Below are 47,125 nucleotides of genomic sequence, written 5' to 3' on the forward strand. Positions count from 1 at the left end.
CCGATGCATTAACAATGCAGACCGATGCATTGCGTGATAAATTACTATCATGTAACTACCTCATGTAGATACGCTTGAAGATGAGCAACTCCTACAGTATTCGTAGTACTAAAATTGGTAACAGTGCAGGGTTTAGGCTACCAGCTGAGTTTTATCGAGATATATCCTCAGTTTGCCAATGCAGATGGTTGGATAGAGGTATTGTCGCCAGATACTGCAATTTTGCGGATTTCACCTCAATCTGGTGATGATGAAGACGGAGAAGAATCAGTAATGGTGCGGCTGTTTATCGATTTTGCTATGACAGAAGCGCTCAAAAATAACACACTGCAACCTTATACAACTCAAATGTCTGAGGCTGTCCACGAACTGATTGCAGGTGTGCAATTAGACGATGAGTTATTAGAATATGGCTAAGTTTCTCAGTAATGGATGATTAAAAGAGCAAGAGAGTTGTCAAGTAGTTGAAATCTTGTCAACCTTTATGCTTAAAATTGCACAAGAGGTTTATTTAGCATCTACTAAAAGCTAAAGTCAACCCTTTGCAGGACTCTCATAAGCAATGCTGACTGAAATTTTGCCTTTCCGCTTTGAGTTAGACACGATCGCGATCGCCGGAGCGAGTTTGTGGTCATTGGCGCTATATCTAGGTTTTTCCCAAGTTAATGAATGGGTAATCGAGCAACTCAATCGCTGGTTTAACTTTGCCGAGCGATCGCTTTATACTAGCCAGTCAGAATTTGAAAAGACTCGTAAAGCCAGAGAATCCCAAAACTCTTTCTACGCTTCATTATTTAGCATTGTGCCTTTTTTGGTAATTGGTGCTTTATGTAACTGGGTTCTGGAAATTAGTTTAGGTGAGAGTTGGGGAATTAGTACAGGTATATTAGCTTGTATGGGCGCTGGCATTTATGAACTTGGCCGCAGGGATGGAGAATCTTCCGATTAAGTAAAGAAGAAAGTGAAAGAATAATTTTGAATTTTGAATTTTGAATTGTTTCCCACTTCCTTTACTTCCCAATTTCCTCACTAACAATCTGTGCTATCTTTTGGGCTGCACCGCTTTCACCACGAATTTTACGGAGTTTAGCGCGGATATCGTCCAATTTTTCTGGATGAGCTAATAAGTCTATAACCATTTCTCCAATTTCTTGTGGTTGAAGTTTACCCATAAGTTCTGGCACTATCTCTTCTTGTGCCCAGATATTTGGCCATGCTAATAAACCTTTACGTCTTACAAATCTTAGGAATAACCAATTAATCACGTTGGCAAAAGGCGTACCTACACCTGGTAGATTTACCAACAACCCAGGTAAACCATCCCAAGCACGCATGGCATCAAGTTGCTGGGTTGGCAACAAAACAATCATTGGCACTCCTAAAGCACCGAGTTCGGCAGTGTTTGCCCCCACTGTAGTCAAGCAGATGCAGCACTGGGATAATAAGTGATATGCAGGGTTTTCTTGCCACAGTTCCACAGTTAAGCCCGTTGTTGTTTTGAGCAATGCCTTGCTGCTAGAGTCCTCTGGGACAATTAAGGAAGCACCGCCAAAGCCAAATGTTTCAGCAATAGGGTTCTTTTGGGGATCGGCAAAACTAGCTAAAGTTTGTAAATCCAAAGTTGGGGCTACAGGAATCACAAATTTAGTTTGAGGTCTTTTTGCATAAACGTATTCAGCAATGCCTAGACTTAATGGTACTCCTTGGGCTAATTTTGCGGCTTTTGAACCAGGGAGTAAACCAATCAATTCAGTCTTTTGTCCTACTTTGTGGGAAGCCGTTGACGCGTCTATGTCATTAGTCATTTGTCCTTTGTCGTTTGCTAAGGATAAATGACCAATGACTAATGACGAATGACTACTAGCTTCTACCATCAAATCACCGACAACAGCGAATTTGTGAGCATATTTCTGGGGGACACGGGCAGCAACTTCAGGTTTCATCACGCCAAAGCGATCAATCCAGTTATGCCAACGGGCTGACCATTCAGCGTAAACTACTGTGCGATATCCCAGCTTTTTGCCTATGACTACGGGGAAAATTTGATCGCCACCGAGAAAAACTACTACACCGTGACTTCTCCAGTCCCAATTATCAAAGGTTTTACCCCAAAGCAAAAATTGCCAAAAATGCTCTGCTGGCTGTACTCTATCTACTTCTGGATAAGAAAGAGCGATCGCAGCTTCTTTACCACTAGCATTTGAGCAAGGCGATAGAACTACACTGATTCTCACTTGATTTCGGTCATCGCCAAATTTTTGCCGCAATGCCTTTACTACTGGGCGCACCCAGGTTGTTACCTCTCCAGGGCCATTTGATAGGATGAGAATATCTACTTGAGTCATTAGTTAATGTGCAAGAGTTAGGGGTCATTAGTCAAGAGGGAAATATTACCTAATTCGTTCCTAATTTTTATAAGCACAATATCACTGATATAATTGCAGGCTATGTTCGATAACATCTGCAAGTTTTTGCCAGAGTCATTTTCAGCCGAATAATTCTTAAAATACTAAATTCCCAATTTATACTCATAGATTAATATTTAATCATATTTATAATGTGGCAATATCAAGACGCTTTATTTGCTAAACAAGACAAGTTGGGTGAAAAATTGTATGTTGATATCGCTAAAAATCTGAAATTAGATTTGTCACAGTTCAACCAACAACGCAATTCAGCAGAAGTCAATGCTGCGATCGCAAAAGATCAACAGTTGGCTGAAAAGTTGGGAATTGGAGGTACTCCATTCTTTTTTATCAATGGCGAAACTTTTTCTGGTGCTGTGCCTTTATCAAAAATGGAAAGTGTATTATCTGGTTTAAAAGCCAATTCTCAGGTAGAGTCAGCTGCTTAAGTGGTGCGATCGCCTGGATATTTCCGTTTTTACAACCCGCACAAGCGGGTTTTTTTTTGTAAATCCAACAATATACTTAATAGCTATTTAACTATTAAAGAGAAGTATTGCAAAAAATTTACAAATAAGTGAGCAAATACTTTTAAACACAGTCAACAATTACAAAGAAATATTTCGTTTTTTATATCGATTTGTATCAGATACACGATAAAATTCCCACTGGGCAAGCGTTTTCTGATAAAAAACACATATTGCCTAAAGATCAGAAGTTAACAGTGGCTGATAATGCCGCTAGGAACTTAAAGAGAGAACACGCATCAAAGGAGCCGAAGAAGCATGTTCACACACGTCAAGTCCACCATTAGACACATTGCGCCTGATAACTTACGCGGACGTAATTTAATCAAGGTGGTCTATGTCGTGCTTGAGTCCCAGTACCAGAGTGCTTTGTCGCAAGCGGTTCGCACGATTAACGCGAACAATCCCAACTTGGCGATTGAAATCAGTGGGTACTTGATTGAGGAACTCCGCGACCCAGAGAACTATGAGGAGTTCAAACGAGAAATTGAGAGTGCGAATATCTTCATCGCTTCCCTCATTTTCATCGAAGACTTAGCACAGAAAGTAGTAGCAGCAGTAGAACCACACCGCGATCATCTGGACGTTTCCGTTGTCTTTCCCTCGATGCCAGAGGTAATGCGCCTAAGTAAAATGGGCAGCTTTTCTCTAGCACAGTTGGGTCAGTCAAAAAGTGCGATCGCTCAATTCATGCGGAAACGCAAAGAAAAATCCGGTGCAGGATTTCAAGATGGAATGCTGAAGCTTTTGCGAACGCTGCCGCAAGTGCTGAAATTCTTACCAATGGATAAGGCACAGGACGCTCGAAATTTCATGCTCAGTTTTCAGTATTGGTTAGGTGGTTCACCAGAAAACCTGGAAAACTTCTTGCTGATGCTAGCTGATAAATATGTATTTAAAGGTTTAGAGAAACAAAATTTTGCACCTTATACATATCAACAGCCAGTGGTTTATCCCGATTTAGGGATTTGGCATCCTTTGGCTCCCAGTATGTTTGAAGATGTCAGAGAGTACCTTAATTGGTACACAACTCGTAAGGATATTTCTAACGATCTAAAAGATCCCCTAGCTCCTTGTGTCGGGTTAGTATTGCAACGCACTCACCTAGTTACAGGGGATGATGCCCATTATGTAGCAATGGTGCAGGAGTTGGAAGCACTAGGCGCACGGGTATTACCTGTATTTGCTGGTGGTTTGGATTTCTCCAAGCCTGTGGATGCTTACTTCTATGAACCAAATACCAACACACAGTTGGTAGATGCAGTGATATCGCTGACTGGTTTTGCTTTAGTAGGTGGCCCAGCCAGACAAGATCATCCCAAGGCAATTGAGGCACTCAAACGCTTAAACCGTCCTTACATGGTGGCGTTACCCTTAGTATTCCAAACTACAGAAGAGTGGATGGATAGCGATTTAGGGTTACATCCAATTCAAGTAGCTTTGCAAATTGCGATTCCTGAGTTGGATGGGGCAATTGAGCCGATAATTTTATCAGGTAGGGATGGGACTACAGGGAAAGCGATCGCACTGCGCGATCGGGTTGAAGCTGTAGCCGAACGCGCCTTAAAATGGGCAAATCTGCGCCGCAAACCGAAGCTTGGTAAAAAAGTCGCCATTACAGTTTTTAGCTTCCCGCCAGATAAAGGCAACGTGGGAACCGCAGCGTACTTGGATGTTTTCGGCTCCATCTACGAGGTGATGAAAGCTCTCAAAAATAACGGCTACGACTTACCAGAATTGCCAGAATCAGCCGAAGCGTTGATGCAAGAAGTCATCCATGACGCCCAAGCGCAGTACAACAGCCCAGAACTGAACGTTGCTTACAAAATGTCGGTTCCTGAGTATGAGGCACTTACCCCTTACTCTCAACGCCTAGAGGAAAACTGGGGGCCACCTCCCGGACATCTCAACAGCGATGGGCAAAACTTGCTAATTTATGGTAAGCAATTCGGTAACGTCTTCATCGGTGTCCAACCTACATTTGGTTACGAAGGCGACCCGATGCGGCTGTTGTTCTCCCGTTCAGCTAGTCCTCACCACGGTTTTGCTGCCTACTACACTTACCTAGAGCAAGTTTGGAAAGCTGATGCTGTACTGCACTTTGGTACACACGGTTCCTTGGAATTCATGCCAGGTAAACAGATGGGGATGTCTGGAGATTGTTATCCAGATAACTTGATTGGCTCAATTCCTAACTTGTATTACTACGCAGCCAATAATCCGAGTGAAGCGACAATTGCCAAACGTCGGAGTTATGCCGAAACGATTTCCTACTTGACACCTCCAGCAGAAAATGCTGGTTTGTATAAAGGTTTAAAGGAACTCAGCGAATTAATTGCTTCCTATCAAACCTTGAAAGATAGTGGACGCGGTATTTCCATTGTTAACAGCATCATGGATAAATGCCGGATCGTGAATCTGGATAAGGATATCAATCTGCCAGAAACCGATGCCAGAGACATGAGTACCGACGATCGCGATAATATTGTTGGCAACGTCTACCGCCGATTGATGGAAATCGAGTCTCGGTTGTTGCCTTGTGGGTTGCACGTTATTGGTAAACCACCAAGTGCAGAAGAAGCGATCGCAACTCTCGTCAACATTGCTAGTCTAGATCGTCAAGAAGAGGGACTTCAAGGCTTACCCGGAATTATCGCTAACAGCATTGGGCGTAATATTGACGATATTTACCAAAATAATGACCGAGGCATTTTAAAAGATGTCCAATTACTGCAAGATATCACCTTGGCAACCCGTGCAGCAGTTACCGCCCTTGTCCAAGAACAAACCGACGCAGAAGGGCGAGTTTCTCTAGTTTCCCGGTTGAATTTCTTCAACATGGGCAAAAAAGAACCTTGGGTGGAATCATTGCATAAAGCAGGTTATCCCAAAGTTGATAGCGCAGCCCTAAAACCCCTGTTTGAATATTTGGAATTCTGTCTCCAGCAAGTTTGTGCCGATAACGAACTAGGAGCATTACTCAAAGGCTTGGAAGGCGAGTACGTTCTACCTGGGCCTGGTGGCGATCCCATCCGCAACCCGGATGTATTGCCCACGGGTAAGAATATTCATGCACTCGATCCGCAATCCATCCCAACAACAGCAGCAGTCCAATCAGCCAAAATCGTTGTAGACAGGCTTTTGGCACGTAACAAAGCTGAAAACGATGGAAAATGGCCAGAAACCATCGCCTGCGTCCTTTGGGGAACCGATAACATCAAAACTTACGGCGAATCCCTAGCGCAAATTATGTGGATGGTGGGTGTGCGTCCAGTTCCAGATGCCTTGGGACGGGTGAACAAGTTGGAATTGATATCTCTAGAAGAGTTGGGACGCCCCAGAATTGATGTAGTAATCAACTGTTCTGGTGTATTCCGCGACTTGTTCATCAACCAAATGAACCTGCTAGATCAAGGGGTGAAGATGGCAGCTGAGGCAGATGAACCATTAGAAATGAACTTTGTTCGCAAACACGCTTTGCAACAAGCCCAAGATATGGGGATTAATCTGCGTCAAGCGGCGACGCGCGTTTTCTCCAACGCTTCTGGTTCCTACTCGTCAAATATCAACTTGGCGGTAGAAAACAGCACTTGGGATAGCGAAGCCGAGTTGCAGGACATGTATCTCAACCGGAAATCTTTCTCCTTCAATTCCGATAACCCCGGAATCATGGACGAATCCCGGCAGATTTTTGAAAGCACATTGAAAACTGCTGATGCAACTTTCCAAAATTTGGATTCTTCCGAGATTAGCTTGACAGATGTTTCCCACTACTTTGATTCAGATCCCACTAAGTTAGTTGCAAGTCTGCGAGGTGATGGTAAAAAACCAGCATCTTATATTGCAGATACAACCACAGCTAACGCTCAAGTGCGGACATTATCAGAAACCGTGCGCTTAGATGCGCGTACCAAATTATTAAATCCTAAGTGGTATGAGGGAATGCTGAATCACGGTTACGAAGGTGTGCGCGAACTCTCCAAGCGATTGGTAAATACAATGGGTTGGAGTGCGACAGCCGGCGCTGTGGATAACTGGATTTACGAGGATACTAACGAAACCTTCATCAAAGATGAAGAAATGCAGAAACGGTTACTGAACCTTAATCCCCATTCTTTCCGCAAGGTTGTATCAACTTTGTTGGAAGTGAATGGACGTGGTTATTGGGAGACTAGCGAGGAGAATTTAGATCGTCTGCGTGAGTTGTACCAAGAAGTTGAAGACCGGATTGAAGGGATAGACTAGGATTAAATGGGCAGGCATAAAGCCTGCCTTAACAATGAGATAAGGTTAATTATGGATAATTGGCAAGATATTATTGATGATAGATTAGTAAGACCAATACATCCTGGCGAAGTAATTGCAGATATTTTAGATGATTTAGATATTAATACCGTAAATTTTGCAGAAATTTTAGGAGTATCTAATCAAACAATTCAGGAAATTATTGATGGCCAAAGAGCAATTACAGTAGATATAGCAATACGTCTTGGTAAAGCTTTAGGAAATGGCCCAAGACTTTGGCTTAATCTTCAGCAAAAAGTTGATCTTTGTGATGCTTTGCAAAGCTATAAAGAAGAATATGAACAAGTTATGACATTGGTTTAGAAGAAATTGTATAAAGAATAGAAAACAAGCCTGCTTTCACAGGCTTGTTTTTCTATTGTTTTGTTATTAGAGATAAGTTACTATTATTTTTTTGCTCTTGTCCTGTTCTATACAATTTACTTTATTTAGAATTTATTTTTGAAAATTCACTTTCTAGTCTTTTTTTCAACTGTTCAACAAAACTTACAGTTGTGATTACGTCACGATTATCTATATTAATATTTAAATGCAGAAACTGCTCTTCAATAATCTCAGTTCCTTTCTCAAATACTTGTAAATATTTTTGCTGGCTATTAAGCACAGATATAATTTTATTACAATACTGTTCCATTTTTCTTTGATTATCTAAGCTCGGCATATCTGCTCCTGCGGTCAAATACCTCATAGCCATAAGTAAATAATATTTACATTTTTTATACTTAGGGTCTAACTTGTTTCTATTTCTCTGATTAAAAAGATTTTCAAGTCGATAGTAAGCAAAAGCACTTGCATAATAGCTTGTTGGACTATGATTAGCACCAAAAATCTTACTACCTATTTCTCTGGATAAATCTCCATAGGAACGTGATACTCTATGAGGCTGGTCAAGAAACATAGCAGCAAAAGTTTTAATTTGGTCGGGAATTGTAATAACACGATTTTTCGGTACATCTGCTCTATCGTGATACTGCTTTGAACGTCTTTCATAATATAACTGTTCTCCAGCATGAAAGGATTCAAACGAGTTGTAGCATTGTTCTAATTTCTTTTGAAATTCAGATAAAGCTGCAAGTTCTTCTTTTTTAACTGGTGTTTGATGATTAGTTGCTTTGATTATGCTATTTATTACATCATCTTTGTCTGTAACAATTATCTTTACTGGAATTTGTAAATTATTTATACCACTTAAATTTCTACAGTTAAATAAAACGTGGCTTGTTTGACACCCGTTAACTATTTGATAATCTCGAATATTAAATCTATTGCCAACAGTATCTAATGATTTAGCTATTATCGTTATTCCATTATTTAAAACTGAAAATCTATCTAATTCTCCTGACTTTAATGTAGATTCGATATCATGATTAACATCATTAGTTCCTTGAAAAGCTCGAATATTATCATAAAAAATCGATAATCTAATATTATCGAACTCATCAATTATTAGTTTTCTGAATTCAGAAAAAGGTAGAGTACCTATATACGATTCAGATATTCCTGAAATTTCAGGTAATACTACTCTGCTAGCAAAAATAATATCTGTACTTAATGCTAATTTTGTACTTTGATAAAGCTTTCTAATTTCATCAGCACCTAGTGCCTGAATTTCTACTTTTTCAAAGATGTTTTTCTCTTCAATTTCATGTTTTTTAGCACTCATACGCCTGACTAAGTTTTTGTCATCAGTCCATTTACCTGTTGTGATATAGTACATTTTACATAAAGGTCTTCCCCGTACCATCATACTACTTTTTTCTGAGTATATATGTGTTGCTATTTTTACTTTATATTCAACCATTTCATTGCGTTCTAAAACTGGTTCTTCTTCTGCAAAAAAATCTGAAACTCCTTCAAAGAACTTTAACATATCTCCACTATCAAAAGTGTTTGATGTTTTAGACTGAATAAAGATAAATGTTGCTTCCATACGTTTATTGATATCAGCTAAATCATCAACTTCTTCAATAGAGTCTACAAGTTTACCATTTACAATAATAGCGATGCCATCAAGCCCAGTATCATTTGAACTGCCTACAGAAACATCTTCTACTTTAAAAGTCTCAGGATATTCTCGTGAAATTACGCAGTAGTTACAAAATTTTTCAAAATCTATTGCTTCTCCTTCTGATTCTATTTCATGTTCTTTTAGAAAAGCTTCTATCAAACTTTTGGTAATTCTATCCACAAAAATACCTCCGTAATATGCTTAATCCGTGATGTTTGTGGCTGATAGTAAATGTACATAAACAGACTGCCAATTCAAGTATACATAGTAACATAAACAATCAAAAACAATGCAAAAGCCTCTCAAACAACTAGTTGTATCCGATCCTAAAGTGATAATCTGAAAACCCGTAATTGTTACAATACGCATTACTGTTGAGTTGATTCTAGAGAAATTAGTTGTTGGCGAAACCCCAGAATCAATCCTAGAATCTAATCCACGACTCACATACGAAGCGATTTGAGCACAATTAAGAATTGAATGCCTGCATAAAGCGATCGCTTTGTTTTTGAGGTTTTCTGCAAAGCGATCGCTCTTTTATTAACTATTATTTTCTTTAAGGCAAAATCTCAAAGCTATCGCAGTGCTGAGGTCGATATAATCTAAAATCTCGCTGATCTAAAGTAAATATTTTTTTAATCCCATAGCGTTCAGCTATAGCCATAACACTTGCATCTACAAAATCAATTCGACTATCTGCATACTCATTCAAAATTTCCGCCACACGAATTACATCTTGGTCTGTTAAAGCTACTAAACTAAATCGACTCGCAGATAGTCCTTGCAAAAAAGCTGCTACTGTCGTTACACCTGCATTACGTCCTACCAAATAAGCTAATTCTGCCAATACTGTTTGTGGTAACAGAATTTGTTTTTCTTGTGTATATACTCTTGCAACAATACTATGCATTGTATCCGAACGGTTCAACAATGCTACAACAAAACCCGTATCAGCTACTGCTAAGGTTTTTTCCACGTCCAACCAGATTTTTCAGTAATATCCTGTTGAAGAATATCTTCTGAGTTTGTAGCCAAATCAGGTGTTCCTGCAAATAAGCCAATTAATGGGTCAGACGCAGCATTGTCAACTGTTTCTAGTAATTGGGTTTCTAGATATAGCCTAACAGCTTCACTGACTATTGATTCAGGAGATTGCCCTCGTTGACTAGCCAAATTTATGACTTTTTCAAGTAAAGTCTGTTCCAGTTTCCAGTTAAATGTAGAGTCCACCAGATAACTTCTCTCTCTTTAGTAATAAAAAATATTTTAACAAATATGGATTTGATGCTCACTATTATACTTTTTTTGTCTTTAAGTTAAATATACACAGCGATACTTACGAGAAGCTATGCTAACGCACCACTCTTCCACAACAGGCGATGTCTACGACGGGCTACGCCTACGCTTTTATACGCATCCTCAAAATGAGACAGATAAAGGAGCAGTCAAATCTGTTAGAGAATTTTTAATTAAGGCAGGAATTAAAATATGATGAATTATAAGGGATACACAGCTAGTATAGAAGTAGATGTAGACGCAGGAATACTTTTTGGTCAAGTCCTAGATATTAATGACGTGATTACCTTTAAAGCAAAAACTGTAGACGAAGCGCGTCAAGAATTTAAAATTTCTGTTGATGATTATCTTGCTTTCTGTGAAGAACTAGGAGAGGAGCCTGAGAAACCATTCTCTGGTAAACTTCCATTCCGTACAACTCCAGAACACCACCGCAAAATATTTATTGCTGCTAAAAAGGCTGGCAAAAGCATAAATGCTTGGATGGATGAAATATTAACTGGTGCTGCGGATAAAGTAATCAACACTTAGAGCCAATCATTCCAAATATTTTTTTCGCTAAAGTGCATTCGCCTTTGGCATTTTTATAGGAATATTCAAGTTAAAATTTTTCTATGGATGCCTTAACTATCAACTTTGCTCCTGTTCTTCAAATAACAGATGAGCAATTCTTCCAGTTATGTCAGATAAATGAATTAATCAGATTTGAGCGTAATGCTGATGGTACATTGCTACTAATGCCTCTAGTCGGAGGCTTAACCAGCAACCGCAATGCTAACTTAACTGCTCAACTTGGAGTGTGGAATCGTGATGAATCACTAGGTATAGCTTTTGGTTCTTCGGTTGGGTTTATTTTACCAAATGGAGCAGTTCGTTCGCCTGACGTATCTTGGTTAAGACGTAACAGATGGGATTCTCTTACACAGGAGCAAAAAGAGAGGTTTCCGCCTGTATGTCCTGATTTTGTAGTGGAATTGTGTTCTGATACTGATTGTTTAACAAGGCTACAAAATAAAATGCAAGAGTACCGAGACAACGGTGCTAGATTAGGTTGGTTAATTGATTTAGAAACTCAGCAAGTAGAAATTTATCGTTCTGGTAGAGATGTTGAAGTGCTGCAATCTCCTGCTAGTTTATCAGGAGAAGATATACTGCCTGGATTTGTCCTTAATTTTGAAGATATCTGGTGAATTGATTAAAATACGAAGTGCGATGTCTACGACGGGCTACGCCTATGCATTAGCTAGTTGAGCGTACGCATTTGCTTGTTCGGCGTACGCATTTGCTTGTTGAGCGATCACATTTGCTTGTTTGGCGTACGCATTTGCTTGTTTGGCGTACGCATTTGCTTGTTGAGCGATCACATTTGCTTGTTCGGCGGCAGTATTTGCTTGTTTGGCGTACGCATTTGCTTGTTGCGTTCATCCCGAAACAAGAACAGATACGAATCAATAAGTATAAACACAGAGTGAGTGCCGATTAAACAGTTTAAATTAAATCCACAAAAATACTCTTCTCACGCAGAAACACATCCCAGTATGTTGAAGCAGAACTATTCCAGAAATATTTTCTATGTCTTTAAAAACTCGTGGTTCTGCTGCTGTAGACAAAGCTCAACGCCGTCTCGCCCTGCTTAAATCCATCGATGAGAATCTAGATTTAGGGCATGGATTAAGCATTGAAGCTTATATCCGCCTTATCGATAATACCCGTGCCACGCTAGAAGCCCATAATACGCTTCTGTCTAATCTTGAGGAATCTCGTAAGACGATAACTCAGATGAACAATGCACTCTCAGAACTGTCTGAAAGGATGCTTACTGGAGTTGCGACTGTCTACGGTAGAAACAGCATAGAGTATTCAAAGGCAGGCGGCTCTCGCCGAAAGGGAAGTATTAGTAAAAAATCTATTTCACAAGTTCCTTCAGTTGTTGCGGTTCCAATTACTGAACCCACCCAAACTGCAACTAACGGCAAAGGCAACTTGAGCAATGTCTAAGTTTATTTTACCAAATGGGGCAGCTATTATTCGTTAAGTTTGTATGGTAGCACAGCTATGCTACCCTACTCCAAAATCCACGCAGCCTGAAAAAAGTCGCGTTCGCAAAACATCGCATAACGATAGGTTGAATGCACAACAGAATTGCTAGCGGCATAATTGTCAACCAAATTTTCTAATTGTTGTGTTAGTGGTTGAAAATCTGCACTGCTGTAAGTACGAATCCAGTCTGCATATTGATGACTAGGAATACCGTTACCAGCTAACTTTTCTCCCAAAAAGGCATACAAACGCATACAGGGAGACATCGCCGCAGCAGTTAAGCCCACATCTTGACTCCAAGTAGTTGCTAACAAAAAGTCAGTATAGCGGCGGGTGGCAGATGCAGGTTCCACAGAATGCAAATTTACTCCCCACTGGGAAGCATAGCCACTATGCAACCGCAGTTCTTCTAAAACTCCACTAGCTAGGTTATGAAATGTGGTGAAACCTAACCAGTCTGGTGCTTTAGCTGCGGCGATACTGTACGCACGGGCAAAAGCTTCTAAAAAAAAAGCATCTTGCCCTACGTAGTAAGCAAATTTCACTTGCTCAAGAGTACCATCGCCAATGCCTTGAACGAAAGGATGCTCTAGGCAAGCTTGCGCTAAGTCTTGATTTGCTGCCCATAATTCCTGAGATAAAGTCATTTTTTATTTATCATTTGTCATTTGTTATTATCCCTCTGTTGTTTCAACTCTTACTCTTAAAAAGGGAAGAACTGGAGCAAGACTGAACCAAGACTTCCCAAAAAATCCACGAAACTGGGTTTACCAGCACTTACCTTCTCATTTACGGGTGTTTGCAGTTCTTTAATAAAAGCTTGGGCTGTTTGGGTTCCAGGGGTATTGCTTTGGGATGTAAACAATTTTTCAGCAACTTGGGCATCTTGGAATGCACCTTGTCTATCTAGTATTTGGTAACGGGCGACACTGCGAGCTAAATAAGCACCTGCAAATTCTGGTTTAATAGCGATCGCTTGATTAAAATAACTGATTGCTTGCTGTTGGTTGCCTTTTTGCCCTTCTGCTACACCCAAAGCATAAAATTCTTCTGGTGTAGCAATTTGTGATGGTATCCCAACTGCACCTTGGAAGTTAGCGCCATTCAAGTAAGCACCAGTCAGTTCTGCATTTGCTAAATAAGTATTTCTCAAATCAGTACCCGCTAAATTTGCCCTACTAAATTTAGCTCCGCTCAGGTTAGCACCAAATAAACTCGCGCCACTCAAGTTTGCACCCTGCAAATCTGCGCCACTCAAGTTAGCCCGGCTGAGGTTAGCACCTGTGAGATTAGCACCGCTCAAATTGGCTCCAGATAAGTCAGCCATCACTAAACCTGCATTAGCCAAGTCGCAGTTTTGACATTGCTTGGTTGCCAATAACTGTTTAACATGTTCAGAATTTGCTGCTTGTACGGTTGTTGCCAAACTAATCGTGGTTAAAAAGGCAGCTATGGCTAGAATTTGGTTCTTCATATTCGTGTAATATTTCTTACTCAATATTTTAAGTTAACTGAGACGGATTTATACCTCAGCATTATGATACGAGTAATCTAAACAGTTTGCCCTCTGTAGTTCCCTATATCACTTATAAATTTGAGTAAACACTCACATATACCCTGATTTTCAATAAATATGAGACTATAGAAGCATTAAGACAGCCATAAAAACGTGAGTCAGCAAGACAAACTCTTAGAAAAGATCCTCTCTGGGACTTCTGATACAGACATCCCTTTTGCCCAATTGTGGCAACTGTTATATCGACTAGGCTTTGAGGAACGGATTCGTGGCGATCATCGTATTTTTATCAAAGCCGATGTTGAAGAAATATTGAATCTGCAACATAAGAGAGGGAAAGCCAAAAGCTATCAAATTAAACAAGTTCGTGCAGTAATTATCAAGTATAAGCTAGGAAGTAAAAATGATGTTTCGCTATGAAGTTATTCTTTACTGGAGTGAATTAGATCAAGCCTTTATTGCTGAAGTACCAGAATTACCAGGCTGTGCTGCTGATGGTGATACTTATCAAGAAGCTCTGCATAATGTAGAATTAGTGATGGAGGAATGGATAGAAACGGTTAAGGATTTAGGGCGTCCAGTTCCTCAGCCTAGACTGCGTTTAATGTACATTTAATTAATACACAACGCTAGTCAATATAATTAATAATAATTAATAAGGTTATACCGTTTCTTTGCCAAGCTGCATCTTATATTTACCCCCCGGCTATGCCGTCCCCCCGATGCTTTGGGGGGGACTACTATGTGCATCTTCATGCAGAATTGGTATTAGCTACTGACAACCTTACAAATCACCATAATATGTGATTTGTATTTGTCAATATTATAGTGAAGAAGTTGCAGCCCAGAACGTTCTAGTTCTTCCAAAAGTTTAGGGATTTCATACTTATGATGTCGCCAAATAGTAATTTCTTCACCTTCAGATATTTCAAGCTTCTTATCTATCCCCATTTGACTGAAATGTAGAGTGTAATTATGGTGGAATTTCATATTAGCAACTATACTATCTGTTTTTAAATCATATTTTCTCACCAATTCACAATCTTCAGATTTAATTCCAATCTTGCTTTTAACCCATCCATATATTTCTTCTACGTGGTACTTGCAGCCACCTCTCACGTTTCCATCCCATTTAGAGTTAGTACCAGTTTCATTAGTAAACACTAGTAAATCATTTTTTTCCATGCTATCTCTAAAGTTTTTTAGTACCTTATCTCTATTTTGATGATTACCGATGGTAACACCTAAATGGAAAAATATTTTCGCTGTATCGTCAATTTCAAGGCTAGCTTTATTTTGGAATAAAATTTTGGGCACACAACTATTTTCTATGTCAATTGTGGAACTGATAAACTTGACAATAGGAAACCATTTTGTAAAATTATTCTTGGATAAATTAAGTAATTCTTCACTAATATCCAAAGCTATATATTTATTAACTTTTCCTTGTTGATTAAGTCTTTTAATAAAATTCTTAACTGGATATGAGTTTCCTGCGCCAACGTCTACAATATTGACTTTTTTGCCACCTGGAATATTGTCATTCAAGTATTTAAAATTTTTCTTTAAAAGCTCAATTTCTACATTTGATGTTCGATACCATGTTGGGATAACATATTTTCGATAAAAATTGTCCCAGATTTTTGCTCCTCTACCTTTATAAGAATACTTTAGAGGTATTTCTCGTCTGACTTCTAATGCATGAATTATCCCTAAAACTTCTTCTTCAGAAAAAATAGAGTAGAACTCAGAACTTGGCTTTGCTGTGCGATTGATAGCAGTTGACATATCCGAGGGAAGTTGGGAATTGCTATGAAAATTTTGAGCCATTATTCTTGTTCTTTGGTTTTCTGAGGTATTTGAATGATTAGCTGCAATGCTTGCCAAAGAGGTATTTTCCCATGCCGTTGTCCCAAAATTTGAACTAAAATTTGGACTTGTCACCAGAAATAGATCCCACGTTACGTACTAGGCAATTGGTTTTTTACATCAAAATACGAGATAATTTTCCTAAGATACAGGGGTGAATTCCAGTGGTTCAGCAACCAGAACTCCAGGAAACTTCGTCGATACAGTCAATCCAGCGTGTGCTTAGGACTTTAAGCACTTACCGATGGACTTCGCTAGGAGCATTGGTGAGCCTGTTGCTGTTGACGATCACAAACGCAGTTACCCCACAACTATTTCGGTGGGGAATTGATCAGGGCATCACAGAAAATAACCTCCAAATTGTGCTATATAGCGCCGCCTGGATGGTACTTGCTGCGATCGCTCGTGGTGTATTTAACTTCGGACAAAGCTATTTAGCAGAAGCAGCGTCTCAAGGTGTAGCTTATGACCTGCGAAACAAAATTTTTAGCAAAATTCAAAATCTCAGTTTCAGTTATCATGACCAGGCGCAAACTTCTCAACTGTTAACCCGTGTCACCAGCGATATTGAGCAGATCCGTACCTTTGTTGGCACTAGCTTAATTCAGGTCATCAGTTCAATTGTGACATTAGTGGGTATTTCAATAGTTTTGCTGGTGATGAACTGGCAACTAGCACTGATTACACTAACGGCAGTGCCCATAAATGCATGGTTGATGGCACTATTTATCACTCGGAATAACAAACTTTTTCGGCAAGTACAAGAGCAACTAAGCGACCTCAATGCTGTATTGCAAGAGAACTTGCTAGGAATCCGGGTGGTAAAAGCGTTCGTCCGGGAATCAACCGAAAGGTCGCGTTACACAACCAAGAATGATGGTCTAGTGAAGGCAAACATGAAGACCATTAGCGCCATCCACAATATCTTCCCCTTTATCTTTTTGGTGAGTAACTTGGTAACGCTGGCAGTTTTTGCCTACGGGGGAGCGCAAGTGATTGGGCGGAAGTTCTCTATTGGCGAACTGGTGGCGTTTAACTCCTACCTAGCCTTGATTCTCCAACCAATTTTATTGATTGGATTCGCTGCACCTGCGATCGCTCAATCAACTGCTTCCGCCGAACGAGTCTACGAAGTTGTAGATGCGGAGATAGAAATTCGCGATCGCCTTGATGCTGTACCATTTGACACCTGTGGTGGTAGAATCACCTTTGAAAATGTTTCCTTTCGCTATCCGGGAGCCAGCACTGAAACTCTTAAAGAAGTTTCCTTTGAAACCAAACCTAACGAGTTAATCGCCGTTTTAGGGATGACTGGTTCCGGGAAAAGCACAATTATGAACTTAATTCCCCGTTTTTATGATGTCACAGGGGGAGCAGTTCGCATTGACGGACGAGATGTAAAAAGTTTCACCCTCAAAAGCCTCAGATCGCGGATTGGTATTGTATTTCAGGAAACCACCCTCTTCTCTGGTACAATCCGCGAAAATATTGCCTACGCAAAACCCGATGCAACTCTAGATGAGGTGATTGAGGTTGCCAAAACTGCCCAAATACACGATTTTATCAGTAGTATACCCGATGGCTACGAGACGATTGTGGGTGAACGGGGTGTAGGCTTATCTGGTGGGCAAAAACAACGAATTGCGATCGCTCGTACCTTACTAACCGATTACAGCATTCTGATTTTGGACGATAGCACCTCGGCTATAGATGCTAAAACGGCTGCCCAGATTCAAGCCGAACTAGATAGCTTAATGCGTCAAAAAGCTTGTACAACTTTTGTAGTAGCTCAACGCATCAGCACTATCAAGAATGCCGATCGCATTTTTCTCATAGATAAAGGACGATTGGTAGCACAAGGTACACACGAAGAATTGATGCAAACCAGCCCACTCTACGGTGTGATTTTAGAATCTCAAGTAAAGCAAAAGGAAAAAATAATACCAAATTATCAAAAGTAATCTAATACACTTGACTTAAGCATTTTTTCCTTCTCTTCCTTCTCTTCCTTTGCGCTCTTTGCGTCCTTTGCCGCAGGCTACCGCAAAGACGCATAGACACGTTCGCGGAGCGTTCCTGCAGGGTAGGATACAAAGAAAGAATTTAAAAGGGTTTGGCGCAGCATCACAAAGAAATAATATTAACCCAAGGGTATTAATAAATAGTCTCGTTTGAGATTTTTATAACAACTAAATAAAAACAAAGACTTTTAATCCAAAATCCAAAATCCAAAATCCAAAATTGCTATGAGAGGTACAGTTCCCGTTGTTGCATCTAAGGAAAACGCGAGTCAGCAACTTTCCACCTTGCGGCGCTTTTTGCAATACCTGTTACTTTATCGCAAAGAAATTCCCATCGCCCTGACGTTAGTATTTATTGGTGCTGTAACCCAGGCGATTGGGCCATTTTTCATCGGTTGGTCGATTGATCACCTAATTGCACAAGGTAATTTGCAGGGGCTGCTGCTGTTATTAGGACTACTAGCACTGAACTACGGACTTGGCGTATTAGCAATCCGGGGTCAAATTATTCGAGTCGGCTGGATTATGCAGCGATTGCTGGCTCAACTGAGGCAAGATATTTTCACTAAAATCCAAAGTCTGCCACTTAGCTTTTTTGATCGCAGCGAAGCGGGCGATTTAATGAGCCGCCTGCTGAATGATGTCAATACTGTAAATCAGGCATTTGGACTGACGATCGCCCAAATGCTAGGCAACACTTTCAGTTTGGTAGGCATCATCATTGCGATGCTCTCAATCAACCTGCAACTCGGTTTGTTGAGCAATCTGGTTGTGCCACTGATGATTTTTACCACAAGCTTATTTGCCCGTTGGGCAAGAGCCAGGTTTCGCGTTACCCGACAAACTATTGGGCAGCTTTCCGCCAAGTTAGAAGAAGATATTGGCAGCGTCAAAGAAGCACAGGCATTTAATCGTGTACAGATGAATATTCAAGAGTTCGATGTTCTTAACGCTGCCAATAGAGATGCTAACGTCGAGGCTGTAGCAATTACTTCGGCCTTTTTGCCCTCCATTGATTTTCTCAACACCCTAGCAACCGCAGGTGTGTTGGCTTATGGTGGCTATCTTGCGGTTACTGGATCTGCAACAGTGGGTGTGGTGACAGCCTTTTTACTTTACGTCCAGCAGTTCTTCCGCCCAATCCAAATTCTCAGCCAGTTTTACACCCAAGCTCAATCTGCCTTCGCCGGATTAGATCGAATCTTTCTATTGCTAGATGAACCATCACAACTCAAAGACGCACCCGATGCTACAGAAATGCCGCCTATTCAGGGTGAAGTGACATTTGATAATGTCAAGTTTGGCTACAACCCAGATCAACTGGTTCTCAAAGGGGTAAATTTGCACGCCTATCCAGGGCAGATGATTGCATTAGTAGGGCAGACCGGTTCGGGAAAAAGTACAATTATTAACTTGATTTTGCGCTTCTACGAGGTATCTGGCGGTGCAGTGAAAATTGATGATATTGATGTGCGTAGCGTTACTCAAGCAAGTCTGCGGCGTCAAATTGGCATCGTTCTGCAAGACAATATTTTGTTTAGTGGCACTGTAGCCGAAAACATTGCTTTTGGCTGTGCCCATGCTACTCAAGCTGATATCGAAGCGGCTGCACAGTTGGCAAATGTGCATGAGTTCATTACCTCACTACCACAAGGCTATACAACTCAATTGGGTGAACGGGGAGCGCCCTTGAGCCAAGGACAGCGACAACTGATCAGTATTGCTCGTGCGGTGTTGATTAACCCCCGAATTCTGATTCTTGATGAGGCAACTAGCAGCATTGACACGCGTACAGAAGCGTTAGTACAAACTGCGATCGCTCGCCTGTTGCAAGATCGTACCAGCTTCATAATTGCCCACCGCCTCAGTACAGTTACCCAGGCAGATCGAGTGTTAGTAATTCAGCAGGGACAAATTGTAGAGCAGGGTACTCACGCCGAACTCATCAATCAGCAAGGAGTCTATGCCAACCTTTATGCCCTGCAACTGGGTGCAGCAGACACAACTGTTCTTGAAAACAAAAAGTAAAATATATATAGCTCTAATTTATTAATTGCCAGCAAAAAAATGAAACTACCTGACCTCGATTCACAAACCATCGATCGCATCATTGAAATGGCATGGGAAGATAGAACATCTTTTGATGCCATTGAGGCTCAGTTTGGGCTGCTGGAGAAAGAGGTAATTGCCCTAATGAGGCGCGAAATGAAAGAATCTAGTTTCCAGATGTGGCGAGAGCGAGTCACCAAACGCGGTACAAAACATTTATCTAAGCGAGAATTTATTGCAGGTCGCTTTAAATCACACAATCAAAAAACGTAAGTAATTGGGTGAAAACTACCGAATTTAGAAGCACAATGACGAAAGTTACACTATACATTGCAGCTAGTTTGGATGGCTACATCGCTCGCAGTGATGGCGGAATTGATTGGCTATCAATCCTTGATACAGAAGGTGAAGACTACGGCTACACTGATTTTTACGAATCGATTGATGCGATTGTGTTAGGTAGCAAGACGTATGAAGTAGGGCTTGGTCTTGATGAATGGCCTTATCCAGAAAAAAAATCCTTTGTTTTCACTCAGCGCCCTCTCCAATCTGACCGTAAGGACGTTACATTTGTTTCTGATACAGTGGAGCCAGCCTTAGCAAATATAGAGGCTCAAGGTTATGAAAACATCTGGTTAGTTGGTGGCGGAGCATTAATCAATTCGTTTCTTCAGCACAGCTTGATTGATGAATATATTATTTCAACTATTCCAACTATCTTAGGTGGCGGTATACGCCTTTTCCCACCGCCTAGCCCTGAAGAAAAATTGGAACTGATTAGCTCAAAACAATATTCTACTGGCTTAGTCCAAGCACATTATAAGCGAAAAGAAAACGTTTAAAAATTTATAATTCATAATTATGCTTTAAGTAGTGAGAAGTCCGAGGGTCGGCTTCCAAGGCTCGGAACTTCATGGAATTTAAACACCACTTGAAACGTCACTGCCGTTATTAGGCATCGGGTATAAACCCTTATTAATTATGGATTACGAATCAGTGGTTGAAACAACCTCAAGAAGCTTCTGAACAGCTTCGCTAAACTGCTCGTAAGGCGAAACTCCTACGATAGTTTCTGCTAAAACACCATTATTAAAGATTAAAACTGCTGGAATACTGCGAAGACCGAATCTTTTGAAAATTGGCTTGTTGCTGTCAACATCTACCTTAACGACTTTGGCGCGACCTTTGTATTCCTCAGCAAGTTGATCCATTAACGGACTAACTAGACGACAGGGGCCACACCAAGTAGCAGTAAAATCAACGACAACAACTTTCTCTTCACTTCCAGTTAAAACAGCATCAAATTCACTTTCTTGAACGTAAGCAACTATGTGAGTATCTGTAGACATTTTTTAATCCTTTAGTGTCAACTAAAATTTCAGCAAAAAGCTAACTATACAAACTATACTCCCTTCTGCCTGTCAGATTCACCAGTCACCTACATTGGTAAACCCCCACAGATAACTTTTTCTTAGTAGCGAGCGCAGATTTAATAATTTATAACTTTCTTACATAGGGTGCGTTAACGCACCCTACCAACAGACCTAATCCAAAAGGGGTAGAGCCGTCAAGAGTCATTCTCTGAAGAGAATAGTTCTAACAACCCAATTGTGCCTACGAAAAAAGTATAAGTAGCATATTTTATTGGCATCTTTTTTCTTGAAGGTGCATAAAAAGCTGCTATAATACTTTCGAGAAAATGGCTAGTCATAGCAAAACGTTCAATCCAAAAAATTGGATTAAGGCTGGTTGGTAGATTAGTATTAGTTATTGCTGCATAAATATTCCATGATTCCAATCCAATTGCGCTTGTTATAAGCATTGTGGATATAATTTTTACAAAAGTAAAAACGTTCCTTTTTATAAGTTTTAAGTTCATATAATTCACAAAAAATTATTTAAAATATCCAGCAATACTCGGTGAAGTAATACACAAGTTAATGTATGAGGACTTATGCAGAAACTATCTCAAACTATTCGCCGTGTTCTCTTTGTCTCTGTGGTAGCCTGCGGCAAGCTGCTTTAGTCTAGGTTTTTCCGGTACTCATGTATAGCCCTATATGTGTTATCTAAAATTCCTCTTAAGTCAACCAATCTTATATCATGATTTCCATTTTTGTAAAAGCCTCTAAAAATACGGGCATGGTGTATTAAGCCTGCCATACCCGTAAACACTACTACCGTAAGGCAGAAGTCAAAAGTTACGTATAATTGTATTACGAGCTTCTTGCGCCATTTGAAATGGTATGTTTATTTACGCCGTGCTGTAGTACTACGAGTAATGAAGATTAAAATAGTGAACAGTTAACAGTTATCAGTTATCACGGCTTCAGTCGGGATTTAACCCCGGCTAAAACACACCACTTATATTCGTGGGAAACTCTGACTCCCAACTAATAATTGATAACTGTTAAATCACCAGATATTTAAAAAATGGTAAAAATGTGGAATAATACATAGGTGGTAAATTTAATTGCGTTCCGTAAATTGATAAAAATATAAAGCTATGATTACTCAAAATTACAATTCAATTCATGTTGAAAATAACTTGCTTAAACAAATCAAGGTTAAAGAGAATCAGCTAAAAATTGCACAAGAATCTAATATGCTCCATGTAGCAGAAGCATTACAAAATGAATTATTAAAGTTACAAGGTCAATTATCAGAATCGCAAGACGTTGAAGTTCAAGCCTTGATGGGTTTGCTAGACGATTAATATTGTAAATTTGTGTTGCAAAGTTTATCAAAACACAAAAGCTCTGTAAACAGGAACCAGGGCATACTGATTTTGATGCATTGGGTTCTAAGGTTTCGTAAACTCACGATAATTCTTACCTAGTTAAGATATTAGGGTTTTGCTGAGTATGTGGTGTTTTAATCTGCGGTAATGAATTAATCTTAAGAACAGGTTTAATTGGGCGCAGTTGCCTTAGCTTAAGAATTTGAATTTCTCTCTCAATCGAATTTTTTCCTTGCCTAAAAAAGTCTTGGGAGTTATATGGTACTAAGTCGCGGGATAGATGTTGAGCTTGTGCTGGAGTCAAACTAGGAAGGGGTTGTTCAGCATTGGCAGAAGTCTGTATAGCCAGAAAAAAAGCCGTTGAAAGCACCAAGGGTTTTATTTTTATACATCCAGTGAATATCAGGTTAAACATGATTGATACATCTGTTGTGTGAATGCTGTATCAAACCATTTTGTGTTGGTCTGATTATAAGTAAAGTATACTTATTAACTTACTAATTACCTCCCACAAATGGGTGAATTAATCAGCTAAAGCTTTATCGAACAGAATTCAGGAGTTAGGAGTCAGAATTTAGTAGGCATAAACCGTTCAGAATTTAAAGTTCCTCTCTTATAGCTAAAGCCAGTTTTAACGGACTATAATCTTTTCTCAGTCGTCCTTAGACAACTTTTGTTATTAGACTCAGAATTCATTCTGAGGCGGGCTAAATGAGAATGAAATAGCCCTTGGTGTTGGCGAATCTTCGGGAGCTAAATGTCGTCAACTCAATTTTATTGCGCTATATTTGGATTCCTAGCAAAGATGCGAAACTGAATGATTTTATCTAAGGTAACTGAGAAAGAAACAGCCCTATTAGATTGCCCGGGTACGCGATCGCACCCTTGGCAATACATCATCTAAATTATTCCGAGGCGGAATAGAAACGCAGTGCGAGATTATTAATAAAGATATGGCTGCGGTAAGACTTGTGTGTACACAGTAGCCTTAAAAAGGGGGGCTAGGGGGATCAGTTAGTGCCTAAAATCACAGCCAACCATTTTTCAAACAACCTCTAAGACAATAAAGATGTTCGTACAACGAAGGTTTAATACTAATCTGATAGACTATCTTAAATTTGAAATTATAAAAACTGGTAGCTCAGGGCTGATAACTAAACTATGAGTGAAGCCTTATTCTGTATCGAAAATCTGCGAGTTGCCTATCCTGCGCGGAGTGGAGAAGAAGCAACCTGGGCGGTTGATGATGTATCTTTCACCTTGCAACCAGGTGAAAGAATGGGATTGGTGGGAGAGTCGGGTTGTGGTAAGTCAACTATAGGACGGGCAGTAATGCGTTTACTACCAGCCTCTAGTCGGATTGAGGGACGGGTGACATTTCAACGACAGTCGGTGTTTGACTTGATGCCTAACCAATTGCGGAAATTTCGGGGAGAAACGATCGCCTTAATTTTTCAAGATCCCATGACACGCCTCGATCCACTGATGACGATTGGTAAGCATTGTATCGAAACCCTCCAGGCGCACTCACCAGAATTATCAACGCAAAAAGCCAAAGAGAAAGCACTTGCAACCTTGGCAAAGGTGAATATTCCAGCTAGTCGTTGGAATCAGTATCCCCACGAGTTTAGTGGGGGAATGCGCCAACGAGTAGCGATCGCTTTAGCTTTACTCCTCAACCCCAAGTTAATTGTTGCTGATGAACCCACCACCAGTTTGGATGTCACCGTCTCCGCGCAGATATTAAAAGAATTAACTCGTCTGTGCGGTGAAGAAAACATGGGATTGTTGCTGATTTCTCATGATTTAGCAATGGTGGCTGAGTATTGCGATCGCATTGGCGTCATGTACAACGGCAAAATGGTTGAAATGGGTTCTACAGAAACCGTATTTAGACACCCTCAACATGAATATACGCGATCGCTCTTAAAAGCAGCTTTACATATTCAAGCAGTAAATGATGACGGAGAATTGATCATTGCCAATGACTCAGAAAAGCAATTACCGATTGTTAATGATAAATCCCCAATTTTGAGTGTCAGTGAACTCAAGCAACACTACACTATAGAACCTAACTTTATCGAACGACTGTTTAAGACACAAGCCCAGACAATTAAAGCAGTAGATGGTATCAACCTAGATATTTATCCCGGAGAAATTCTCGGTTTAGTTGGGGAATCAGGTTGTGGTAAAAGTACACTATCACGAACAATCTTGCAACTGATTCGTCCTACTAGTGGCAAAGTTGAGTTTTTAGGACAGGATTTAACTAAACTGTCGCGTCAAGAAATTCGCTCCTCACGGCGACAAATACAAATGGTTTTTCAAGATCCCCATGCTTGTCTCAATCCAGCCATGACAGTAGGACAAAGTATCGCTGATCCTTTATTTATCCACAATCTAGCCGATCCCGTTAAGGCAAAAGAACAGGTTTTGTGGATGCTAGAGAAAGTTGGGTTAACACCGCCAAAAGTGTATTATGAGCGTTATCCATCAGATTTGTCTGGGGGACAGCAGCAAAGAGTTGCGATCGCTCGTGCTTTGATTACTCACCCTAAACTTTTAATCTGCGATGAACCCGTAAGTATGTTAGACGCTAGCGTGCAGTCGCAAGTGCTGGATTTGATGTTGCAATTGAAAGAAGAATTTGAGTTAACTTATCTGTTCATCACTCATGATCTTTGGTTAGCTCGATTTTTGTGCGATCGTATTGCCGTGATGAATGGCGGTAAAATTGTCGAACTCGGTTTGACAAAAACCATTTTTGCTAATCCTCAGCACCCTTATACCAAAACCTTACTAGCTGCTGCCCCCTTACTAGCACGCGCTTAACCAAACAAACTCCTAACTCTTGTACAGACGCGATTCATCGCGTCTCTAACTCCTAACTCTCGTTCTTCGCCTCAAGTAATTTAGTTGGTTCTCCAGTCGAACCATATAGCTCAACATATCTTTTAAACAGCAATGCAGTCTCGTGATTTGAAGTCCTACTTAAATTGAATAAACGCCCTATATTTTTATCAGTTAAAGCTCTTAGATACGGCAAATCTTCAAATAGTGTCAAACAAGAAGCAAAATGCAATATTATTTGTAATAATGGCTTTGGCCACTCTAAATCACTATAAATATCTATAAAGAAGTGATGCTCAAAGTCATTTAACGGAAAAGCATGAAATATAACAATTATCCTTTTGTTATTGTAGACTGGAATACTCAGTTCAACAGTGTAAGGAGTATGTAATATTAAATCCACCTCTACAATCGGTTGACGCCAAATTCTCAAAGCATTACCTGGCGAATCTAATATTGTTTGGAATTTGATTATTCCACCTGTGCTTGTGGGCTGAAAGTGGCTAATTTGAAAAATCTTCAAGTTATTAAGGCTAAATCTATGAACTGTTTCTAAATGCCTTAAATTTAATAAATGATAAATTTGGCAAATATAAGGGAACGGTAAAATATACTCCTGGCTAATCATGTGGAGCTTTTTTACTTGAAGCTTGTTAGCTTGACTACGAGTAAGATATTCTTGATATTCGTTGGGGCCTAAATCATTGCTGTTAAAGCTTTCATCAGGCTTGAGATATAGCCAACTCAGAAAAAAGAAAGAGGCTGTAAGTAGCTGAAATATTTCTATAGGAGATAAATAACCATTAGCAAATGCAGCTATGCTTCTATCGGTTATTCCAAAAAGCCAAGATGGAATACCAAATAGCCAGATATTACTTTTGATTTGATCTATAAAAAGTGCTACATCAACATTTGAGACATTCCTACTTTTATTTATACTTAATTCATCATTATTTTTAAAGCAATTAGTAAACATAATATTTTGATTAATTACTTAATACTAGTGAGCCATAAAACTTATATTTATATTAAGTTTAAATACAAAATATAGTGACAACCTCTATCTTTAGCTGTATTTACAAGTTGTATTTATTCATACCTGTTTAATATCAAGTTCTCATGAGTCTGACTAAAAATATCAAGCTCTTATTAGATGTAATCCCAAATCCTATGCATATCCAGCCAGAATAAAATTATTTGTAAGTCTTGTCATTAAAGGATTTGATATTGACTTCTCTGATGCATAAATTAAAAATAACAACTTTGCTAAAATCTTTCTGCTAGCTGAGTACAAAACTTGAAATTATCTCATTTTTCCAAAATCAGTATATCTAGCTAGATAAAAAAGTTGATTTTTCCTGACAATAAAGGATGCCGTACTCTCGGCGGTAATACAATGCCAATTAGTTCAAGTAGGGAAACCCGCCTACACGACTGGCTCCCCTACCTGTCTTTTCACGCAATCAAATAGAAACCCTATATAGGACTAATATCTATTTGGGGATTTTTGCGTAAGTCCTGATAATTTATCTTGTTTGATGCCAAGCTATCTGGGGAGAATATGTCAAAACTCCAGTGAGGTTAAGCAATGGTTAATCAGACATACACAGCTGATGTTTTAGTTGTCGGTGGGGGAATCGGTAGCACTGCGGCTGCTATCCAAGCGGCGCGACGGGGAGCCAAAACGATTCTAGTGAGTGAATTTCCTTGGTTGGGGGGAATGCTAACTTCGGCTGGAGTATCCGCACCCGATGGCAACGAATTAGAAGCCTTTCAAACGGGATTATGGGGTACGTTTTTGCAGGAATTGCGACAACGACAGCCCGGAGGATTAGATAACAGTTGGGTAAGCTTTTTTAGTTACGATCCTCAGATTGGGGCAGAGATTTTTGCAGATTGGGTGCAGGAATTGCCAAATCTGCACTGGATTTTTGGACAAGTGCCAATAGAAGTGTTTCGCCAAGCTGATTCTATTACTGGTGTGCGCTTTGCTGATTTTGCTGTCACAGCCAAAATTATTCTCGACGGCACAGAATTGGGAGATTTATTGGCTTTAGGTGAGATACCCTATCGCTGGGGCTGGGAATTGCAATCTGAGTGGGGAGAACCCAGCGCCCCAGTGGCTTTTAACTCTTTCACCAAAAGATATCCAGTGCAAGCGCCTACTTATGTAGTGATTATGCAAGACTTTGGTGAACCGATGTCTACAATGGGCATAGCTGCGGCACCAGAAATTCTAGCTGCGCCTAACTATAATCCATCCCAGTTTACAGGCGCTTGGGATGGCTATGGAGCAGAGACATTTTTGAATTATGGACATTTGCCTAGTGGACTGTTTATGATGAATTGGCCAATCTGTGGCAATGACTACGGCGAAGGAGTAGGGCGATTGATAGAGTCAGATGTATCCAGAAGTGAATTTATCCAAGAATCTCGCTGGCACAGCCAAAATTTTGCCCATTTTATCCAAAATCAGCTTGGTCGCCGCTATGGTTTAGCAGAAAAAGTATTTCCTCACACCCCTACAGCTTTTGCTCTGCATCCCTATTACCGGGAAAGCCGCCGCTTAGTGGGGCTAACTACTGTCCGAGAACAGGATATTTTGCCGATCGCTGGAGGTAGAGTTGCATCTATATATAATGATGCGAGTACTTATGTACCACTTAGTGGAAGCAAGCTACCCGAAGCGTCTTTGATAGGAGAAGCGGTCGCCCTACAGCCCTTCGGGCATCCTACGGCAGGCGTTTGCGAAGCAATCGCAGTTGGTAACTACGCTAATGACCATCATTATCCTGGTATTCAATTCCCACTACAACCGAAATCTATCCGTTGGGGAGGACGCTGGACTGGAACTCCTTTTACAATTCCCTACAGTTCTCTCATTCCAGCCACAACAGATGGTTTCTTGGTTTGTGAAAAAAATATTTCTGTCTCCCACATTGCCAATGGGGCCACTAGATTACAACCTGTGGTTATGGGCATTGGTCAAGCAGCAGGGATGGCAGCAGCGATGTGTGTTGAGTTAAACTGCCAACCGAGGGATTTACCTGTTAGGGCGCTGCAAATGGCTTTATTGGAAGATAATCGCTCAAAAGCAGCAATTATTCCTTTATTTAATCTTCCACCCAATCATTCGGATTGGCTGCACTGGCAACTGTATTACTTAAATAACCCACAAGCCTATCCAGCTAGTGGTGATTGCCCTTGCCCATCGTGGAATCATTACCCTGACTCTACTTTGGGCAAGGGATTAATTCGGGAAAGTAACTGTTTCCAAGGCATTTTTTATCGCTTGGGTCAGCAGGAATACAGATTCACTGTCACAGCACCAGCCGCATATCAAGGACAAAATTGGCAGCTTGTGACTTTGCGATCGCATATCGACGAGCAATTACGCGCTTATCCTCACGAACAATTAGTTACATTGTGGGGTCATCAAAACCACTTTGGTAATTGGTTATTAGTCGAACACTTGAACGGAGGATAAGAAGAGTTTATTTTCAGTAAAACAGAATACTTTTTGAAGAATTGTCCGGATATTAATCAAAGAGCTAAGTATCAGTGAAGTGGAGAGTTCCAAAATAGACATCTGCTATGCGTGCTGCCATTTCTCTTTTAGTCTCGAGTCTGATGTTCGGCCCCTTAGCTTCTAACTACCAAGCAATGGTCAATCACTTATCCTATGGGCTGCCTTCTACGCCTGCTTCGGAACAGTGGGTCTCGGCGGCATCTGAACAAGCTTCAGATGATGCGCCACGTCATCGCGGTAGTGGGCGCAGAGAAGTGACGTAAAAATCGGAAAATATCTATGTTGTGGTTTAACTACCGTAGGGTAATGCCTTTTTTTTCAAAGAAAACAAAGTACCAGAAAACAAAGTGTGTGCTAACATCGGTTACACAGCTTTTTTGGCAGATATATATACAGTTGACACACGAAAATCTTCAGCGATCGCTTAGTATTTCAACTGCAAGCTTTGTATATATAGTTAGCGTCAATCCTGGCGATCAAAACGCAAATTAAATTAAGCGCCTCGATTAACAGCATCACCAACTTCTCAAAAGTTACACAACTGTTGCTCATATTCGGTGGGAAGCTTTGCGTTTCAATCCTCAACTGTTATAAAAATAGATGTTACTTAGACTATGAGTTAATCTAAAGCACATCTAAATTCAGACATTTTGCATGTTGAGGAAACTAGTCTTAAAACAAATCCACTTTATTCCCAAATAGGTTTTCTCATACATTGAGTACCTGGCTATCTACATTAGGAAATAATTGATCTTCGCTTTGGCGTTTTTTGGCGTGCTTTGCCAAAGCATAAAATCTTTTGCGCTACATCTGAGCTTATCTAAAGCATAGATTCGCACAAGTAGTATAGGTTTATTGCACTTGGCAGCGAATCTTACTATTTTTGACTTTTTACTTTTAACTTCCCCAAAGGGGCTGACCTACTCTTGCCCCTGGTTGCTTCTTCTCACAGATGGCTCCGGACGAAATAAATATTAAGAAGGATCTGCTCGCTCCTCTTAGTCCTCTTAATTATTCTACACCCAAGGGCAGATGCAAAATTTTGCATTTGCCCTTTTTAGATAAAGTTTACTTAAAGAAAATGTTTGAGAAGGTTTTATGCTGGCTTATGAGCAATGAAATATTTGCTCATAAAATGGACTTGCGTCTCAATATTCTCAAAGCCTACTCTCTGTAAACGTTCTAGTAAGTTATCAGTGGTGTAATGCCTGTAATATGGTTCATGGAAAGTTTCAGGGAAAGAATCCATCATATATTCCAACTCAGGTGAATCACTCAACTGAATTGAGTCACAGATAATAAAGACTCCTCCTGGTTTTGTTACCCGGAAGCATTGCTCAATGACTGTCTGACGCACAGTTGCTGGTAACTCATGGAAAAGAAAAACAGAAGTTACAGCATGAAAATAGTTATCTAGATAAGGTAACTCTTCGGCATTCGCTTGTAAAAGTTGCGGCAATTCTCCTGGAATTTGGGATAGTAGTTCATTTGCTTTACGCAAATAAGCTGGTGACAAATCTGTGCCAAACAGAGATGCTTGAGGTAAGGCTGCCCGAATCAACTTTAGAGTCCGCCCAGTTCCACAAGCTACATCTAAAATACGGGCTTGCCGTGGTGCAACCGAATCAATTGCTTTCAGTCCTTGCTTGAGGGGAGCGAGAATCCGCCGCCGCATTGGATCAGCTGCCCCACCAAAAAGAATTTCTACTTGTAAGTCATATAAGTTGGCTGACAACTGACTCAAGTAGCCATTACTTTGGTGATGGAAGTTCTGCACGTAGTAGCTGGGATAACCATCTGTATCAATTTCGGGCGAAAAATCTTGGTAATTCTGTTGTTGAACCCGCTCCCACATTTGAGGAGAATCTAGCCATAACAACGGATAGTAGCGGAAAAAGTCATCCCAAGGGTTGTCAAACAGTAAACTTTCCGGGTACACACCTTTTTGGGCATCTTGCCAGTCTGTTTCCAGCAACTGATTCAATCTCTGTTGAAGTTTGAGTAAAAGCTCATTCGGAATGGGTTTGGTCTTTTGTTCAAGTGTTGGATGCACCAGGTTCCTTAACCGTGAACTTAATATTTTGTGAGCCAGACCAAAGTAATTTTTGCTCTGCTGAAAGGTTTGATAAGTCAGCTTAGTTAAACTCTCAGGCATAAAAATAGTTCAAGTTTTGATACTTCTATATAAATAATTGTAACGAAAAAATTATTTACTGTTGGAAAGGTAAAGGCTCCCAGGTAAGACAATACCGTTCGGTTAAGGAATTTCTTGATTGAGGCAAAGGGACATGGTGAAGAAGACTTGGAGACAAGGGGAAAGACTTGTTGCAAGTTCTGTCACCTCTTGTCCCTTTGTTTCCTCTGCTTATCCCAACCGTATTGCCAGGTGAGACAAATCTTAAGCCAGATGATTTTAGCCATCAAAGGTAGATTAGGGAAGATTTTTCGAGCTTTCGGGAAAAATACCTAATATTGTCAGCAAAGGCAAATATAAACTTCTATAAAAAGTAGCTTATGTTACAGAATTTTTGCTATAGTAGTTTGTAAGAAAACGAAAAATTATATATTCACAAATAGAGAGGACTATGGTTATGTCTATCGCAGATAAATCTCGTGCGTTAATGGTGCGTGAACATCAGCAAGTCAAAAATCGCCAACAATCAATGCTGATGAGGGCTGCACAAGAGCTTGGTCTTCCTGAAGAAGCATCCCACTACTGGAACCCAATTCAAGGGAAGGTAGATGCTAACACTCGGATGATTTATGGGCCAAGTCATGCTTCCATGAGCTAAGTTTCAAGAGTTTTAAGATTGATTTTTGAGTGAATCTCTCAACTGACAACTCTGGAAAAAAAAGCCACCCTATACTCTGGGGTGGCAAAACTTATATATTTAGATAGATACGGTACTTAATTAAGCATCGTAATAGAGATAAAACTCGTAAGGATGAGGGCGCAGCTGTAACTGCTTGACTTCGTTACCTAGCTTGTAGTCAATCCAATTTTCGATAAAGTCTTCCGTGAACACGCCTGATTCGGTCAAGAAGGCGTGATCTTTTTCTAGTGCTTGCAACGCCAGTTCTAAAGAACCTGGAGTTGAAGGAACTTTTGCTAGTTCTTCTGGAGAGAGTTCATAGATATTCTTATCTAGGGGTTCACCAGGATGGATTTTGTTCTTGATGCCATCGAGACCAGCACAAAGCATTGCAGCAAATGCCAAGTAGGGGTTAGAAGTAGCATCTGGACAACGGAATTCTAAACGCTTGGCTTTGGGGTTAGTGCCAGATAAAGGAATACGGATAGAAGCAGAACGGTTACCTTGGGAGTAAGCTAAGTTTACTGGTGCTTCATAACCAGGTACTAAGCGCTTGTATGAGTTGGTGCTGGGGTTGGTAATTGCCAACAGCGCTGGTGCGTGTCTGAGAAGACCACCAATGTAGTACAACGCCATCTCACTCAAACCAGCATATTTATCACCTGCAAACAGAGGTTGGCCGTCTTTCCAGATGGATTGGTGACAGTGCATTCCCGAACCGTTATCGCCAAAAATTGGTTTTGGCATGAAGGTGACGGTTTTACCGTATTTTTTGGCAACGTTCTTGATGACATATTTGTAAATCATCAACCAGTCAGCCGCTTCGATTAACTTCCCAAAACGGAAACCTAGTTCGCACTGACCACCAGTAGCTACTTCATGGTGATGCTTTTCAATGGGTACACCTAGTTGTGCCATCGTCAACAGCATTTCTGTACGGATATCTTGGAAAGAATCCGTTGGTGCGACTGGGAAGTAACCTTCTTTAAAGCGTGGTTTGTAACCCAAGTTGGGTTTGTTATCTGTACTGGCTTTACCAGAATTCCAAGCACCTTCTTCAGAATCTAAGAAGTAGTAGCCTTCGTTGGCGGTTTGGGCAAATCTAGCACTGTCAAAGATAAAGAACTCAGCTTCAGGGCCAAAGAAAGCTGTGTCACCAAGACCAGTAGAAACCAGGTAATCTATTGCTTTTTGGGCAATAACGCGTGGGCAACGATTGTACCATTCACCCGTGCGGGGTTCCTTAATACTACAAATTATACTTAGCGTTGGCTCTTTCATGAATGGGTCGAACCAAGCAGTGTTGGGGTCGAGTACCATCGTCATGTCCGATTCGTTGATTGCTTTCCAACCCCGAATGCTGGAACCGTCAAAAGGTACGCCATCAGTGAATGCAGTCTCATCGATTTGGTTTTGGTACAGTGTGAGGTGTTGCCAAGTCCCTACTGTATCGATGAATTTGAGATCAATCAGTTCAATTTTTTCATCTTGAATTCTTTTCAAGACTTCTTGGGGTGTTGTCATTGTTACTCCTTCTCTACCAATTTCCTAAAGTAATACCAGAATCTTCCAAAGCATCCTAACCCTGCTGATCTCAATCAGGCCGTGACACACCAGAAATATCTTAAATAGTAGACATTAGCAGATTTTGTAGCTTCTGTTACAGATATCTGGATTATCAGGTTATATTAACCTTTCAGCAATCATCTGTATAAAACTGGAAAGTTCATCATATAGGGGTCAACTTTGGCATAGAATCCATAGATAGTGGATAAATTGTTTTTGTGCCGAATCTATTTTTAATAGCACAAAAATTTGCTGGTGCATAAGTGCAGCCAAATAAATATCAAACCATAAATAGTAATGATTGGGAGAAGAAGGAATGCGCGATGCGGTAACAAGTTTAATTAAGAATTATGACTTAGCTGGTCGGTATTTTGACCGGAATGCGATCGATAGCCTGAAGTCTTACTTTGACAGTGGTACAGCACGAGTACAAGCGGCGGCGGCGATCAACTCTAATGCAGCTGCACTTGTCAAGCAAGCTGGTTTAAAGTTATTTGAAGAACTGCCAGAATTGATTCGCCCCGGTGGAAATGCTTATACAACTCGCCGTTATGCAGCTTGTCTGCGGGATATGGACTACTATCTGCGCTACGCCACCTATGCGCTGGTTGCTGGAAACACGAATGTATTGGATGAGCGTGTACTACAAGGGCTACGAGAAACTTACAATTCTCTAGGAGTGCCTATTGGCCCTACGGTTCGTGGTATCCAGATTCTCAAGGATCTGATTAAGGAGCAAGTAGCAGCAGCAGGTGTGGTTAATACTACTTTTGTGGATGAACCATTTGATCACATCACACGCGAGTTGAGCGAACAGGATATTTAGTCATTCAAGAACAAGTATAAAATATAGCGATCGCACTTTTGTCTTTGTTGGGAAAGAGCGATCGCTTTTTTTGTGAACTCTACCAGGCGTTGAAAAGGCTGTACAAAGCGTTCTCAATAGCATAAAAATAAACCTAATTGTCTTTGACGAGCAACTAGAAAGGATTATCAGATGGATAAGCTAGCTCGGTATCGTCAGATTATTCGTCAGCTGATATTTGACTACGCTATTCACAAGCCTGCTAACGGTCAAATAGAGACAGAATCCGTCATTGACTCGGAGCCAGACCTCTACGAAGTGTTATATGTCGGTTGGGATGGAGTGCGCCGCGTACATGGTTCGGTGGTAATTGACAAGAAATACTAAATATGAATAAGTTTAAAAACCACATCTTTTGTAAAGGTACAGCATGGTCTATTTACGATCGCAGGATAATTAAGAAAAGCCTGAAATAACCTATTTTAGTTAATGCACATCACGATGCATTTGTAGAGTACGTAAGTCCTATGGCTAAAAAATGTATGTGATCCCTCATAGAGGAAATGCATTAGCTTATGTTCTCCGAATTAGAACCGTCATAAGCCACAATAAAAGTTGCCGATGTTTGAGGCGCTGATTATGGAAGAATTATTAACCCTAAAAGACTTGCTTGTTAAAGGCGATGTTCAAGGAGCATTGATTATAGTTGAAGAATTAACAGAAATGAGCCGAAATGACATAATCAAAACGATTCGTAGCTATGCAGTGATTTTGCTGTTGCATCTGATTAAACAACAAGCTGAAAATCGCACGACTCGCTCTTGGGAAGTCTCTATTCGGAATTCAGTTCGGGAAATTCAACGGGAAAATAAGCGGCGTAAAGCGGGGGGTTATTATCTCACGCCAGAAGAATTGTTAGAAATCTTAGTAGAAGCCTATTTAAATGCCATTGATGAAGCTTCCTTAGAAGTAGAAGAAGGTCGTTATGAAGTCCAAGAATTAGAAAAACTGGTTAACCAAGAAGAAATTATCAATCGTGCTTTGTGTTTAATCTTACCAGGAGAGTCTAATTAATTGGCTAAACAGCGACTCGACACACTATTAGTAGAGTTAAATTTATGTTCTTCTCGCGCTTTAGCACAACGGCTAATTCAGGCGGGAGAAGTTACTGTTAATCAGCAGTTAGTTGATAAACCTGGTACAGAAGTTGATATTACTGCTCAAATAAATATTAAAGAGCGATCGCCTTTTGTTTCTAGAGGCGGCGAAAAACTCTCCAAAGCTTTGTCGGTATTTGCCATTCCCGTAGCAGAACGCATTTGTTTAGATGGTGGGATTTCTACTGGTGGTTTTACTGATTGTCTTTTACAAGCTGGAGCAAAACTAGTTTACGGCATTGATGTTGGTTACGGACAAGTTGACTGGCGGTTGCGAAATGATCCACGGGTGATTTTGCGGGAACGCACCAATTTACGGCAACTACGACCAGATGAGTTATATGGTGAAAACGACCCGATTCCTGATTTGGCAGTGGTTGATGTATCGTTTATTTCTTTAACGAAGATTCTGCCTGCTTTGTGGCAACTAACTCAAGCTAAACGAGAAGCTGTATTGTTAGTCAAGCCACAGTTTGAAGTCGGCAGATCGCGTGTGGGTAAAAAAGGTGTTGTGCGCGATCCAAACGACCAAGCTGATGCCATTTTCCAGGTGTTGCAAACAGCCCGCGAATTAGGATGGAAATACAAAGGCTTAACTTGGTCGCCGATCACTGGCCCTGCTGGGAATATTGAATATCTTTTGTGGTTGGGAATGGAAAGTGAAACGCCACCACCTGATTTAGAAGCAATCAAGCAAATAACGCAATCAGCAACAGCTGATTTACGGAGAAGTTAAACGTCGTAAATTAGACATTCTACAGAATCTGGATGGCGATCGCAGTAATTTTCCAAAGAGGTTTTCTTTGATTTTGCTTGCTGTTGATCAGCTTTCTCAGCTTGTAATTCTTCTACAATGTCCCAGGCTACAGCACAATCAGCAGAATTGCCATCTAGCTCACAAGTTGTGCGGGCTTCAGTAATGGCGTCAGTAATGGCTTGTTCAATATTTGCTGCCCCAGCAGTTTCAAATGAGTTTAGGGTACTTGTCATGATACTTTTACCTTTAATTTACAGAGATAGATATTAACTGTGAGCTTTCAATGACCCGAAAAGCTCACCCTCCGGGTGACGCTCCTGCGTCGCTAACGCTGCGTTAACGTCAGTCCCTCTTTGTTGGAGCAACAAGACAGGCCTTGCTCACATTTCCAGTTTAGATAGGCTTCCCACAATAGGTGGTGGTAAACACCGCCATCTTTTTAGCAAATTTGAGTGGGAATTCCCCTCTTATCATCTTTGATTCAAAAAGCTAAGGGAATTTCACTAGGCGGAAGTTACTGCTAGTGATGGTCATGTTCTCAGTCTTGCATCCCAAATTCGGAATGTCAGTCAATTGTCAGAAGAGTTTGATAGAAGTTGATAATCACTTATAAAAGGCAACAAAAGGGAAACAATTTTTATTTATTCTCAATACTTTATGCCTAACTCTTGTCGCAAGCGATACAGAATTGTATTTTTGTCAACTTGAGAGAGAATTTCTTGAATTACACTGCTAGCGCCCAACTGTCCCCAAGTGCAACCTTTTTCGAGATACACCTGAGCGGCTTTGCCAACGGAGTATGCACCATAACCGGCGATACCAGCTTGAGCGATCGCACTGCCAGCAAAGGCAGTAATATTGCTAGGATTGTCACCACTGGTTATTGCAGCAGTACTTTTACCCAAACCCAAAAGCAAACTACTACCTAATTCTCCCAGTAGCAAGCCACCAGAACTAAATAAAATCGTTTTTAAAATTTTCCCGGCTTCGTAGCTAGTCATTGGCAAACCATACAATCTAGCTAGGGCGCGAATTAAAGCCAAATCGGCAACAGTTCCGCCAAGGATATCTAAAAAGGCGATGGGATTGAGCATTACTGCCAAAGCTTTGTATTTGGTAAATTGCCAAATGATATCTTCAGCTTCTTGTTCGCGTAAGTCGATGGTTTTTTGAGCGATCGCGGCTTCTGCATCCCGTGCTTGGATGAGTGCATTTAAAGCCAGAAGCGATCGCCCTTCTCGATTGAGAATATTCAGAATTGTTTCTTTGAGTTCGTCTACTTGCGGTGGTGGTATCTCCCATTCATAGCTGACACGCCCATCAGGCCACTCTACCCGCACTTCCATTGCTGCTGGTTCCGCCGCCACCATGACAATTTCATCAGGTAGTAGAGGTTTCGCTTGAGGATGTCCTGCACCTAGTTGTTGTAAATTTTGGTAAATCACTCCCTGGTCTGTATCTGGGTAAAGGTCTATTTTGTTAAATACTAAAATCAGGGGTTTTTGCGATCGCCGCAATTCCAGCAGTGCTTGATACTCAGTGCGTGTTATATCACCAGACACGACAAACAAAATCAAATCAGCCTGATGCACGACTTCTCGCGCCATGTCTGCCCGTGACTCACCCTCAATTTCATCTAATCCGGGAGTATCAATTAACTCTACTAGTACCTTACCCCCTGGCTGCCAACGGACGGAACGGGGCCATTGAGTGACACCGTTCAGGGGCCCAGTTTGCAGAATCTTCTCTCCAAGTAAGGCATTCAAAACTGCCGATTTCCCACGACTCACCAAACCAAAGGCAGCAATTCTAATGACGTTAGAATCCAGCTTATTGAGTGTGAAGTTCAAAGCTTCCAATTCTGGTTTTAACAAACCTGCCAATTCCGGGTTGGATGAAAGCTGTCCTGACTTACGAAGATATGCATACCAAGACAGCGCTTGTCTGAGACTGGCACGGGCACGATTTAAGTGAGTTTCTTGCAGATTTCGCACGGAGTTAGGTTGATTCAAGATTGGACAAACAACAGGCTACATATCCATTTTGATCTAATTCCAAGGCTGTTAGCCTGTTTTGTCTTTCTTAGGTAATTATTTTGATGATTTACATACCTTTTAATGCAATGTCCATTCAGAACATAGGATCGTGTTCATTATCCCAACACTTGCGATCGCGCCAGTTTCTCCCAGTATGTTCACATTCAGATGCATTATCTATCCAAGGAATCGATGTAGAGTAATGCGAGGTTCCAATGGAAGCGGATAAGCTAGCAGTGAATAAAGGTAATAATAAGGAAAAAATTATCAATGTACAATTCGGTAGAACTATTAAATATCCACTGAGCAGTACAATGTTAGTAGGTGTCAAAAAATTTCTGCATATTTTATTATTTCTTTTGCTATTTTTTAAACTGGTTTTTGAATCCGAGAAAAGCATAATGCAGCCCTATTAATATCAGGTTATATAGCAATTCCATTTGATTTTTCACAGCAAAGCTGACTGAGAGCTAGCCGAATTAGGTTTTAGCTATCAGTATATTTAGCAAAAATCAAATAGGAATCCTATCTGAGTACGAATTTTTACGTAAGAATATTATTGAAGCTATATACTTTAATGTCAAAGGTGCAATTGACGACTTTTTACAAGTTTTAATTTATGGGCACTAAAAAGTATTTTTAATGAAAATATGTTGAAGTTTTAGCAATCGCCCTTGCCTGAATCCCGGCGAATTTAACTCATAGCCTTCCACCGCCGATGCTGGATTGTTGTATTGCGATCGCCTTTTGGGTAAATACGAAATTTTACTTACCGTCGCAGCCTTTGGGCCCCAAAAGCATGATTTCGGATTCGCTGCTGAGTGTATACCTAATTTGGTTAGCAAAATTTTGCGTCATGCTGACAGTATAGAGAGAGGTAAGAAAATCGGCGAGGATAAATTAAATTATGTGTTTTGTAATGTAAAAATATTAAAATTTGCTCTTAGTCAGCGTTTCAGCCCTCTGGTACGTCCTATACGCGAACAAGATAGGGCTGGAGCCGCTCACTACAAACCTTTAATTATTTACGCTTAAATGTTACCAAAAATACTTTTCAATCCTCTTAGGCTACGGACAAAAAAAACCGAGTTTTCACCAGAAAAAATAGGAAACGAAGTTGCAAAAATTCGGAGCAAAATAAATGCTAATACAAGTATAGATTCTGATTTAATTTAGAGTGTATTCCAATGGAGAAAAAAATATCTTTAACCTACAGCAGGCTGCCGTCGATGCTGTAAAAACCACTCATACAATTCTGGATTATTATATGTCTGCGTCCAAGAGTCGTGCTTGACTTCTGGGTAAACTGTAAATTTCACATTCCCGTCGCGGGCTTTGAGTGCAGAAACCATGATTTCAGTACTCGCTTAAGGGAACAACATTATCTTTGGCTCCGTGAAATGCCCACACAGGAAGATTTTTCAAATTACGTGCTGCTTGTGAATTACCACTGCCACAGATAGGGGTGATCGCAGCAAATCGTTCTGGCTGTGCTACTGCTAAATGCCATGTTCCGTAACCACCCATGCTTAAGCCGGTCAGGTAAACTCGATCTAGATCAACAGGATGGGATGCAATAACCTCATCCAGAAGGGTGCTTAATCGCTCTACATTCCAATATTCACCGTGCGGACATTGGGGTGAAATGACAATAAAGGAAAATCCAGGTGTTGTTCTACAATCTTGGCAACGCCGTACTTGTTCACATCATCTAAGTTAGAACCTCTCTAACCCGCACCATGTAAAAACAGGATTGTTGGCAAAAGTAGCTGTTGTATTTCGTTGCGATCGCCTCCGTCTGGGATACTGTTGGCGAATATAATACATAGTTGTGTTTTCAAGTATTATTTAAGCTCAAACCTTCAATCTGTCGTTGCGGCTTTTAGTTGTAACACTTTTGTTTATGCGTTTGTAACTACTTTCGCCAACAGTATCCGTCTGGATGTATTCCATCGGGTAAGAATAGCAGGTAATTGTAGCTGTCGCTAGAACTGACTTGTCATTGTAGTGGCGGCATAGCATTAAAAATTTTGTTAGTTCAATTTTTACGAACAGCTATTGTATAGCTTGGTCGCTGTGTTGATTCCCGTTGAGTTTTAACTAACCGAAAATCATTATCTATATATAGATGTTCTAAAAAAGAAGTAGCTAGGTAAGCTTTTTCAAATTTCTTGACAGTATTTCTGTCCATATCTTTTAATTTGAGTTCTTCTCGTAAATCTATGGTTGGCGCTGCTTCCTTAAATTTAGATTCGACTGTTGTTGTAAACCACTCGTCTGCATCGTCAATTGTCAATGGAATTTCTCTATTCTTCAACGCTTGGAATATTCCAATATTTTTAATATCCCATTGCTCATCTCGAATGGAATACTTTTGCAACACCATTAAGTCGTAAGCTGGTAGCTTTGATGTTAATCTTTGCCAAAAACCAGACTGATGTCCTGGTGCATAACGGGCTATATTTGCATAGAAACCATTATTATGAAAAATTTGGTAAGACTGCTCGTGTATCCTACCAAGTAAAATATCTTGAAAAGGTATAGTAGACCATATTGGCATCCATACTCCCGTGACAATCGCCACTTGGTCTGCAATTTTGCCAAAAGGGTTACGTCGGCTTAACTCTGCAAAATATGGTGCTAATTCATTTTTATAAAATTCTACTTTGGCTTTTAACGGCTCTAGATCGCGGTCCTTGACAAGTTCTAAAATTTTATTTTTAATTTCTGGCGTACTCCAATATACCAACTCTTTGGTAGTTGTGACATTTGCCATTACCGTTTATCCTGGGAAAATTTCCAGCTTTTGATTGCGTCATTAATAGACTAACTTGCTCAAAGAAGACATATACGGGGACGCAAAGAAATAACTCTCCCTATCCCTGTGTCCCCGTGTCTTTTTAGTGAAGGGCTACTACCAAATCCGATTTCCATTTTCGTCAAGTCGTGCTGCCCGAATTACGTCAGAAATCTCTTCAGCATCTTTTACGTGGTGCAGTGCTTTTTTTGTGCCATCGGGTTCATCTACAACGAAATAAGTCGGGACTGTGATCTTGTCGCCTGTAATATCTGGTACATCATCCACAGCTACTTGTTTAGCTTTTTCTTCAACAGATTGAGACTCATCAGCGATTCTATCTCCTGGATTCGCTGTTAAGTTTCTTTCATTGACGTTCGGTTCTTGGCGTAAATGTGTATCTTCACTTACTGGTTGATTAATTTGATTTTCTTGATTTTTATCACTCATGGCTTTTTCAGGTAGGGAAAAATCTAGCTTTACTAAAATTTTAGAAAATCGAGGGGACAAAGAGTTCTTTCTCTGGAGAGACTTTGAGAAGAACACGTCTTAGGTTAGATATTTACTATGATGAATTTACTTCTTTAGTTTAAATGGGGTATATTTCCCCCCCAATGCTTCTACAACTGTACGGGTATTCACCTCCATCATTTTGATATAAGAATCTCCTGGACTTCCATTAGCGCCAATTGAATCAGAATAGAGTTGATTTGGTGCTAATTTTACCCCTGCTTCTTGGGCAACAGTTTTAATTAAAGCCGGGTTAATTGTAGTCTCAGCAAAAATTGCAGAAACGCCTATTTTTTTAATTGACTCTACCAATCGCTGGACTGTTTGAGCGCTTGGTTGTTCTTCGGTACTAATGCCAATTAAAGTACCTGCGATCGCAATCCCATAGGCATGTCCATAATATTGGAATGCATCATGGGTTGTTACCAGTTTGCGCTTCTCTGTGGGGATAGTTTGAATCTGTTGATTAATCCAACTATGCAACTGTTTTAATTCATTAGTAACTTGCGATGCCTTTTGAGTAAATTTTTCTCTATCTTCAGGTGATTCTTTAATCAAAGCATCCCGTATTACATTCGTCATTGCGATCGCATTTTCTGCACTACCCCAAACGTGCGGATCTGGGACAACTTCTCCTTTGCCTTTATCAAGCTGCAAAGATTTGACAGCTTCCCCTACAGCTAACTTTTGCGCCTTACCACCAGAAGCATTCATCAATTTAATTAGCCCCGGTTCCAGGTTATAGCCGTTATACAAAATCAAGTCAGCTTCTTCCAAAACCCTGCTGTCTGCTGGTACTGGTTCGTAAACATGGGGATCAGTACCCGGTTTTAGGATTCCACTTAGTTGAATCTCGTCTCCTGCAACCTCTTGTGCCAAATCAGCAATGATGGTACTTGTTGCAACCACTCGCGGCTTATCTTCCTTGGCAGTGTTGGAGTTTGAGTCTTTCTGGGTACAACTGAATAAAGCCAAAGGCACAAGCATTCCCAAACAAAGCCGGAAAATAATTTTTCCCTTGATCCTGCTGATTATTTCCTTGCCGTAAGGATTACTGCTGTCTATCTCTAGTATTAGTTTCATTTATCTTGCATATTACATCTAATTATAGATTTTTTCATATTTCTCTCATTTTTATAGTAAGCTCAAAAAATAAATATTTAAATCTGATTATGAAAAACGTCTCTTTTCCTGCCAAATTAAGCCTATTCCAGACAAAAATAGAGGAAATGCCTGCAAAAACTATCAAAGCTTTTGACACGAGTTCCAAAGCAGCAATTAGCATTGCCCATTTAGGGGTATACTACCGGACACAAGAAGCCTTAAGGGACGTCAACTGCATCGTCAAAGCGGGAAAACTGACGGGTATTTTTGGCCCCAACGGTGCTGGCAAAAGTACGCTGATGAAAGCAATGTTAGGCTTGGTTCCTGTTAGTAGTGGTACGGTGCTATGCCAAGGCAAACCCTTGATGCAACAACTAGATAAAGTTGCTTATGTACCACAACGTAGCCAAATTGACTGGACTTACCCTGCCACAGTGTGGGATGTAGTAATGATGGGACGGGTAAAGAAAACAGGCTGGTTGCGTAGCTTCTCGACAATTAGCCGCCAAGTAGCGAAAAATGCCATAGAAAGAGTTGGGATGAGCCAATATTGCGATCGCCCCATTGGACAATTATCAGGAGGACAACAACAACGCGTATTTTTAGCCCGTGCTTTAACACAGCAAGCAGAAATCTTCTGCTTTGATGAACCTCTAGTAGGCATTGATCAAAAAACCCAGGCAGTGATTTTTGAAGTCTTCCATGAACTGGCCGCCGATAACAAAATCGTGCTAGTAGTCAACCACGAATTAGGGGAATCAATCACCCATTTTGATGATTTAATATTACTAAATCGTGAATTAATCGCCACAGGTTCACGGCAACAAGTACTTACACAAGAGAATCTACATCGTGCTTATGGTGGTAAAGTAATGTACTTTTCAGACGCTGCATAAAATGTCATTGGGTATGAGGCATTAATGAATGATAAATGATAAATGACAAAATATGTTACAAGCATTAATTGAGCCGTTGCAATACGGCTTTATGCAGCGATCGCTGGTGATTGCTATTTTAGTTGGGATGTTGTGTGCAGTCGTAGGCAGCTACTTGATCGTACAACGATTAGCCTTGCTGGGTGATGCCATCAGTCACTCAGTTTTGCCAGGACTAGCGATCGCTTTTATGGTGGGAGCAAATATATATATTGGGGCATTTATAGCCGGAGTTTTGAGTACAATGGCGATCACTTGGATTAGAGTGCGATCGCCAATTAAAGAAGATGCGGCAATGGGCATAGTTTTTTCAGCATTCTTTGCCCTTGGTATCACCTTAATTACTGTTATTCAAAAAGATAATAAAATCGACCTTAACCACTTCCTTTTCGGTAACATTCTTGGTGTTACTATTGATGAAGTACGGGATACTGCTATTATTGCCACTATTGTTTTAATAGTTGTTCTTTTACTATATAAAGAGCTTTTATTTTACACATTTGATCCTTTAGGCGCTCAAGCCGCAGGTTTACCCGTCAATCGGCTGAACTTTGGACTGATGGTACTAATAGCTTTAACAATAGTCGCCAGTATGAAAGCTGTTGGTGTCATTTTAGTATTATCACTTTTAATTACACCAGGAGCTACCGCCTATTTATTAGTTAAACGCCTCAACTATGTAATGATTTTGGGTGCGGTAATTGGCGTAATTTCTAGTATTAGCGGTATGTACCTCAGCTACTTTTATAACTTGCCCTCTGGGCCTGCGATCGTTTTAGTAGTATCGGGATTCTTTATTTTGGCGTTGTTATTCAGTCCTAAATACGGTATTTTTACCTTAAGCAGTAGAAAGCTCACACCATAATCTTTGAATAACGCTGATTTTCCGGCATGTAGAGACTTAATCTAACTATTACAGCACAGCGTAAATAAACATACAATTTCAAATGATGCAAAAGCTTGGAATACAATTCTTTGACTTTTGACTTCCGCCTGGCGGTACTACTGATTCGCTTGCGATCGCAAACTTTCTAACGCCCCCTGCAAAAACTTACCCCATTCTGCTGCCAAAGGGATTTCTGTAAACGGAACCCGCACTGAATCAGTAGATTCGGAAAATAGAAATTCTAACTCTATAGAACGACCTTTTTCTGGTATACTCTCTAAATCTACTTTTTTGTCATCTACTAAAAGATATATTTCTTTAACATCAAGCAAAGAGAATGTTTCTAGTTTAACAGGCCCTTTAGGCGTGGGTTTTCCCCAAGTTAGGTTGTTGCCTCTTTGACCTAATACAGCGTAGATATCATACTTAGCCCGTTCAAATTGCTCTGCCCAAGCGCGATAGGCTTCAACTTTTTGATATTCCTTCGAGCCTTGCCAAGCCAACCAGAAAAACATTACTAATAACGGCAACCACAAAAGACCACGTTCCATTGTTTAAAAAATTCCTGAGTGCAACTTGTAACTAAAAGTGCAAAATCCACCACTAAAGGATAGAGATAAGTTATGGTAGTGAGCAAACTGGCAAAAAGCGGTGATGAGTTAATATGAGAAAGCTTATATTATTGTGCTTGTTTGTCATTGGGCTAGGATCTGCCATATTTGGTTTCCTGAATTTCCAGGGATTGGCAGCTAAAGGAGAGTTTGAGACGATTGTGCTTGATTTTCGGGAAGATATTCCATCACTGGTTGTGGAACAGGATCTGCAAGCGATCGCCAAACAATATAACGTTACACCCCAATTAGACAACAAGTTTTCCAAAAAAGATAATGTCTATATTATCAAGGGCGATCGCCAACGGCTCAAAGAACTGAAAAAATCTCAGTTTGCCCAAGCGACAGAATTCATTGAACCAAACTATATCTACAATAAGATTCCTCAACCAGGTAAAGCCGCTTGGCTGGGAGAATTTTTGAGACCTCAAGAAGGTGATGATGAGACAACCCCTTCATTAATTGGCCCCAATGACCAATATTACAGCAAGCAGTGGAACTTACACAAAATCGGCATAGAAGGCGCATGGAGTCAAACTAAAGGCAGTGGTATCACAGTTGCAGTAATTGACACTGGTATTACCAAAGTGCGTGACTTGTATGAGACAAAATTCGTTAAAGGCTATGATTTCGTTAACGACCGAGAAGAAGCCACAGACGATAATGGTCACGGTACCCATGTTGCCGGAACTATAGCCCAAGCCACAAATAACAAATATGGCGTAGCTGGAATTGCTTACGAAGCCAGTCTGATGCCGCTAAAGGTACTTAGTTCTTATGGTGGCGGTACTGTAGCCGATATTGCCGAAGCGATTAAATTTGCTGCTGATAAAGGCGCAGATGTGATTAATATGAGCTTAGGGGGTGGCGGTGAAAGCAAGTTGATGAAAGAAGCGATCGAGTATGCCCATAGAAAAGGCGTAGTTATCATTGCCGCAGCCGGAAATGAAAACACCAATGGGGCAAGCTATCCAGCCCGCTATCCTTACGTCATTGGCGTTTCCGCAATTGGCCCAGATGGTGAAAGAGCGCCCTATTCTAACTTTGGCGCTGGGGTAGATATCTCTGCTCCTGGTGGTAGTGAAGCTGGTAAGATTCTCCAAGAAACTATCGACGAAAAGGGCGAAGGGGTATTTCTGGGCTTCCAGGGTACAAGCATGGCTTCTCCCCACGTTGCTGGTGTTGCGGCATTAATCAAAGCTGCTGGGATCAAAGAACCAGATGAAGTCTTAAAAGTCCTCAAGCAGTCGGCGCGAGTTATCCAGGATGATGGTTTGAACTATTATGGCGCTGGACAACTCAATGCCGAAGCAGCAGTAAAACTAGCCTTTAGTGGACAAATCAGTTTTCCAGATTTCTTTCGATGGTTACGAGATAACGGTTATCTTAACCCCGGCTTTTGGATTGATGGTGGTGCAGTAGCACTGTTACCCAAGGTTTTAATGGTAGTTGGTTCCTATCTACTGGCTTGGTTTTTACGGGTTTACTTCCCCTTCACTTGGAGTTGGTCTTTATTTAGTGGACTAATCGCTGGCAGTTCCGGGTTATTCTTCCTCAAAGGAATCTATATTTTTGATCTTCCCCAATGGCCTTTCCGGGTTTTGGGCAGTTCAATTCCCGAACTAGGAAATACTCTCCAGGGAACCGATGCATTAAATCCCCTATTTGCCAGCGTACTGATTCCCATTGTGTTAATGGCATTGCTGCTGGGACATCCTAGTTGGAGATGGTTTGCCATTGGTTCAACCTTAGGTGTAGCAGCGTGCTTGACAGTAAGTGCGTTTTTCGATCCAGCAGTTATGGGTTTGGGAAGTGGTCACTTAGCACGCTTCTTCCTCATCGTCAATGCCCTAATCTGTTATGGACTTGCTCGTTTAGCATTGAAAAATGAAGAAAAAATAGCATAAATAGAGATTGAGTACTGGGGGTCGGGGACTGGGTATTGGGAAAATTCTTTTCTAATCCCCAGTCCTCAGTCCCCAGTCCCCAGTCC

General features: G+C 40.6%; 50 protein-coding genes. 29 read left to right on the plus strand and 21 right to left on the minus strand.

What is annotated here, in order from left to right; translation table 11 throughout:
* The first annotated feature begins 114 nt into the window (after window positions 1-114).
* On the plus strand, window positions 115-417 hold the full coding sequence (locus ACFE90_RS03850) for a hypothetical protein (RefSeq protein WP_375497884.1): 303 nt from the start codon (window positions 115-117) through the stop codon (window positions 415-417).
* A gap of 145 nt (window positions 418-562) precedes the next feature.
* Window positions 563-949, plus strand: coding sequence for a hypothetical protein (locus tag ACFE90_RS03855; protein ID WP_375497886.1), 387 nt, complete (start codon window positions 563-565; stop codon window positions 947-949).
* Between the two features lie 61 nt (window positions 950-1,010).
* On the opposite strand, the gene ACFE90_RS03860 is transcribed toward ACFE90_RS03855, so the two are convergent.
* Window positions 1,011-2,345, minus strand: a complete 1,335-nt coding sequence (locus ACFE90_RS03860; RefSeq protein ID WP_375497888.1) for a lipid-A-disaccharide synthase — start codon at window positions 2,343-2,345, stop codon at window positions 1,011-1,013.
* Window positions 2,346-2,557: 212 nt separating this feature from the next.
* Between ACFE90_RS03860 and ACFE90_RS03865 the strand changes: the two genes are divergently transcribed.
* From ACFE90_RS03865 to ACFE90_RS03875, 3 genes are all read left to right on the plus strand, one after another.
* Window positions 2,558-2,854, plus strand: a complete 297-nt coding sequence (locus ACFE90_RS03865) for a DsbA family protein (RefSeq protein ID WP_375497890.1) — start codon at window positions 2,558-2,560, stop codon at window positions 2,852-2,854.
* Between the two features lie 336 nt (window positions 2,855-3,190).
* Window positions 3,191-7,177 (plus strand): magnesium chelatase subunit H, encoded by a 3,987-nt coding sequence (locus ACFE90_RS03870; RefSeq protein WP_375497892.1) that lies wholly within the window; start codon window positions 3,191-3,193, stop codon window positions 7,175-7,177.
* Window positions 7,178-7,228: 51 nt separating this feature from the next.
* Entirely contained in the window at window positions 7,229-7,540 is a 312-nt protein-coding gene (locus ACFE90_RS03875; protein WP_375497894.1) for a HigA family addiction module antitoxin, read from the plus strand.
* Window positions 7,541-7,661: 121 nt separating this feature from the next.
* Here ACFE90_RS03875 and ACFE90_RS03880 read toward each other — a convergent pair whose 3' ends face one another.
* A complete protein-coding gene (locus ACFE90_RS03880; RefSeq protein ID WP_375497896.1) occupies window positions 7,662-9,425 on the minus strand; it encodes an AIPR family protein in 1,764 nt (587 codons plus the stop codon).
* A 172-nt stretch (window positions 9,426-9,597) separates the two neighbouring features.
* Here ACFE90_RS03880 and ACFE90_RS03885 point away from each other — a divergent pair, with 172 nt between their 5' ends.
* Window positions 9,598-9,708: a DUF433 domain-containing protein gene (locus tag ACFE90_RS03885; protein WP_375497970.1), complete on the plus strand. Its 111-nt coding sequence runs from the start codon at window positions 9,598-9,600 to the stop codon at window positions 9,706-9,708.
* Between the two features lie 93 nt (window positions 9,709-9,801).
* Here the strand turns inward: ACFE90_RS03885 and ACFE90_RS03890 are convergent, their stop codons facing one another.
* Together ACFE90_RS03890 and ACFE90_RS03895 are read right to left on the minus strand one after the other, a co-directional pair.
* Window positions 9,802-10,221 carry a type II toxin-antitoxin system VapC family toxin gene (locus ACFE90_RS03890; RefSeq protein ID WP_375497898.1) on the minus strand — a complete coding sequence of 140 codons (420 nt, stop codon included), beginning with the start codon at window positions 10,219-10,221 and terminating at the stop codon, window positions 9,802-9,804.
* Complete coding sequence (locus ACFE90_RS03895) at window positions 10,206-10,475, minus strand: hypothetical protein (protein WP_375497900.1); 270 nt, start codon at window positions 10,473-10,475, stop codon at window positions 10,206-10,208. The genes ACFE90_RS03890 and ACFE90_RS03895 overlap by 16 nt, the downstream gene beginning before the upstream one ends.
* 118 nt (window positions 10,476-10,593) lie before the next feature.
* Here ACFE90_RS03895 and ACFE90_RS03900 point away from each other — a divergent pair, with 118 nt between their 5' ends.
* From ACFE90_RS03900 to ACFE90_RS03915, 4 genes are all read left to right on the plus strand, one after another.
* A complete protein-coding gene (locus ACFE90_RS03900; RefSeq protein ID WP_375497902.1) occupies window positions 10,594-10,737 on the plus strand; it encodes a hypothetical protein in 144 nt (47 codons plus the stop codon).
* Window positions 10,737-11,072 carry a type II toxin-antitoxin system HicB family antitoxin gene (locus ACFE90_RS03905; protein WP_375497972.1) on the plus strand — a complete coding sequence of 112 codons (336 nt, stop codon included), beginning with the start codon at window positions 10,737-10,739 and terminating at the stop codon, window positions 11,070-11,072. The genes ACFE90_RS03900 and ACFE90_RS03905 overlap by 1 nt, the downstream gene beginning before the upstream one ends.
* A gap of 83 nt (window positions 11,073-11,155) precedes the next feature.
* On the plus strand, window positions 11,156-11,731 hold the full coding sequence (locus ACFE90_RS03910) for a Uma2 family endonuclease (protein ID WP_375497904.1): 576 nt from the start codon (window positions 11,156-11,158) through the stop codon (window positions 11,729-11,731).
* A gap of 382 nt (window positions 11,732-12,113) precedes the next feature.
* The gene (locus ACFE90_RS03915) at window positions 12,114-12,539 is read left to right on the plus strand and encodes a hypothetical protein (RefSeq protein ID WP_375497906.1); all 426 of its coding nucleotides are present in this window, start codon (window positions 12,114-12,116) and stop codon (window positions 12,537-12,539) included.
* A gap of 65 nt (window positions 12,540-12,604) precedes the next feature.
* On the opposite strand, the gene ACFE90_RS03920 is transcribed toward ACFE90_RS03915, so the two are convergent.
* Together ACFE90_RS03920 and ACFE90_RS03925 are read right to left on the minus strand one after the other, a co-directional pair.
* Window positions 12,605-13,228, minus strand: a complete 624-nt coding sequence (locus ACFE90_RS03920; RefSeq protein WP_375497908.1) for a TenA family protein — start codon at window positions 13,226-13,228, stop codon at window positions 12,605-12,607.
* A gap of 56 nt (window positions 13,229-13,284) precedes the next feature.
* Window positions 13,285-14,055: a pentapeptide repeat-containing protein gene (locus ACFE90_RS03925; protein WP_375497910.1), complete on the minus strand. Its 771-nt coding sequence runs from the start codon at window positions 14,053-14,055 to the stop codon at window positions 13,285-13,287.
* 195 nt (window positions 14,056-14,250) lie between these two features.
* On the opposite strand from ACFE90_RS03925, the gene ACFE90_RS03930 reads away from it, so the two are divergent.
* Both ACFE90_RS03930 and ACFE90_RS03935 read left to right on the plus strand, forming a co-directional pair.
* Window positions 14,251-14,517 (plus strand): type II toxin-antitoxin system HicA family toxin, encoded by a 267-nt coding sequence (locus tag ACFE90_RS03930; RefSeq protein WP_229472132.1) that lies wholly within the window; start codon window positions 14,251-14,253, stop codon window positions 14,515-14,517.
* Window positions 14,501-14,713, plus strand: a complete 213-nt coding sequence (locus tag ACFE90_RS03935; protein ID WP_375497912.1) for a type II toxin-antitoxin system HicB family antitoxin — start codon at window positions 14,501-14,503, stop codon at window positions 14,711-14,713. The genes ACFE90_RS03930 and ACFE90_RS03935 overlap by 17 nt, the downstream gene beginning before the upstream one ends.
* Window positions 14,714-14,865: 152 nt before the next feature.
* Here the strand turns inward: ACFE90_RS03935 and ACFE90_RS03940 are convergent, their stop codons facing one another.
* The gene (locus ACFE90_RS03940; protein WP_375497974.1) at window positions 14,866-15,927 is read right to left on the minus strand and encodes an L-histidine N(alpha)-methyltransferase; all 1,062 of its coding nucleotides are present in this window, start codon (window positions 15,925-15,927) and stop codon (window positions 14,866-14,868) included.
* 203 nt (window positions 15,928-16,130) lie between these two features.
* Between ACFE90_RS03940 and ACFE90_RS03945 the strand changes: the two genes are divergently transcribed.
* The 4 genes from ACFE90_RS03945 to ACFE90_RS03960 all read left to right on the plus strand — a co-directional run bounded on the left by ACFE90_RS03945 (window position 16,131) and on the right by ACFE90_RS03960 (window position 20,878).
* On the plus strand, window positions 16,131-17,927 hold the full coding sequence (locus ACFE90_RS03945; RefSeq protein WP_375497914.1) for an ABC transporter ATP-binding protein: 1,797 nt from the start codon (window positions 16,131-16,133) through the stop codon (window positions 17,925-17,927).
* 285 nt (window positions 17,928-18,212) lie between these two features.
* Window positions 18,213-20,015 carry an ABC transporter ATP-binding protein gene (locus ACFE90_RS03950; protein ID WP_375497916.1) on the plus strand — a complete coding sequence of 601 codons (1,803 nt, stop codon included), beginning with the start codon at window positions 18,213-18,215 and terminating at the stop codon, window positions 20,013-20,015.
* A gap of 39 nt (window positions 20,016-20,054) precedes the next feature.
* Complete coding sequence (locus ACFE90_RS03955; protein WP_375497918.1) at window positions 20,055-20,309, plus strand: TIGR03643 family protein; 255 nt, start codon at window positions 20,055-20,057, stop codon at window positions 20,307-20,309.
* 35 nt (window positions 20,310-20,344) lie between these two features.
* Entirely contained in the window at window positions 20,345-20,878 is a 534-nt protein-coding gene (locus ACFE90_RS03960) for a dihydrofolate reductase family protein (RefSeq protein ID WP_375497920.1), read from the plus strand.
* A 144-nt stretch (window positions 20,879-21,022) separates the two neighbouring features.
* On the opposite strand, the gene trxA is transcribed toward ACFE90_RS03960, so the two are convergent.
* Window positions 21,023-21,385, minus strand: a complete 363-nt coding sequence (gene trxA, locus ACFE90_RS03965) for a thioredoxin (RefSeq protein WP_375497922.1) — start codon at window positions 21,383-21,385, stop codon at window positions 21,023-21,025.
* A 218-nt stretch (window positions 21,386-21,603) separates the two neighbouring features.
* The gene (locus tag ACFE90_RS03970) at window positions 21,604-21,915 is read right to left on the minus strand and encodes a hypothetical protein (RefSeq protein WP_375497924.1); all 312 of its coding nucleotides are present in this window, start codon (window positions 21,913-21,915) and stop codon (window positions 21,604-21,606) included.
* Window positions 21,916-22,542: 627 nt separating this feature from the next.
* Between ACFE90_RS03970 and ACFE90_RS03975 the strand changes: the two genes are divergently transcribed.
* The gene (locus tag ACFE90_RS03975) at window positions 22,543-22,752 is read left to right on the plus strand and encodes a hypothetical protein (RefSeq protein ID WP_375497926.1); all 210 of its coding nucleotides are present in this window, start codon (window positions 22,543-22,545) and stop codon (window positions 22,750-22,752) included.
* Window positions 22,753-22,867: 115 nt separating this feature from the next.
* Here ACFE90_RS03975 and ACFE90_RS03980 read toward each other — a convergent pair whose 3' ends face one another.
* Complete coding sequence (locus tag ACFE90_RS03980) at window positions 22,868-23,191, minus strand: hypothetical protein (RefSeq protein ID WP_375497928.1); 324 nt, start codon at window positions 23,189-23,191, stop codon at window positions 22,868-22,870.
* A 746-nt stretch (window positions 23,192-23,937) separates the two neighbouring features.
* On the opposite strand from ACFE90_RS03980, the gene ACFE90_RS03985 reads away from it, so the two are divergent.
* A complete protein-coding gene (locus tag ACFE90_RS03985; protein WP_375497930.1) occupies window positions 23,938-25,608 on the plus strand; it encodes a dipeptide ABC transporter ATP-binding protein in 1,671 nt (556 codons plus the stop codon).
* Window positions 25,609-25,660: 52 nt separating this feature from the next.
* Here ACFE90_RS03985 and ACFE90_RS03990 read toward each other — a convergent pair whose 3' ends face one another.
* The gene (locus ACFE90_RS03990) at window positions 25,661-26,602 is read right to left on the minus strand and encodes a hypothetical protein (RefSeq protein ID WP_375497932.1); all 942 of its coding nucleotides are present in this window, start codon (window positions 26,600-26,602) and stop codon (window positions 25,661-25,663) included.
* A gap of 612 nt (window positions 26,603-27,214) precedes the next feature.
* Between ACFE90_RS03990 and ACFE90_RS03995 the strand changes: the two genes are divergently transcribed.
* Entirely contained in the window at window positions 27,215-29,113 is a 1,899-nt protein-coding gene (locus ACFE90_RS03995) for an FAD-dependent oxidoreductase (protein ID WP_375497934.1), read from the plus strand.
* Window positions 29,114-29,256: 143 nt separating this feature from the next.
* On the plus strand, window positions 29,257-29,418 hold the full coding sequence (gene patX, locus ACFE90_RS04000) for a heterocyst-inhibiting protein PatX (protein ID WP_375497936.1): 162 nt from the start codon (window positions 29,257-29,259) through the stop codon (window positions 29,416-29,418).
* Window positions 29,419-30,251: 833 nt separating this feature from the next.
* Here patX and ACFE90_RS04005 read toward each other — a convergent pair.
* Window positions 30,252-31,310, minus strand: coding sequence for a class I SAM-dependent methyltransferase (locus tag ACFE90_RS04005; protein ID WP_375497938.1), 1,059 nt, complete (start codon window positions 31,308-31,310; stop codon window positions 30,252-30,254).
* 436 nt (window positions 31,311-31,746) lie between these two features.
* On the opposite strand from ACFE90_RS04005, the gene ACFE90_RS04010 reads away from it, so the two are divergent.
* Window positions 31,747-31,947 carry a hypothetical protein gene (locus tag ACFE90_RS04010; protein WP_100899525.1) on the plus strand — a complete coding sequence of 67 codons (201 nt, stop codon included), beginning with the start codon at window positions 31,747-31,749 and terminating at the stop codon, window positions 31,945-31,947.
* Window positions 31,948-32,067: 120 nt separating this feature from the next.
* Here ACFE90_RS04010 and glnA read toward each other — a convergent pair whose 3' ends face one another.
* The gene (glnA, locus tag ACFE90_RS04015) at window positions 32,068-33,492 is read right to left on the minus strand and encodes a type I glutamate--ammonia ligase (protein WP_375497940.1); all 1,425 of its coding nucleotides are present in this window, start codon (window positions 33,490-33,492) and stop codon (window positions 32,068-32,070) included.
* Window positions 33,493-33,850: 358 nt separating this feature from the next.
* On the opposite strand from glnA, the gene apcB reads away from it, so the two are divergent.
* The 4 genes from apcB (at window position 33,851) to ACFE90_RS04035 (ending at window position 36,232) form a co-directional block, all read left to right on the plus strand.
* Window positions 33,851-34,360, plus strand: coding sequence for an allophycocyanin subunit beta (apcB, locus tag ACFE90_RS04020; RefSeq protein ID WP_375497942.1), 510 nt, complete (start codon window positions 33,851-33,853; stop codon window positions 34,358-34,360).
* 171 nt (window positions 34,361-34,531) lie between these two features.
* Complete coding sequence (locus ACFE90_RS04025; protein ID WP_375497944.1) at window positions 34,532-34,726, plus strand: element excision factor XisI family protein; 195 nt, start codon at window positions 34,532-34,534, stop codon at window positions 34,724-34,726.
* Between the two features lie 252 nt (window positions 34,727-34,978).
* Window positions 34,979-35,413, plus strand: coding sequence for a DUF29 family protein (locus ACFE90_RS04030; protein ID WP_375497946.1), 435 nt, complete (start codon window positions 34,979-34,981; stop codon window positions 35,411-35,413).
* A complete protein-coding gene (locus tag ACFE90_RS04035) occupies window positions 35,414-36,232 on the plus strand; it encodes a TlyA family RNA methyltransferase (RefSeq protein ID WP_375497948.1) in 819 nt (272 codons plus the stop codon).
* On the opposite strand, the gene ACFE90_RS04040 is transcribed toward ACFE90_RS04035, so the two are convergent.
* Both ACFE90_RS04040 and ACFE90_RS04045 read right to left on the minus strand, forming a co-directional pair.
* Window positions 36,229-36,486, minus strand: coding sequence for a Calvin cycle protein CP12 (locus tag ACFE90_RS04040; RefSeq protein WP_334851146.1), 258 nt, complete (start codon window positions 36,484-36,486; stop codon window positions 36,229-36,231). The two genes, ACFE90_RS04035 and ACFE90_RS04040, sit on opposite strands and share 4 nt — an antisense overlap.
* A gap of 414 nt (window positions 36,487-36,900) precedes the next feature.
* On the minus strand, window positions 36,901-38,247 hold the full coding sequence (locus tag ACFE90_RS04045) for a GTP-binding protein (RefSeq protein ID WP_375497976.1): 1,347 nt from the start codon (window positions 38,245-38,247) through the stop codon (window positions 36,901-36,903).
* A gap of 789 nt (window positions 38,248-39,036) precedes the next feature.
* On the opposite strand from ACFE90_RS04045, the gene ACFE90_RS04050 reads away from it, so the two are divergent.
* Window positions 39,037-39,324 (plus strand): hypothetical protein, encoded by a 288-nt coding sequence (locus tag ACFE90_RS04050; RefSeq protein WP_375497950.1) that lies wholly within the window; start codon window positions 39,037-39,039, stop codon window positions 39,322-39,324.
* Window positions 39,325-39,494: 170 nt separating this feature from the next.
* On the opposite strand, the gene ACFE90_RS04055 is transcribed toward ACFE90_RS04050, so the two are convergent.
* The 5 genes from ACFE90_RS04055 to ACFE90_RS04075 all read right to left on the minus strand — a co-directional run bounded on the left by ACFE90_RS04055 (window position 39,495) and on the right by ACFE90_RS04075 (window position 42,679).
* Window positions 39,495-39,641 (minus strand): hypothetical protein, encoded by a 147-nt coding sequence (locus tag ACFE90_RS04055; protein WP_375497952.1) that lies wholly within the window; start codon window positions 39,639-39,641, stop codon window positions 39,495-39,497.
* Between the two features lie 4 nt (window positions 39,642-39,645).
* A complete protein-coding gene (locus ACFE90_RS04060) occupies window positions 39,646-39,816 on the minus strand; it encodes a hypothetical protein (protein WP_375497954.1) in 171 nt (56 codons plus the stop codon).
* A gap of 511 nt (window positions 39,817-40,327) precedes the next feature.
* Window positions 40,328-41,065 (minus strand): hypothetical protein, encoded by a 738-nt coding sequence (locus ACFE90_RS04065; RefSeq protein WP_375497956.1) that lies wholly within the window; start codon window positions 41,063-41,065, stop codon window positions 40,328-40,330.
* A 138-nt stretch (window positions 41,066-41,203) separates the two neighbouring features.
* Entirely contained in the window at window positions 41,204-41,536 is a 333-nt protein-coding gene (locus ACFE90_RS04070) for a hypothetical protein (RefSeq protein ID WP_375497978.1), read from the minus strand.
* A gap of 126 nt (window positions 41,537-41,662) precedes the next feature.
* Window positions 41,663-42,679, minus strand: coding sequence for a metal ABC transporter substrate-binding protein (locus tag ACFE90_RS04075; RefSeq protein ID WP_375497958.1), 1,017 nt, complete (start codon window positions 42,677-42,679; stop codon window positions 41,663-41,665).
* Between the two features lie 146 nt (window positions 42,680-42,825).
* On the opposite strand from ACFE90_RS04075, the gene ACFE90_RS04080 reads away from it, so the two are divergent.
* Together ACFE90_RS04080 and ACFE90_RS04085 are read left to right on the plus strand one after the other, a co-directional pair.
* Complete coding sequence (locus tag ACFE90_RS04080) at window positions 42,826-43,596, plus strand: metal ABC transporter ATP-binding protein (RefSeq protein WP_375497960.1); 771 nt, start codon at window positions 42,826-42,828, stop codon at window positions 43,594-43,596.
* A 52-nt stretch (window positions 43,597-43,648) separates the two neighbouring features.
* Window positions 43,649-44,500, plus strand: coding sequence for a metal ABC transporter permease (locus tag ACFE90_RS04085; RefSeq protein ID WP_375497962.1), 852 nt, complete (start codon window positions 43,649-43,651; stop codon window positions 44,498-44,500).
* Between the two features lie 137 nt (window positions 44,501-44,637).
* On the opposite strand, the gene ACFE90_RS04090 is transcribed toward ACFE90_RS04085, so the two are convergent.
* Window positions 44,638-45,072 (minus strand): hypothetical protein, encoded by a 435-nt coding sequence (locus ACFE90_RS04090; protein WP_375497964.1) that lies wholly within the window; start codon window positions 45,070-45,072, stop codon window positions 44,638-44,640.
* A gap of 113 nt (window positions 45,073-45,185) precedes the next feature.
* Here ACFE90_RS04090 and ACFE90_RS04095 point away from each other — a divergent pair, with 113 nt between their 5' ends.
* Entirely contained in the window at window positions 45,186-47,039 is a 1,854-nt protein-coding gene (locus ACFE90_RS04095; RefSeq protein WP_375497966.1) for a S8 family peptidase, read from the plus strand.
* Window positions 47,040-47,125: the final 86 nt, after the last annotated feature.

The sequence above is a fragment of the uncultured Nostoc sp. genome, from assembly GCF_964245445.1.
Taxonomy (GTDB): domain Bacteria; phylum Cyanobacteriota; class Cyanobacteriia; order Cyanobacteriales; family Nostocaceae; genus Nostoc.

What these genes read in the sequence shown, in the direction of transcription:
- apcB (WP_375497942.1), top strand. Translation starts at nt 33,851, where the DNA reads ATGCGCGATGCGGTAACAAGTTTAATTAAGAATTATGACTTAGCTGGT.
- ACFE90_RS03960 (WP_375497920.1), top strand. Translation starts at nt 20,345, where the DNA reads ATGACGAAAGTTACACTATACATTGCAGCTAGTTTGGATGGCTACATC.
- ACFE90_RS03950 (WP_375497916.1), top strand. Translation starts at nt 18,213, where the DNA reads ATGAGAGGTACAGTTCCCGTTGTTGCATCTAAGGAAAACGCGAGTCAG.
- ACFE90_RS03940 (WP_375497974.1), bottom strand. Translation starts at nt 15,927, where the DNA reads ATGGCTCAAAATTTTCATAGCAATTCCCAACTTCCCTCGGATATGTCA.
- ACFE90_RS03915 (WP_375497906.1), top strand. Translation starts at nt 12,114, where the DNA reads ATGTCTTTAAAAACTCGTGGTTCTGCTGCTGTAGACAAAGCTCAACGC.
- ACFE90_RS03990 (WP_375497932.1), bottom strand. Translation starts at nt 26,602, where the DNA reads ATGTTTACTAATTGCTTTAAAAATAATGATGAATTAAGTATAAATAAA.
- ACFE90_RS04005 (WP_375497938.1), bottom strand. Translation starts at nt 31,310, where the DNA reads ATGCCTGAGAGTTTAACTAAGCTGACTTATCAAACCTTTCAGCAGAGC.
- ACFE90_RS03995 (WP_375497934.1), top strand. Translation starts at nt 27,215, where the DNA reads ATGGTTAATCAGACATACACAGCTGATGTTTTAGTTGTCGGTGGGGGA.
- ACFE90_RS04030 (WP_375497946.1), top strand. Translation starts at nt 34,979, where the DNA reads ATGGAAGAATTATTAACCCTAAAAGACTTGCTTGTTAAAGGCGATGTT.
- ACFE90_RS03865 (WP_375497890.1), top strand. Translation starts at nt 2,558, where the DNA reads ATGTGGCAATATCAAGACGCTTTATTTGCTAAACAAGACAAGTTGGGT.
- ACFE90_RS03935 (WP_375497912.1), top strand. Translation starts at nt 14,501, where the DNA reads ATGATGTTTCGCTATGAAGTTATTCTTTACTGGAGTGAATTAGATCAA.
- ACFE90_RS03875 (WP_375497894.1), top strand. Translation starts at nt 7,229, where the DNA reads ATGGATAATTGGCAAGATATTATTGATGATAGATTAGTAAGACCAATA.
- ACFE90_RS03920 (WP_375497908.1), bottom strand. Translation starts at nt 13,228, where the DNA reads ATGACTTTATCTCAGGAATTATGGGCAGCAAATCAAGACTTAGCGCAA.
- ACFE90_RS04095 (WP_375497966.1), top strand. Translation starts at nt 45,186, where the DNA reads ATGAGAAAGCTTATATTATTGTGCTTGTTTGTCATTGGGCTAGGATCT.
- ACFE90_RS03980 (WP_375497928.1), bottom strand. Translation starts at nt 23,191, where the DNA reads ATGTTTAACCTGATATTCACTGGATGTATAAAAATAAAACCCTTGGTG.
- ACFE90_RS04085 (WP_375497962.1), top strand. Translation starts at nt 43,649, where the DNA reads ATGTTACAAGCATTAATTGAGCCGTTGCAATACGGCTTTATGCAGCGA.
- ACFE90_RS03975 (WP_375497926.1), top strand. Translation starts at nt 22,543, where the DNA reads ATGATTACTCAAAATTACAATTCAATTCATGTTGAAAATAACTTGCTT.
- ACFE90_RS04040 (WP_334851146.1), bottom strand. Translation starts at nt 36,486, where the DNA reads ATGACAAGTACCCTAAACTCATTTGAAACTGCTGGGGCAGCAAATATT.
- ACFE90_RS03985 (WP_375497930.1), top strand. Translation starts at nt 23,938, where the DNA reads ATGAGTGAAGCCTTATTCTGTATCGAAAATCTGCGAGTTGCCTATCCT.
- ACFE90_RS04070 (WP_375497978.1), bottom strand. Translation starts at nt 41,536, where the DNA reads ATGAGTGATAAAAATCAAGAAAATCAAATTAATCAACCAGTAAGTGAA.
- trxA (WP_375497922.1), bottom strand. Translation starts at nt 21,385, where the DNA reads ATGTCTACAGATACTCACATAGTTGCTTACGTTCAAGAAAGTGAATTT.
- ACFE90_RS04065 (WP_375497956.1), bottom strand. Translation starts at nt 41,065, where the DNA reads ATGGCAAATGTCACAACTACCAAAGAGTTGGTATATTGGAGTACGCCA.
- ACFE90_RS04080 (WP_375497960.1), top strand. Translation starts at nt 42,826, where the DNA reads ATGCCTGCAAAAACTATCAAAGCTTTTGACACGAGTTCCAAAGCAGCA.
- ACFE90_RS03870 (WP_375497892.1), top strand. Translation starts at nt 3,191, where the DNA reads ATGTTCACACACGTCAAGTCCACCATTAGACACATTGCGCCTGATAAC.
- ACFE90_RS03905 (WP_375497972.1), top strand. Translation starts at nt 10,737, where the DNA reads ATGAATTATAAGGGATACACAGCTAGTATAGAAGTAGATGTAGACGCA.
- patX (WP_375497936.1), top strand. Translation starts at nt 29,257, where the DNA reads ATGTTCGGCCCCTTAGCTTCTAACTACCAAGCAATGGTCAATCACTTA.
- ACFE90_RS03955 (WP_375497918.1), top strand. Translation starts at nt 20,055, where the DNA reads ATGAAACTACCTGACCTCGATTCACAAACCATCGATCGCATCATTGAA.
- ACFE90_RS03910 (WP_375497904.1), top strand. Translation starts at nt 11,156, where the DNA reads ATGGATGCCTTAACTATCAACTTTGCTCCTGTTCTTCAAATAACAGAT.
- ACFE90_RS04055 (WP_375497952.1), bottom strand. Translation starts at nt 39,641, where the DNA reads ATGGTTTCTGCACTCAAAGCCCGCGACGGGAATGTGAAATTTACAGTT.
- ACFE90_RS03900 (WP_375497902.1), top strand. Translation starts at nt 10,594, where the DNA reads ATGCTAACGCACCACTCTTCCACAACAGGCGATGTCTACGACGGGCTA.
- ACFE90_RS03860 (WP_375497888.1), bottom strand. Translation starts at nt 2,345, where the DNA reads ATGACTCAAGTAGATATTCTCATCCTATCAAATGGCCCTGGAGAGGTA.
- ACFE90_RS04075 (WP_375497958.1), bottom strand. Translation starts at nt 42,679, where the DNA reads ATGAAACTAATACTAGAGATAGACAGCAGTAATCCTTACGGCAAGGAA.
- ACFE90_RS04010 (WP_100899525.1), top strand. Translation starts at nt 31,747, where the DNA reads ATGTCTATCGCAGATAAATCTCGTGCGTTAATGGTGCGTGAACATCAG.
- ACFE90_RS03925 (WP_375497910.1), bottom strand. Translation starts at nt 14,055, where the DNA reads ATGAAGAACCAAATTCTAGCCATAGCTGCCTTTTTAACCACGATTAGT.
- glnA (WP_375497940.1), bottom strand. Translation starts at nt 33,492, where the DNA reads ATGACAACACCCCAAGAAGTCTTGAAAAGAATTCAAGATGAAAAAATT.
- ACFE90_RS04025 (WP_375497944.1), top strand. Translation starts at nt 34,532, where the DNA reads ATGGATAAGCTAGCTCGGTATCGTCAGATTATTCGTCAGCTGATATTT.
- ACFE90_RS03855 (WP_375497886.1), top strand. Translation starts at nt 563, where the DNA reads ATGCTGACTGAAATTTTGCCTTTCCGCTTTGAGTTAGACACGATCGCG.
- ACFE90_RS04060 (WP_375497954.1), bottom strand. Translation starts at nt 39,816, where the DNA reads ATGGGTGGTTACGGAACATGGCATTTAGCAGTAGCACAGCCAGAACGA.
- ACFE90_RS04090 (WP_375497964.1), bottom strand. Translation starts at nt 45,072, where the DNA reads ATGGAACGTGGTCTTTTGTGGTTGCCGTTATTAGTAATGTTTTTCTGG.
- ACFE90_RS03970 (WP_375497924.1), bottom strand. Translation starts at nt 21,915, where the DNA reads ATGAACTTAAAACTTATAAAAAGGAACGTTTTTACTTTTGTAAAAATT.